This is a genomic window from Labrenzia sp. CP4, from assembly GCF_001579905.1.
Lineage (GTDB): Bacteria > Pseudomonadota > Alphaproteobacteria > Rhizobiales > Stappiaceae > Roseibium > Roseibium algicola.
The window spans coordinates 935344-992653 of the sequence record NZ_CP011927.1 but is presented as its reverse complement, the minus strand read 5'-3'; the positions used below and the strand labels follow the sequence as shown (position 1 = coordinate 992653).

At 59.8% G+C, this 57310-nt stretch carries 51 protein-coding genes and 1 tRNA gene (1 of these 52 cut by a window edge); 21 read left to right on the top strand and 31 right to left on the bottom strand.

Annotation, left to right across the window (positions count from 1 at the left end):
- The first annotated feature begins 172 nt into the window (after positions 1-172).
- Positions 173-1981 carry an ABC transporter transmembrane domain-containing protein gene (locus ACP90_RS04660; protein WP_062491359.1) on the top strand — a complete coding sequence of 603 codons (1809 nt, stop codon included), beginning with the start codon at positions 173-175 and terminating at the stop codon, positions 1979-1981.
- Positions 1982-2046: 65 nt separating this feature from the next.
- Here the strand turns inward: ACP90_RS04660 and ACP90_RS04655 are convergent, their stop codons facing one another.
- Entirely contained in the window at positions 2047-2838 is a 792-nt protein-coding gene (locus tag ACP90_RS04655; protein WP_062487030.1) for a 3-oxoacyl-ACP reductase family protein, read from the bottom strand.
- Between the two features lie 135 nt (positions 2839-2973).
- Positions 2974-4881, bottom strand: coding sequence for a propionyl-CoA synthetase (locus tag ACP90_RS04650; protein ID WP_062487028.1), 1908 nt, complete (start codon positions 4879-4881; stop codon positions 2974-2976).
- 185 nt (positions 4882-5066) lie between these two features.
- On the opposite strand from ACP90_RS04650, the gene ACP90_RS04645 reads away from it, so the two are divergent.
- The gene (locus tag ACP90_RS04645; protein ID WP_023003494.1) at positions 5067-5831 is read left to right on the top strand and encodes a sulfite exporter TauE/SafE family protein; all 765 of its coding nucleotides are present in this window, start codon (positions 5067-5069) and stop codon (positions 5829-5831) included.
- 201 nt (positions 5832-6032) lie between these two features.
- Entirely contained in the window at positions 6033-7667 is a 1635-nt protein-coding gene (locus tag ACP90_RS04640) for an acyl-CoA synthetase (RefSeq protein WP_062491357.1), read from the top strand.
- Positions 7668-7725: 58 nt separating this feature from the next.
- On the opposite strand, the gene ACP90_RS04635 is transcribed toward ACP90_RS04640, so the two are convergent.
- Complete coding sequence (locus ACP90_RS04635) at positions 7726-7905, bottom strand: DUF465 domain-containing protein (protein ID WP_031270536.1); 180 nt, start codon at positions 7903-7905, stop codon at positions 7726-7728.
- Between the two features lie 355 nt (positions 7906-8260).
- Here ACP90_RS04635 and ACP90_RS04630 point away from each other — a divergent pair, with 355 nt between their 5' ends.
- From ACP90_RS04630 to ACP90_RS04620, 3 genes are all read left to right on the top strand, one after another.
- A complete protein-coding gene (locus ACP90_RS04630; protein WP_023003497.1) occupies positions 8261-8467 on the top strand; it encodes a DUF465 domain-containing protein in 207 nt (68 codons plus the stop codon).
- Between the two features lie 148 nt (positions 8468-8615).
- Complete coding sequence (gene purE, locus ACP90_RS04625; protein ID WP_055661187.1) at positions 8616-9104, top strand: 5-(carboxyamino)imidazole ribonucleotide mutase; 489 nt, start codon at positions 8616-8618, stop codon at positions 9102-9104.
- A 29-nt stretch (positions 9105-9133) separates the two neighbouring features.
- A complete protein-coding gene (locus ACP90_RS04620) occupies positions 9134-10225 on the top strand; it encodes a 5-(carboxyamino)imidazole ribonucleotide synthase (protein ID WP_062487026.1) in 1092 nt (363 codons plus the stop codon).
- Between the two features lie 91 nt (positions 10226-10316).
- Here the strand turns inward: ACP90_RS04620 and ACP90_RS04615 are convergent, their stop codons facing one another.
- Positions 10317-11714 (bottom strand): MATE family efflux transporter, encoded by a 1398-nt coding sequence (locus tag ACP90_RS04615; protein WP_062487024.1) that lies wholly within the window; start codon positions 11712-11714, stop codon positions 10317-10319.
- Positions 11715-12117: 403 nt separating this feature from the next.
- Here ACP90_RS04615 and rpsU point away from each other — a divergent pair, with 403 nt between their 5' ends.
- Positions 12118-12345: a 30S ribosomal protein S21 gene (gene rpsU / locus ACP90_RS04610; protein ID WP_008188883.1), complete on the top strand. Its 228-nt coding sequence runs from the start codon at positions 12118-12120 to the stop codon at positions 12343-12345.
- 168 nt (positions 12346-12513) lie between these two features.
- Positions 12514-13365: a tetratricopeptide repeat protein gene (locus ACP90_RS04605; RefSeq protein WP_208984760.1), complete on the top strand. Its 852-nt coding sequence runs from the start codon at positions 12514-12516 to the stop codon at positions 13363-13365.
- A gap of 129 nt (positions 13366-13494) precedes the next feature.
- Here ACP90_RS04605 and ACP90_RS04600 read toward each other — a convergent pair whose 3' ends face one another.
- From ACP90_RS04600 to ACP90_RS04585, 4 genes are all read right to left on the bottom strand, one after another.
- Entirely contained in the window at positions 13495-14166 is a 672-nt protein-coding gene (locus ACP90_RS04600) for an RluA family pseudouridine synthase (RefSeq protein ID WP_062487022.1), read from the bottom strand.
- A gap of 109 nt (positions 14167-14275) precedes the next feature.
- Positions 14276-14557 (bottom strand): aa3-type cytochrome c oxidase subunit IV, encoded by a 282-nt coding sequence (locus ACP90_RS04595; RefSeq protein WP_023003505.1) that lies wholly within the window; start codon positions 14555-14557, stop codon positions 14276-14278.
- A 155-nt stretch (positions 14558-14712) separates the two neighbouring features.
- The gene (locus tag ACP90_RS04590; RefSeq protein ID WP_062487020.1) at positions 14713-16092 is read right to left on the bottom strand and encodes an AarF/ABC1/UbiB kinase family protein; all 1380 of its coding nucleotides are present in this window, start codon (positions 16090-16092) and stop codon (positions 14713-14715) included.
- Positions 16093-16259: 167 nt separating this feature from the next.
- Positions 16260-17147, bottom strand: coding sequence for an SDR family oxidoreductase (locus ACP90_RS04585; protein WP_062487018.1), 888 nt, complete (start codon positions 17145-17147; stop codon positions 16260-16262).
- A gap of 97 nt (positions 17148-17244) precedes the next feature.
- Here ACP90_RS04585 and ACP90_RS04580 point away from each other — a divergent pair, with 97 nt between their 5' ends.
- Complete coding sequence (locus ACP90_RS04580; RefSeq protein ID WP_062487016.1) at positions 17245-18102, top strand: helix-turn-helix transcriptional regulator; 858 nt, start codon at positions 17245-17247, stop codon at positions 18100-18102.
- Here ACP90_RS04580 and ACP90_RS04575 read toward each other — a convergent pair.
- Both ACP90_RS04575 and ACP90_RS04570 read right to left on the bottom strand, forming a co-directional pair.
- Positions 18089-18991, bottom strand: a complete 903-nt coding sequence (locus ACP90_RS04575) for a DUF3445 domain-containing protein (protein ID WP_062487014.1) — start codon at positions 18989-18991, stop codon at positions 18089-18091. The genes ACP90_RS04580 and ACP90_RS04575 overlap by 14 nt on opposite strands.
- Positions 18992-19002: 11 nt before the next feature.
- Complete coding sequence (locus tag ACP90_RS04570; protein WP_201030453.1) at positions 19003-20829, bottom strand: M3 family oligoendopeptidase; 1827 nt, start codon at positions 20827-20829, stop codon at positions 19003-19005.
- Between the two features lie 189 nt (positions 20830-21018).
- Between ACP90_RS04570 and ACP90_RS04565 the strand changes: the two genes are divergently transcribed.
- Positions 21019-22593: a sigma-54 dependent transcriptional regulator gene (locus ACP90_RS04565; protein ID WP_062487013.1), complete on the top strand. Its 1575-nt coding sequence runs from the start codon at positions 21019-21021 to the stop codon at positions 22591-22593.
- Positions 22594-22828: 235 nt separating this feature from the next.
- Positions 22829-24652, top strand: a complete 1824-nt coding sequence (locus ACP90_RS04560; RefSeq protein WP_082809661.1) for a DUF882 domain-containing protein — start codon at positions 22829-22831, stop codon at positions 24650-24652.
- Between the two features lie 90 nt (positions 24653-24742).
- On the opposite strand, the gene ACP90_RS04555 is transcribed toward ACP90_RS04560, so the two are convergent.
- The 3 genes from ACP90_RS04555 to ACP90_RS04545 form a co-directional block, all read right to left on the bottom strand.
- Positions 24743-25012 (bottom strand): DUF2312 domain-containing protein, encoded by a 270-nt coding sequence (locus tag ACP90_RS04555; RefSeq protein WP_031270542.1) that lies wholly within the window; start codon positions 25010-25012, stop codon positions 24743-24745.
- 151 nt (positions 25013-25163) lie between these two features.
- On the bottom strand, positions 25164-25460 hold the full coding sequence (locus ACP90_RS04550; protein WP_062487011.1) for a DUF1244 domain-containing protein: 297 nt from the start codon (positions 25458-25460) through the stop codon (positions 25164-25166).
- Positions 25461-25497: 37 nt separating this feature from the next.
- Positions 25498-26307: an N-formylglutamate amidohydrolase gene (locus tag ACP90_RS04545; protein ID WP_062487009.1), complete on the bottom strand. Its 810-nt coding sequence runs from the start codon at positions 26305-26307 to the stop codon at positions 25498-25500.
- A 467-nt stretch (positions 26308-26774) separates the two neighbouring features.
- Between ACP90_RS04545 and ACP90_RS04540 the strand changes: the two genes are divergently transcribed.
- Positions 26775-27206: a DUF1036 domain-containing protein gene (locus ACP90_RS04540; protein WP_228148130.1), complete on the top strand. Its 432-nt coding sequence runs from the start codon at positions 26775-26777 to the stop codon at positions 27204-27206.
- A complete protein-coding gene (gene pyk, locus ACP90_RS04535) occupies positions 27203-28639 on the top strand; it encodes a pyruvate kinase (RefSeq protein WP_023003528.1) in 1437 nt (478 codons plus the stop codon). The genes ACP90_RS04540 and pyk overlap by 4 nt, the downstream gene beginning before the upstream one ends.
- A 57-nt stretch (positions 28640-28696) precedes the next feature.
- On the opposite strand, the gene ACP90_RS04530 is transcribed toward pyk, so the two are convergent.
- From ACP90_RS04530 to cpdR, 5 genes are all read right to left on the bottom strand, one after another.
- Positions 28697-29704: an alpha/beta hydrolase gene (locus ACP90_RS04530; protein WP_062487007.1), complete on the bottom strand. Its 1008-nt coding sequence runs from the start codon at positions 29702-29704 to the stop codon at positions 28697-28699.
- A 99-nt stretch (positions 29705-29803) separates the two neighbouring features.
- Positions 29804-30466: a tetratricopeptide repeat protein gene (locus ACP90_RS04525; RefSeq protein WP_062487005.1), complete on the bottom strand. Its 663-nt coding sequence runs from the start codon at positions 30464-30466 to the stop codon at positions 29804-29806.
- A 162-nt stretch (positions 30467-30628) separates the two neighbouring features.
- A complete protein-coding gene (gene ykgO, locus ACP90_RS04520) occupies positions 30629-30754 on the bottom strand; it encodes a type B 50S ribosomal protein L36 (RefSeq protein WP_006932207.1) in 126 nt (41 codons plus the stop codon).
- Positions 30755-30903: 149 nt separating this feature from the next.
- Positions 30904-30978 (bottom strand) — tRNA-Val (locus ACP90_RS04515).
- A gap of 149 nt (positions 30979-31127) precedes the next feature.
- Positions 31128-31487, bottom strand: a complete 360-nt coding sequence (cpdR, locus tag ACP90_RS04510; RefSeq protein WP_006932209.1) for a cell cycle two-component system response regulator CpdR — start codon at positions 31485-31487, stop codon at positions 31128-31130.
- A gap of 444 nt (positions 31488-31931) precedes the next feature.
- Between cpdR and ACP90_RS04505 the strand changes: the two genes are divergently transcribed.
- Together ACP90_RS04505 and hisN are read left to right on the top strand one after the other, a co-directional pair.
- The gene (locus ACP90_RS04505) at positions 31932-32777 is read left to right on the top strand and encodes an N-formylglutamate amidohydrolase (protein ID WP_062491351.1); all 846 of its coding nucleotides are present in this window, start codon (positions 31932-31934) and stop codon (positions 32775-32777) included.
- Between the two features lie 268 nt (positions 32778-33045).
- Entirely contained in the window at positions 33046-33852 is an 807-nt protein-coding gene (hisN, locus tag ACP90_RS04500; protein ID WP_077291741.1) for a histidinol-phosphatase, read from the top strand.
- Between the two features lie 30 nt (positions 33853-33882).
- Here hisN and ACP90_RS04495 read toward each other — a convergent pair whose 3' ends face one another.
- Positions 33883-34956, bottom strand: a complete 1074-nt coding sequence (locus tag ACP90_RS04495) for an alpha/beta hydrolase (protein ID WP_062487003.1) — start codon at positions 34954-34956, stop codon at positions 33883-33885.
- A 215-nt stretch (positions 34957-35171) separates the two neighbouring features.
- A complete protein-coding gene (locus ACP90_RS04490; RefSeq protein WP_145915714.1) occupies positions 35172-35591 on the bottom strand; it encodes a hypothetical protein in 420 nt (139 codons plus the stop codon).
- 274 nt (positions 35592-35865) lie between these two features.
- Here ACP90_RS04490 and ACP90_RS04485 point away from each other — a divergent pair, with 274 nt between their 5' ends.
- Positions 35866-36312: an Hsp20 family protein gene (locus ACP90_RS04485; protein WP_023003544.1), complete on the top strand. Its 447-nt coding sequence runs from the start codon at positions 35866-35868 to the stop codon at positions 36310-36312.
- Between the two features lie 109 nt (positions 36313-36421).
- Here the strand turns inward: ACP90_RS04485 and ACP90_RS04480 are convergent, their stop codons facing one another.
- The 5 genes from ACP90_RS04480 to ACP90_RS04460 all read right to left on the bottom strand — a co-directional run bounded on the left by ACP90_RS04480 (position 36422) and on the right by ACP90_RS04460 (position 40325).
- Positions 36422-37480 (bottom strand): low specificity L-threonine aldolase, encoded by a 1059-nt coding sequence (locus tag ACP90_RS04480; RefSeq protein ID WP_062486999.1) that lies wholly within the window; start codon positions 37478-37480, stop codon positions 36422-36424.
- A gap of 43 nt (positions 37481-37523) precedes the next feature.
- Positions 37524-38108 carry a DoxX family protein gene (locus tag ACP90_RS04475; protein WP_023003550.1) on the bottom strand — a complete coding sequence of 195 codons (585 nt, stop codon included), beginning with the start codon at positions 38106-38108 and terminating at the stop codon, positions 37524-37526.
- 43 nt (positions 38109-38151) lie between these two features.
- Positions 38152-38937, bottom strand: a complete 786-nt coding sequence (locus ACP90_RS04470; protein WP_062486997.1) for a putative DNA-binding domain-containing protein — start codon at positions 38935-38937, stop codon at positions 38152-38154.
- A 1-nt stretch (position 38938) separates the two neighbouring features.
- A complete protein-coding gene (locus ACP90_RS04465; RefSeq protein WP_062486995.1) occupies positions 38939-39835 on the bottom strand; it encodes a DUF692 domain-containing protein in 897 nt (298 codons plus the stop codon).
- 190 nt (positions 39836-40025) lie between these two features.
- Entirely contained in the window at positions 40026-40325 is a 300-nt protein-coding gene (locus ACP90_RS04460; protein ID WP_023003557.1) for a DUF2282 domain-containing protein, read from the bottom strand.
- 668 nt (positions 40326-40993) lie between these two features.
- Here ACP90_RS04460 and gltB point away from each other — a divergent pair.
- Entirely contained in the window at positions 40994-45670 is a 4677-nt protein-coding gene (gene gltB, locus ACP90_RS04455; RefSeq protein WP_228866389.1) for a glutamate synthase large subunit, read from the top strand.
- Positions 45671-45761: 91 nt separating this feature from the next.
- Positions 45762-47192 carry a glutamate synthase subunit beta gene (locus tag ACP90_RS04450; protein WP_031270545.1) on the top strand — a complete coding sequence of 477 codons (1431 nt, stop codon included), beginning with the start codon at positions 45762-45764 and terminating at the stop codon, positions 47190-47192.
- Positions 47193-47270: 78 nt separating this feature from the next.
- Here ACP90_RS04450 and ACP90_RS04445 read toward each other — a convergent pair whose 3' ends face one another.
- The 3 genes from ACP90_RS04445 to ACP90_RS04435 form a co-directional block, all read right to left on the bottom strand.
- Positions 47271-48548, bottom strand: coding sequence for a GDSL-type esterase/lipase family protein (locus ACP90_RS04445; RefSeq protein ID WP_062486991.1), 1278 nt, complete (start codon positions 48546-48548; stop codon positions 47271-47273).
- A 34-nt stretch (positions 48549-48582) separates the two neighbouring features.
- Complete coding sequence (locus ACP90_RS04440) at positions 48583-49854, bottom strand: lytic murein transglycosylase (RefSeq protein ID WP_051990118.1); 1272 nt, start codon at positions 49852-49854, stop codon at positions 48583-48585.
- 76 nt (positions 49855-49930) lie between these two features.
- A complete protein-coding gene (locus ACP90_RS04435) occupies positions 49931-51394 on the bottom strand; it encodes an outer membrane beta-barrel protein (RefSeq protein ID WP_055661168.1) in 1464 nt (487 codons plus the stop codon).
- A 205-nt stretch (positions 51395-51599) separates the two neighbouring features.
- Between ACP90_RS04435 and ACP90_RS04430 the strand changes: the two genes are divergently transcribed.
- From ACP90_RS04430 to ACP90_RS04420, 3 genes are all read left to right on the top strand, one after another.
- Complete coding sequence (locus tag ACP90_RS04430; protein WP_023003569.1) at positions 51600-52613, top strand: KpsF/GutQ family sugar-phosphate isomerase; 1014 nt, start codon at positions 51600-51602, stop codon at positions 52611-52613.
- 157 nt (positions 52614-52770) lie between these two features.
- Positions 52771-53538 carry a MotA/TolQ/ExbB proton channel family protein gene (locus ACP90_RS04425; RefSeq protein ID WP_023003571.1) on the top strand — a complete coding sequence of 256 codons (768 nt, stop codon included), beginning with the start codon at positions 52771-52773 and terminating at the stop codon, positions 53536-53538.
- Positions 53539-53664: 126 nt separating this feature from the next.
- Positions 53665-54522 carry a flagellar motor protein MotB gene (locus ACP90_RS04420; RefSeq protein ID WP_023003573.1) on the top strand — a complete coding sequence of 286 codons (858 nt, stop codon included), beginning with the start codon at positions 53665-53667 and terminating at the stop codon, positions 54520-54522.
- A gap of 53 nt (positions 54523-54575) precedes the next feature.
- On the opposite strand, the gene ACP90_RS04415 is transcribed toward ACP90_RS04420, so the two are convergent.
- The 3 genes from ACP90_RS04415 to hemH form a co-directional block, all read right to left on the bottom strand.
- Positions 54576-55031: an NfeD family protein gene (locus ACP90_RS04415; RefSeq protein ID WP_077291733.1), complete on the bottom strand. Its 456-nt coding sequence runs from the start codon at positions 55029-55031 to the stop codon at positions 54576-54578.
- Positions 55028-56017, bottom strand: coding sequence for an SPFH domain-containing protein (locus ACP90_RS04410; protein ID WP_023003577.1), 990 nt, complete (start codon positions 56015-56017; stop codon positions 55028-55030). The genes ACP90_RS04415 and ACP90_RS04410 overlap by 4 nt, the downstream gene beginning before the upstream one ends.
- A 227-nt stretch (positions 56018-56244) precedes the next feature.
- On the bottom strand, positions 56245-57310 hold the 3' portion of the coding sequence (gene hemH / locus ACP90_RS04405; protein WP_023003580.1) for a ferrochelatase. Its footprint extends 14 nt past the window's final position; 1066 of the gene's 1080 nt are visible here — the last part of the coding sequence; the start codon falls outside the window, past its right edge; the stop codon is at positions 56245-56247.

Sequence of the window (57310 nt, the reverse complement as noted above, 5' to 3'; positions counted from 1 at the left end):
GGGGCAAATTCCGGCAATTTCCAGCTATCTCCGGCAAAGGATTTCAACCCCTCGCCGACGCGGCCCGCTTTCCTCCGGCAAACCCCTTTTAAAGCTCTTGGCGGCTTTGTCCAAAGTCATTGTCCGCACTGCGGAACATGCTAAGACGGGAAGGAACAACAAGGAGACCCCAGTGGCCGACGCCCCTGCCAACGAAACCCAATCCCCATCCGGAAAGTCCCGCAGATCGCTTCGCCCGCTTACCCGGCTGCTGCCGTATCTCTTCCGGCACAAGACCATGGTTGCAGCGGCAGTCGCAGCCCTGTTCTCGGCCGCCGTCATAACGCTCGTTCTTCCTGCGGCGGTCCGCCGGATGATCGACTTCGGCTTCGGCGCCGATGATCCCGCGCTGGTCAATTCCTATTTCGCCGTGCTGATCGGCGTGGTGTGCGCTCTCGCAACTGCCAGTTCCGTCCGCTATTTCCTGGTCATGTGGATTGGCGAACGGGTCGTCGCCGATGTGCGCTCCGATGTCTTTGCTCATATGACCAGGCTCAGCCCGGTCTTTTACGACAGCGCCAAATCCGGGGAAATCCTCTCCCGTTTGACGGCCGACACCACCCAGATCAAGGCTGCCTTCGGCTCCAGTGCGTCGCTTGCGATGCGCAACCTGATCATGTTCCTGGGCGCTGCCGTGATGATGGTCGTCACCAGTCCACGGCTTTCCGTTATCGTTCTGGCAGCTATACCGGTCATTCTCATTCCCATCCTCGGCTTCGGGCGCCAGGTGCGCAGAAGGTCCCGCTTTGCCCAGGATACCCTTGCTGAAGCATCAGCCTATGCAAGCGAGATGTTGGGCTCGGTCCGCACGCTTCAGGCCTTTACCCATGAAAGCCGCAGCGCAGGCCGCTACGCAGATGCCGTCAATGCCGCCTTCCAGGCTGCCCGTCAGGCAATCGTCGCCCGCGCTGCGCTGACCGGCTTTGCCATCATGGTGATCGGGGCCAGCATCGTCGCCGTCCTCTGGATCGGTGCGAGCGACGTCTTCTCCGGCAGGATCACCGGCGGTGAACTCAGCCAGTTCCTGCTCTATTCCATTCTGGCGGCCGGATCCCTGGCTGCCCTCTCCGAAGTCTGGGGCGAACTCTCACAGGCAGCCGGCGCGGCAGAACGCCTGTCGGAACTTCTGGAAATCCAGCCGGAAATCGCCGCACCTGAAAACCCCGTCAGCCTGCCCGAGACGCCGCGCGGCGAGATCGTCTTCCAGGATGTGTCCTTTGCCTACCGTAACGCGGAGCAAATGCCCGTCGTCCGCGACCTCAGCCTCACCATATCGCCGGGCGAAACAGTTGCCGTGGTCGGACCTTCCGGCGCAGGCAAGTCGACCCTCTTCAGCCTGCTGATGCGGTTCTACGATCCCGTCTCGGGTGACATCCGCCTCAATGGCGTTGCCCTGCCAGATCTCGACCCGGAAGACCTGCGCCGCCATATCGCACTGGTGCCGCAGGACACAGCTATCTTTGGCGCCAGCATTGCGGAGAACATCGCGTACGGACGGCCGGACGCCAGCCAGGAAGAAGTCATCGCCGCCGCGGAAGCAGCGCTTGCGGCCCCCTTCATCGAGAAGATGTCGGACGGCTACGACACCATCGTCGGCGAACGCGGCATTACCCTTTCCGGCGGCCAGCGCCAGCGTATTGCCATTGCCCGTGCCGTCCTGAAACACGCCCCCGTGCTGCTGCTGGACGAAGCCACAAGCGCGCTCGATGCGGAAAGCGAAAATCTGGTCCAGCAAGCCCTCGACCGGTTGATGGAGAACAGGACCACACTGGTGATCGCGCACCGGTTGGCAACGGTTCTCAAGGCAGACAGGATCGTGGTGATGGAAAACGGCCGGATTGTCGAAACCGGGACACACGGCGAACTGACCGCTGCCGGTGGCCTTTATGCAAAGCTTGCTAGGCTGCAGTTTGGTGCCGAGCTGGACGCGGAAACCGCATAGTCCGTCAAACGTGAAAAGGGCGGCATGATTGCCGCCCTTCTTGGCTGATGAATGCCGATGTCAAATCACGCGTCGTCGGGAACCGCGACCGTGTAGTTGAGCGGCATGCGGCCGCCGTCGGCGAAGATCGTCTGACCGGTGACGTAGCTGGCATCGCTGGACGCCAGGAACGCGGCGACGCTGGCGATTTCGGACGGTTCACCGACGCGCAGCATCGGCGTCCGCGACAGGATGCGGTTCTTTGCCGCCGGATCGCTGTTCACCGACGCCAGCATCTCGGTCATGATCGAGCCCGGCCCGATGGCGTTGACACGGATGCCGTATTGGGCAAGCGACAGGGCGGTCGTCTTGGTCAGCTGCGACATGCCACCCTTCGAAACGCAGTAGGGGATCTGGTTCGGGATCGCGAGCACCGAGTTGACCGACGACATGTTGACGATGCAGCCCGGCTCGCCACCGTTCTGCACCTTTTCCACCATGTGGCGGGCAACGGCCTGCGAGCACAGGAATGCACCCTTCAGGTTGATCGACAGGACGCGCTCGAAATCCTCTTCTTCCAGGTCGAGGAAATCCGCGCCGACCACGATGCCGGCGTTGTTGACCAGCACATCGATGTCGCCATAGGCGTTCAGCGTTTCGGCAACCAGATTGCGAACGTCCAGACGTTCAGCGACGTTGCAATGGATGTAAATTGCCTCGCCCTGCGATTTCAGATCTTCAGCCGCGGCTTCACCGGCTTCGTCATCCACATCGGCAATCACGACCTTCGCGCCATCGGCGACAAAGCGCTTGGCGACTGCAAATCCGATCCCACGGGCTGCCCCGGTAATGATGGCGACCTTATTCTCCAAAGACACGGAAACCTCACGGCTGCTTGAGTTTAATTCTGATGCGCAAATAGCGCGGGCCGCTTCGCGGCGGCCCGACATTAAGTGTCAAAAACGGCTGTGTCGATGGCTGTTATCGCCCTCCAGCAACGTCACCTGGTCAATTCAGACGGATATCCCGTGCGTTTTGAGCGCTTCGGTAATCTCGTCCAGGATTGCCGGATCGTCGATCGTGGCCGGCATTTTCCAGCTTTCTCCATCGGCAATCTGGCGCATGGTGCCTCGAAGGATCTTGCCGGAGCGCGTTTTCGGCAACCGTTCGACGGTGATCGCGATCTTGAATGCCGCCACCGGGCCGATCTTGTCGCGCACCAGCTTGATAAGCTCCTTCTCGATCTCGTCGTGGGTCCGGTCGACACCGGCTTTCAGTACAACGAACCCGCAAGGCAGCTGGCCTTTCAGTTTGTCTGCAATGCCGATGACGGCACATTCGGCAACATCGGGATGCGTGGCCAGCACCTCTTCCATGCCGCCGGTCGACAGTCGGTGGCCGGCAACGTTGATGATGTCGTCGGTCCGCGCCATGATCGACAGATACCCGTCGTCATCAATGATCCCGGCATCCGCCGTCTTGTAGTAACCGGGGAACTCGGCGAGATAGGCATCGAAGAATCGCTTGTCCGCATTCCACAAAGTCGGCAATGAACCCGGCGGCAGCGGCAGTTGCACCACGATGTTGCCAAGTGTATTGGCGCCCAGCGGATGCCCGGCATCGTCCAGCACCTGGACGTCGTAGCCGGGCATCGGCACGGTGGGCGACCCCGGTTTGACCGGCAACTGGCCGAGACCGACCGGATTGCCGACGATGCACCAGCCGGTTTCCGTCTGCCACCAGTGGTCGATCACCGGAACCTGCAATTGGTCGATGGCCCAGTTGACCGTTTCAGGGTCCGCACGCTCTCCCGCCAGAAACAGGGACCGGAACTGGGACAGATCATATTTCTGGATCAGCTCGCCTTTCGGGTCTTCCTTGCGAATCGCCCTGAAGGCGGTCGGCGCCGTGAACAGCGATACGATGTTGTGGTCGGAAATAACCCGCCAGAACGTTCCCGCATCCGGCGTCCCCACAGGCTTGCCCTCGAACACGATCGTGGTGCAGCCATGCAATAGCGGCGCGTAGCAGATGTAGGAATGGCCAACCACCCAGCCGACGTCTGATGCCGCCCAGAAAACTTCCCCTGGCTGAATGTCGTAAAGGTTCTTCATCGACCATTTCAGTGCCACCATGTGGCCGCCGTTATCGCGAACGACACCCTTGGGCTGACCGGTCGTGCCGGAAGTGTAGAGAATATAGAGCGGGTCGGTTGCCTTCACCGGAACCGGCGCGATCCTGCGCCCGGCCGCGACAGCATCTGCCTGAAGAGCTCCGAGATCATGGTCCCTGCCCGCTTTCAGGTCCGCCGTCAGTTCCTCGCGCTGGAAGACGAGGCAGCTGTCCGGCTTGTGCCTGGCAATGTCGATGGCCTGATCGATCAGGGGCTTGTAGGCAATGACGCGGCCCGGCTCGATGCCGCAGGACGCTGCGATGATTGCCTTCGGGGTCGCATCATCGATTCGCGTTGCCAGTTCGTTTGCGGCGAACCCGCCGAAGACGACGGAATGAATGACACCAAGACGCGCGCAAGCCAGCATCGCCATCACGGCCTGGGGGATCATCGGCATGTAGATGATGGCCCGGTCGCCTTTGACGAGGCCCTGGTCGGCCAGCACGCAGGCCATGGCCTCCACCTCTTCCAGAAGCTCCGCATAGGTGTAGCTTGCCGTCCGTCCGGTAATCGGGCTGTCGTAGATAAGTGCCGGCTGGCCGGGACGACCGCGCTCCACGTGCCGGTCCAGGCAGTTGTAGCAGGTGTTGCACTCCCAATCCGGATACCAGCGGCCATATTGCCCCTGATCGGGATCGAACACCTTGTCGCCCGTCGAGACCCAGTCGATTTCCTCAGCGGCCTCTTTCCAGAACCCGAGCGGATCCTGTTTCCAGCCCTGGTAGATCTCGTGATACCGGCTTGCCATGACAATGTCCTCCCAAACACAAGCCCGGAGACACAGCTCCGGCTTTTGCGGCCTAGAGTGCTGTAAGGGCACCCGAAATTGCAAGCCTCCGCTTATAGGCAATTCGGCCTTCGGGACTTTACGTAAGCACTCTGGCATGATTGTCTGCCGGGCCTGTCCGTTCTACTCCTCGCGTTTCTCAGCACATGATCCCAATTACTGATCCCTGGTTCTATGCGGCCGCCATTCCGTCGGTCTTTCTGGTCGGCCTGTCCAAGGGCGGGTTCGGCGGTACCTTCGCCATGCTTGGAGTGCCGATCATGGCGCTCGTCATTTCACCGCTGCAGGCCGCCGGCATCATGTTGCCGATCCTGATCGTGATGGACATTGTCGCGCTGATTGCCTATCGCGGCCGTGCTGACTGGAAAACCCTCAGCATTCTGCTGCCCGCGGCCGTGATGGGCATTGGCATCGGCTGGGCCACGGCCGCCTATGTCAACGACTCCTTCGTCATCTTCCTGATCGGCATAATGTCCCTGGCCTTCGTCGCCGATTATCTCTTCAAGCAGCGCAAGATCACCACCGCAAGCGGTCACAATCTGCCGAAGGGCACATTCTGGGGCATGATGGCAGGCTTCACCAGCTTCATCAGCCACACCGGCGGTCCACCCTTTCAGATGTACATGCTGCCGCTGCGCATGGCGCCCATGCTGTTTGCCGGAACGGCGGTCATCTTTTTCGCCACCGTGAACGCGATCAAGCTGGTGCCCTATTTCCTGCTGGGACAATTCGACGCCACCAACCTGTCGACTTCCGTCACGCTGTTTCCAGTTGCCCTGGTGGCAACTCTTGTCGGCGTCTGGCTGGTGCGCATCGTCAAGGCGGAAATGTTCTACGCCATCATCTATATCTTCATGGGCGTGATCGGCGCCAAACTGACTTATGATGGAATTGTCGGCCTTCTTGCCTGACAAGGCGTGCAGGGTGGATCGTCTAAGGGGATACCCCCGCCAATGACCAATTGCACGGCAAACCGTTTCCGGTTTTGATACGGCCAAAATCAACCGGTCACCGTGCCGTTCCCCCATGTGGCGGAAGGTACCAGATTGGTCTCAAGACGTTTTTGGCATCCCGTTCCCATCTGCTGGCGGGATGCTTCAGGGAGGATGGTCATGGATGCCAGCGTCAACCCCTTCGCCCGGGGTCTCGACAAGAACACCGCCAATTATGCACCGCTCAGTCCGCTGAGCTTCCTGGCAAGGGCGGCGGATGTGTTTCCGGACACGGTTGCGATCGTCCATGGCCGTCAGCGGACCGACTACCGGACCTTTTATCGGCGGGCGCGCCAGCTTGGATCCGCACTGACACAGCTCGGAATCGGCAAGAACGACACGGTCAGCGTCATGCTGTCCAACGTGCCGCCGATGCTGGAAGCCCACTACGGGGTGCCGATGGCCGGTGCGGTTCTGCATTCCATGAACACACGCCTCGATGCTGCTATCATTGCCTTCCAGCTCGACCATGCCGATTGCAAGGTGCTGATCACCGATCGTGAATATGCGCCGGTCGTCAAGGAAGCCCTGTCGATTGCGACGGTGACACCTACTGTGATCGACTTTTCCGACACCGAATTTCCGCAGGAAGGCGAACGTCTCGGCAGCCTCGACTATGAGGAATTCGTGCAATCTGGCGACCCGGACTTTGCCTGGTCGCTTCCGGATGACGAATGGGATGCGATCGCACTCAACTACACCTCCGGCACCACGGGCAATCCGAAGGGCGTGGTCTACCACCACCGCGGCGCTTATCTGCTGGCCCAGGCGAATGTGATTACCGCCTCCATGGCCAAGCACCCGGTCTACCTCTGGACCCTGCCGATGTTCCACTGCAACGGCTGGTGCTTTCCCTGGTCCTTGTCGCTTGTCGCCGGAACCCATGTCTGTCTGCGCTGGGTCCGCCCGCAAACCATGTGGGACCTGATTGCCGATGAAGGCGTCACCCATCTGTGCGGCGCGCCGATCATCATGTCGACGCTCCTCAACGCAGCGCCCGAGCACAAGCGCGATCTTGACCGCGAAGTGGAATTCTTCACCGCCGCCGCCCCGCCGCCGGAAAGCGTGCTCGCTGCCATGAAGACCGCCGGATTCAACGTCACCCATCTCTATGGCCTTACGGAAGTCTACGGCCCGGCGGTCGTCAACGACTGGAAGGTCGAATGGAACGACCTGCCGCTTGCCGAACAGGCACAGAAAAAGGCACGCCAGGGCGTACGCTATGTCGCGCTGGAAGGTCTGACGGTGCTCGACCCGGAAACGCTGGAGCCGGTGCCCGCCGATGGCGAGACCCTTGGCGAGGTCATGTTCCGCGGCAATGTCGTGATGAAGGGCTACCTGAAAAACCCGGAAGCGACCGAGAAGGCCTTCAAGGGCGGCTGGTTCCATTCCGGAGACCTCGGCGTCCTGCATCCCGACGGCTATGTCCAGCTGAAGGACCGGTCCAAGGACATCATCATCTCCGGCGGCGAGAACATCTCCTCCATCGAAGTGGAAGAAGTGCTCTACAAGCACGCCGACGTGCAGGCCGCCGCAGTGGTGGCAAAGCCGGACGAGAAATGGGGCGAAACCCCTTGTGCCTTTGTCGAGCTGAAGGACGGCTCAACGGTTAGCGAGGCCGACCTGATTGCCTTCTGCAGGCAGCACCTTGCCAGCTTCAAGGCTCCGAAGACTGTTGTCTTCTGCGAATTGCCCAAGACCTCGACAGGCAAAATCCAGAAATTCGCCCTGCGCGAGCAGGCGAAGGCGCTCTAGGGGCTGAAAACAAAAACGCCGCGCAATGCGCGGCGTTCAATCTCAGAGGAACTGCCCTCTAATGGAGCGTTTCCTTTTCCCGTATTCGCGTAATCTCATCCTTGATCTTGAGCTTTTGACGCTTCATGTCAGCCAATTGCAGGGAGTCTGTACTCGGATGTAACTGAGCGTCTTCAATCTTGCGTTCCATTTCCGCGTGACGGCGCTCAAGTTCTGCGAGATGCGACTGCATTGACATGGATAACCTCCTGTCTGTTGGCTCAACATTTTCATCGTGCCACAGGAATTCCGGCGTTGTCGATTGTTCTTTGCGCATAGCTTGAGCGTTTCGCCGTCAAATTATGCATTCTCGCTGCTATCCTTAGGAAACCCTGAAGAAGCGGCCCCAATTAAGACACTTAAAACTCACGAAAATTACCCTTGAAAGATTTGCCAGTTCACAAGTTTTCAACATACGAAATCGTGACCTGCACCCCGGTTCGCGTAACGAAAGCAAGGGACTTTTGAAAACCGGCCACCGGCTGGCCTAAGATGATATCTTGCCCGTCATCGGCAAAATGGATTAGGACTTATCTCCTGTTTGGGGGACATAGATGGCGCAGATGGATAGTGATGCGTTGCGTTTGCAACTGGCGCAGCTTCGCCAGGAACACAGAGATCTTGATGCGGCCGTCGAGGCACTCGCCTCAACTTCGAACCAAGATGCCTTGCAGCTGCAGCGGCTGAAGAAGAAGAAACTGATGATCAAGGACCGGATCACGGCACTTGAGGATCAGCTGTTCCCGGACATCATCGCCTGAGCTTGCCTGCCGGCGCGTTTCCCGCATCGGCACCATGCACCCCGAATGTGAATTTCCGACACGAAATCTGCCGATTCGCGCTTGCGATGCGCGGCGCGCTGCCTATACTCCGCGGCTCTTCTGAGCCCGCCGGAAACTGGAGCATTTTATGGCCAAAGCGGATGTCGCCATCATCATGGGAAGTCAGTCGGACTGGCCGACAATGAAACACGCCGCCGACACGCTGGATCAGCTCGGTGTCAGCTACGAGGCACGCATCGTCTCTGCCCACCGCACGCCGGACCGGATGTACGACTTCGCCAAGAGCGCAAAGGCCGAAGGCTTCAAGATCATCATCGCAGGCGCAGGCGGTGCAGCCCATCTTCCGGGCATGACAGCGGCCCTGACGCCGCTGCCCGTCTTCGGTGTTCCGGTCGAAAGCAAGGCGCTTTCCGGCGAGGACAGTCTCCTGTCCATCGTGCAGATGCCCGCCGGCATTCCGGTCGGCACGCTTGCCATCGGCAAGGCGGGTGCCACCAACGCCGCCCTGCTGGCCGCTGCTGTCCTGGCCCTGCATGATCCGGCAATCGACGCCGCCCTTACCGCCTTCCGCGCCGAGCGCACTGCCGCCGTCGCCGAAACGCCATCCAACGACTGAAATAGCCCGACGCGGGCAGGATCCATACCATGAACGCCAAAACCCGTTTGAGCCCAGGCGACACCATCGGCATCCTTGGTGGAGGCCAGCTCGGCCGGATGCTGGCACAGTCGGCCGCCAGTCTTGGTCTGAAGACACATATCTTCTGTCCGGATCCGAACAGTCCCGCTTTTGACGTCAGCGCCACCTTCACGGTTGCGCCCTATGAGGACATCGACGCGCTCGACCGCTTCGCCTCTTCCGTCGACGCCGTCACCTATGAATTCGAAAACGTGCCGGGCCCGACCGCTGCCCATCTCGACGCCAAGGTTCCGGTGCGTCCCGGTGTACGCGCGCTGGAGGTTTCCCAGGATCGGCTGTTCGAAAAGCAGTTTCTCTCCGGTGCCGGTGTTGCCATTGCCGACTTCGCCGACATTGCCTCGCAGCAGGATCTCGATGAAGCCGTCACCCGTTTTGGCGGTAAGGGCGTTCTGAAGACCCGCCGCTTCGGCTATGACGGCAAAGGGCAGCAGATGATCCGCAAGCCCGAGGATGCCGACGGCGCCTTCGAAAAGCTCGGCGCGGTGCCGATGGTGCTCGAAGCGCTTATCCCCTTCGAGTGTGAAGTCTCCGTGATTGTCGCGCGGGACCTGGACGGCGGCATTGCCTGCTACGACGTTGCCCGGAACCACCACGAAAACCACATCCTGAAGACCTCGACCGTTCCGGCCGGCGTCTCGCAGGCAACGCTGGACGCAGCCCGTGCGATGGCCGGGAAGATTGTTGCCGGTCTGGATTATGTTGGTGTCATGGGCGTTGAAATGTTCCTGGTGCGCGAGGCAGCGGGCGAAAGGCTGCTGGTCAACGAGATTGCACCGCGCGTTCACAATTCCGGCCACTGGACGCAGGACGCCTGCCTGACGTCCCAGTTCGACCAGCACATTCGTGCTGTCGCCGGCTGGCCTCTCGGCTCTGCCGAGCGGCATTCGGATGCCGTCATGGAAAATCTCATCGGCTTCGACGCCGACAGCTGGCAGGAGGTTCTCAAGGAACCCGCTGCCCGTCTGCATCTTTACGGCAAGGCCGAAACCCGCGAAGGCCGCAAGATGGGCCACGTCAACCGGATCTCGGAAAAGTCCTGAACAGGACCATCTGAAAAGCATTGAAAAAGCCCCGGACACAAGCCAGGGCTTTCTGGTTTTGACGCCGATACGTTGCCAACACGGGGCTGGCTCAGCCGGGCACGAGACCCAGCTTCTCCCGCCGGGCAAAGCGCAGGTTCGCCAGCACCGCGACGGAGGCAAGGCCGCCCGCCAGGCCGCACCAGACACCGACCCCGCCCCATTCGGCGACAAAACCCAGTCCAAGCGACAGGCTGATGCCGACGACCCAATAGCCAAACAGGGCGTAGAAAAGCGGTATCGTGGTGTCGCCCAGGCCGCGCAGGTTATTGACACCGATAATCTGACCGCCATCGGCAAGCTGGAACAGTGCCGCGACCGTGAGGAACGAGACGCCATAGGCCATCACTTCCCTGGCTTCAGGGTCGCTGAGGTCGAGATATGCACCCACCAACTGCTCCGGGATCGTCCAGAACAGAATGGCAAATAGGCCCATGAACAGCATGGTCACGACCAACGCGGTCCAGCCGGCGCGGCCGACCCCCTTGTGGTCGTCCCGCCCGGAAGCAAGGCTGACGCGGGTCATGGCGGCCACGGACAGACCGACAGGCACCATGAAGGTGATGGATGCGATCTGCAGGGCGATGCCGTGACCGGCAAGCGGCAGCGTGCCCAGCCAGCCGATCATCACCGACGAGGCCGTGAACAGGGAGCCCTCTGCAATGATGGTCAGTGCAATCGGCGTTCCCAGCCGGACGATCTGGAAGAAGACAGGCCAGTCCGACCGCCAGATACGGCCAAGAATGTTGTAGCGCCGAAGCCTGGGGTGCAGCACGGCATACGCCAGCAGGAACAGGAATGTCGTTGTCGCACTGATGACCGAGGCAATCCCCGCTCCAACCAGTTCCAGGCGCGGGAAACCGAGTTCGCCGAAAATCAGCACATAATCCAGGAACGCATTCGCGATGGCACCGGCAATCGTCGCCCAGAGCACCACCTGCGTCCGCTCCATTACGGTCAGGAAGCCGCGCACGGCCATGATCAGCAGAGCCGGCAACATGGTCCATTGCAGATAGACCATGTAGACCCCCGCGAGCCTGGCCAGTTCCGGCTCCTGCCCCAGCATCAGCAGGATAGGCTCGATGAAGATCAGGATGCCCCAGACCGGGATGCAGAACAGGACGGAAATCCAGAAGCCCATGCGCACGGCCCGGCGCAGGTCGCGCAGCTTTCTCTGGCCACGGGCGCGGGCGGCAAGCGGAATCACCGCCTGCAGCACACCCATGCCGAAAAACCAGACCAGCATGTAGAAATTGAAGGCCAGCACGGAGGCAGCAAGCTCCTGCGCGCCGAGACGTCCGATCATCAGAACGTCCGTGGTATTGATGGCCATCTGGGCCAACTGGGCCCCGGCAAGCGGCAACCCCAGAGAAAGGGTAGGCCGTATGTCGCTCCGCCAAAGGGACTGGCTCTTGTCCGAATCGGGAGCCCTTGACGCGTTCTGCGCCATTGTTTCCTCCAACAATGTGGGCAAGGTCACGCCTTCTTGCACGAGGCTCTTTTGACCGGGGTGAGACATCCACCTCTAGTCGTGATACAGTCCGGTGTCCACACTTGTTCTACGGGTTGGGGACACGCTCCGGCGCAGGTGCCGGAATCCGATTTTGGCGGGTTTCTTTGCGAATGCCTGTGGACACATAGGGTTTGCTCTGGTATTAAGCGCGCCAAAGTGAGCGACGCGTCAGCGGCGATAAGGTCTCTGTACACAAGTGGATGCTTGGTTGATCGGTAAACCGATGGGCATTCGCATGTGTTTTTGAAACCACCGTAAGGTTCGTTGGCGAAGCCTCGCTTCCATCATGGTTATTCTTGCTGCGGATCCTCTGCAGCGCATCGAAAACGGGAAAAAACGCGTGCAGGTTCTGGTTCGCGACAACAATGTCGATCAAGCGCTGAAGGCGCTCAAGAAAAAGATGCAGCGCGAAGGCATCTTCCGTGAAATGAAACTTCGCGGTCACTTTGAAAAACCGTCTGAAAAGAAGGCGCGTGAAAAGGCTGAAGCAATTCGCCGTGCACGCAAGCTGGCTCGCAAGCGGGCACAGCGTGAAGGCCTGCTCCCGGGCAAGTCCGCTCGCCGCTAAGTTCGGCTTGAGCGTTTCTGGCGGGTTTGGCCGCCAATCTTCTCAAAACTGCCCTAAGGCCGACCGAAGTTCCGGTCGGCTTTTGGCGTTTTGCGGGGAATGCTTCCGGCTCGGTTCAAAGAGCGTGAAGCAGCCATACTCCCGCCCTATTGGAGGCAGATGAACGGCATGTCTAATCGCTTGACCCTTAGAGATCGTATGTGCCGCATGCGCAAGTTTCTGCCCCATGCAACGTTGCTTGGCCTTGCTGCCGTTCTGTCGGCCTGCACCACGGGCGTCTACGACGATGTGCCGACCAATGCTTCGGCCGGATCTTCGACCAACATCGCCTCTCTGACGGCGGTGATCGATGCCAATCCGAACGATGCAAGCGCCTACAGCACCCGCGGCATTGCCTACGGCCAGGCCGGCAAGCTGGACAAGGCGGTCGAGGACTTCAATCGGGCTCTGCAGCTCAACCCGCAGTCCTACCAGACCTATGCCAACCGCGGCCTTGTCTATCGCCGCATGGGCCAGAACGATCAGGCGGTCTCCGACTACACCCGCGCGATCAACATCAAGCCGGACTATGACGTGGCCTATGTCGGGCGTGGCAACATCTATCGCCAGCAGGGCAACTACAACGCTGCCCTTGCCGACTTCAATTCCGTCATCACCCGTGACAGCAGCGATGCCCGTGCGTTCTACAATCGCGGCCTGATCTACCAGGCGCAGAACCAGCATCAGCGCGCGATCGAGGACTTCGCGACCGCCATCGGCCTCAACCCGAAGGCAAGCGCTCCCTATATCGCTCGCGGCATCTCCTACATCGCTGTAAACGACCCGAACGCCGCCTTCTCGGATCTGTCGATGGCCGTCAACCTCGACCGGGATTCCGCTATTGCCTGGGCAAACCGGGGCCTCGCCCAGGAAATGCTCAACAATCCGAAGGATGCGCGCCGGAGCTACACCCGCGCGATCACGCTGGACAACTCCAACAAGATCGCCCGCGAAGGTCTTGGCCGCGTCGGCAACGGCTGATCCGGCCCAAACGTAAGCTTTCCAAAAGACCTGAAGTCATCATGTGCGGTGACTACCCAGACCTGTTTGCGGTGTCTCACCCGGTAACGGCTGAAGTTGGCCGAGGCACCACTCAGGCCGAATGGCTATCTAGAACGGTACTTCGGACCGGAAACAGATCCGCTCCCCATGCGCCGGATGGTGCAGTTCAAGCGTTTCGGCGTGAAGCGCAAGCCTGCTGGAGGCTGTCAGCGCCTCACCTTCCGAATAGAACCTGTCGCCTGTGATTGGATGCCCGAGCGAAAGCATGTGGACACGCAGTTGATGCGACCGTCCCGTATGGGGAAACAGCCGGACCCGCGTCGTCAGTTCTTTCCGCTCAAGTACCTTCCACCTGGTTTGCGCAGGTTTGCCAAACTCGAAGCTGACCATCTGCTTGGGCCTGTTCGGCCAGTCGCAAACGAGCGGCAGATCAATTTCTCCCTCGTCTTCTGACGGGCTCCCCCAGATATCGGCAATGTAGGTCTTGAGCGTCTTGCGCCGTTCGAACTGAAGCCCCAGATGCCGATGTGCTGCGGGGTTCCTTGCCAGAACCATGACACCGGACGTATCCATGTCGAGCCGGTGAACGATCCGCGCGTCTGGGAAGCGCTCCTGCGCGCGGCTTTCGACGCAGTCGCCATGTTCGGCAGCCTTGCCTGGCACGCTCAAGAGCCCGCTCGGCTTGTCGATCACCAGAAGATCGTCATCTGCGTGTAGAACCGTCAGAAACGGCTCCAGCGGCGGGGCATAGACAAAGGATGCTGGCGCGGCTTGGCTCATCGCACTTGGGGTCCAGGAACAAAAGGAAAAGGCGCGGATCTGACCGCGCCTTTCCAAAAACAGATGTGTTCGTCTGTGCTGGCCGGACCATGAAGGCCGGAGGCCAAGCTCAGACGGTCAGGATCGCCAGGATGCCGCTCAGAACGAAGACAGCTGCAGGCGGGATCCAGCCGGATGCACCCAGAGCCATGCCGACAGCGGTGGCAATGAGGGTTGCGATCAGCAGCAGCCAGCCAAAAACGGTAGCAGCGGTGCCGCCAAAGGCGAACATGATCAGGCAGACGACAATGGTCAGGACTGCGATCGTGCCGATCTTGGAGAAGTTGATGAACCCCTCGTAAGTCTGCTCGTGAGCGTCATAGTCCATTGCGGGCGCAGTTTCGTCAGACATGAAGTCCCCCAGGAAAATTCGATAGTCGGCAGCCTACATACAATAAAGACTGCCGGTTCGGCAATGACGGGAAGTGCACAATTCGTCACACGGGTCGCGACTTTTTGACAGCTTTGGCTTTGGCATCCCGTTCCGCACTGAAATCCTCCGCACAATCAGGCAGCATGTGAGGCTCCGGCAAGCCCGGCTGAAGCCAGTACATCGTTCTGGCGCTTGCGCACGGTTGCTGCTTCAAAACCGTCGATCTGCTCGTTGAACAGCTCAAAGAAATTGAGTTCCGCCCGCAGGTGCAGGAACACTCCGCCCAACCCGATTGCCGCCCGGTCCATGAAGACGAACTCCTGCGGCACCGTCAGCGGCCCCAGTTGCTTCAGGGCGGAATGAACGCGGAAGGCTTCCTTGCGTCCGTATTCGGCAGCCGACACGCCGTCCGCGATCGATCGGACGCGGTCACTGAGCAGAGGACCGTAGATGAACCTTGCCCAGATGTTGAGGACCTCGATGACTTCCTTCTTCAGGTCCTTGAAGCCCCAGCGCTCATAGGCCGCGACGACCCGATCGTCATTTTCTTCCAGCAGGCCACGATAGAGTTCGACAACGCCCTCGACAAACGCCTCGGGGAAGATGCGGATGCAGCCGTAGTCCAGCAGATTGATGCCCGCCGGAGCGCCTTCCTGCTCGAACACGGTGTAGTTGCCCAGATGTGGGTCACCGTGAATGACGCCGAAATGACTGAACGGATGCCACCAGGCATGGAACATGGTTCTGGCGAGCAGATTGCGCTCGTCCTGGCTGTGTTCCTTGTAGTCGAGCAGAGGTTTTCCGGTGAGCCACCCCATTGTGAGCAGGCGTTTGGTCGACAGCTCCGGGATCACTTCGGGTACGCGGATACGGTCGAAATCTCCCAGGATGCCATGATAGACGGCGATATGTGCCGCTTCCCTGGCATAGTCCAGCTCCTCGCGGACCCGGGCGCTGATTTCCTTGGCGATCTCGCGCGTATCGATGGCCGGGCTCATGCGCCGGTGCAATGAAAACAGCATCTGCAGTTGCTTGAGATCCGCCTCGACTGCAGAAGCCATGTCCGGATATTGCAGCTTGCAGGCCAGAACGCGCCCATCATGGCCGGTGGCCCGGTGCACCTGTCCAAGGGAAGCCGCCGCGGCCGGCTCCTTGCCGAATTCGGCAAACCGGCCTTGCCAGCCCGCACCGAGCTCGGCCCGCATCCGGCGTTTGACGAAGGCCCAGCCCATGGGCGGTGCACTGGCCTGCAGCTTGGCAAGTTCGGTCGTATATTCCGGCGGCAATGCATCCGGGATCGTCGACAAGAGCTGCGCCACCTTCATCAAGGGGCCTTTCAGCCCGCCAAGGGCCGCGGCCAATTCGGCCGCGTTCTTGGCATTGTCGAGTTCCATGCCGAACAACCGTGCCCCGGCCACCTTTGCGGCAATGCCACCCATGTTGGTGCCGACTTTGGCGTAGCGCCCCATGCGAGCGCTGAGGCGGTTGCTTTCACGGTCTTTGCTGTCGGCCATGCGGTGGCGGGCTCCCTTGTAACAACTGGCGTTCCGGGAACGCCCGATGCATTAAACCGTTGGATACGGTCTCCTGGCACTACATATGAACTACCGCAACAATATCCAGCTCCACCAGCCGCTATTCCGACGCAGGCGTCCAACAGCCCGGCAACGCCCGGCTATTTTCAGAAATAGCCGCTCCTGCCGATGTCCGCCAGCAGACCGCATTCTGCCGGCTGCCAGCCGAGCGCAGCCCGGGTCCTGTCGCAGGACGCAGGACCATCCATTCCGGCAAAGATACTCAGGAAGCCGAAATAGGATCCTGCGCCGTCCGGGGTGAGCGAGCGCACGGGAAGACCCAGCCCGTGGCCGATTGCCTCGGCGATTGCGCGAAAAGGAATGCCTTCTTCGCCGATTGCGTGAAAAGGACCATCTGTCTCCGGTGTTTCAAGTGCCAGACGATAAACCCTTGCCGCATCCAGACGGTGCACTGCTGGCCAGCGGTTTTCTCCATCGCCAACATAGGCGGCAAACCCCTTCTCCCGGGCGATGCCGATCAGCATCGGGACAAAACCATGATCACCCGGTCCATGAACCGAGAAAGGCAGACGGACCACCCTGGCGTTGATCCCGGCCTTCACCAACTCGGCCGCGGCGGCCTCGGTAGCTCTGGGATAGGCCGGTGAGGTTGGAACCGCCGGATCGGCTTCAGTTGCCACCGGTTCGGACCGGACAACGGCAACACCCGAGGTAACCAGCAGCGGCCGGTCTGTTCCGGATAGCCCCTCGCCGAGGGCCAGAATGGCGGCACGGTCTTCCTCACAGCTGGCGGCAAAGCGCGAAAAGTCATGATTGAACGCCGTGTGCACGACAGCGTCACTTGCTCTTGCTCCATCACGAAGGCTGTCGAGGTCCTCCAGTGACCCGATCTGCACTTGTGCTCCTTGAGACCGGAGGAGTGCAGCCCCCCTTTCCGATCGGCTGAGGCCAAGCACCTGATGGCCTGCCTGCAACAACTCCGAAACGACGGCGGAGCCAACAAATCCTGTTGCGCCGGTAACGAATACTCGCATGAAAACACTCCGTTGGTTGAACGGCGAGCAGTCTTGCGGCAATATTTATCCAGTTAAAGTAGTGACTTTATACAGGTATAATGACTGACAGGATAAGATGGCGGATATCCAGGAAGACAATAGACTGGGCCGGTTTCTGAAGGATCGCAGGGCAAAACTGGATCCCGCCGCATTCGGCATTCCCCTAACCCGCCGGCGAACGCCGGGCCTGAGGCGCGAAGAAGTCGCACAACGCGCGAATGTAAGCGTCACCTGGTACACATGGCTTGAACAGGGGCGTGGCGGTGCGCCTTCGGCCGACGTCCTTGACCGGGTTTCAAAGGCCTTGATGCTGACGGATGTCGAACGCGAGCATCTTTATCTTATCGGGCTCGGCCGTGCCCCTGACGTTCGCTACCAACCACAGCAAGGCGTGTCGCCCCGGCTTCAGAACGTTCTGGATGCCCTGGAACAGACCCCTGCCATGATCAGGACCCACACTTGGGACGTCGTTGCCTGGAACCGCGCTTCTTCGGCCGTCCTGACCGACTACGCCAGCTTGCCCCCCGGCGAACGCAACATTTTGCGGCTGATCTTCAGCGACCCGAGGGTCCGCAATATTCAGGCGGATTGGGAAAGCGTCGCCCGTTTCGTCGTCGGTGCTTTTCGAGCCGATGTGGTACGCGCCGGTGCCGCATATGAAACCACAACCCTGGTAGAGGAATTGTGCCAGCTGAGCCCGGATTTCGAACGCCTGTGGAAGGACCATGACGTCCTCGCCTCAGACGACCTTACCAAGCGGCTGAAACACCCTGTGGCCGGCTGGATGAACCTTGAATGTTCGACCTTTGCCGTCGACGGCCGTGCGGACCTTGCGATGATGGTCTACCACCCGGCGAGCGCTGAAGACCGGGAAAAGGTCAGGGCACTGATTGACGCTCAGCACACAGCACGATCTTCCGCTAGCCGAGACTGATTTTTTCCAGCGCCCGGGCCAGATCGTCCCGTGTTGCCACAAGGCCCTTGTAGGCAAGCTGATCCGGATCAAGCGCAAGAAGCTGCTTGCGGAGCCCTTTCGCCAGCCCTGCGCGCCCTTCCTGCGCTTCCAGTGCCGCCAACGGATCGTGATGGATCTTGATAGTGAACAGGATATCGCCGGACCCGGGCAGGCGCCGCAAGGTTTGCCGCTCGACCCGGAGGAAAAGCTGGGCCAGTGCACCGTCGTCAATCTTGACGCGGATCTGTTTCGGCAAGGGATGGTGAAGATCGCCGTCGGGATAGATCGACCAGTTGAAGCGCTCCAGAAACTGTCCGGCTTTCAGATTGTCGAATATCCGGGCCACCATCATTCCCATGCGGCTTCCGTTGAAGCCGGGAACATTGTCATGAATGCCCGTCATGGACTGGCCGAACTTCTCCGCCAGAGACCAGGACGAGGGAAAACAGAGCGCGGCAGCCGTGAGCCTGTAGCCGTCCTGCCCGGGCCGCATCAAGACAAGATCTTCCTGCACAAGACTTGCAGCCGTTACGAGTGCGGGAGCCCCGGCAAGCGGGATACGCGCGCCGTTGGCGACAATCTCGACTTCGGCATCCCCGACCCGGTGGGTATCTGCATGAAACCGCGAGAGGTTTTCCGTGAGGAGGCCCAGGACCTCCTGCTGCGCGGCATCTGTGTCCGGCTCTGCACGGAAAACCGTTTCCAGATGATCGGAAAACAGCCGTTTCTTCTCACCCAGATGCTTCACCAGAAAGGGATCGGGTTCCAGCCAGGTCTCCTCACCGATCGGCTTCAGACCGACGGTGAAAGGCTGGCTGGTGCCGTCATAGGGCGTGTGGTGGAAGGGTGGCAACGCTGGCCGTGTCATCGGAAACCGCGTCAAGCCTCTTCCAGAGCTTCGAGTTCGTCGATGATCCGCTCGATCACCGACAGGCCCTTTTTCCAGAAATCCGGATCGACCGCGCTCAGTCCGAACGGCGCCAGAAGTTCGGAATGGTGTTTGGTACCACCAGCCTTCAGCAGATCGAAATACTTCTCCTGGAAGCCGGTTTCCGCTTCCTCGTAAACCGCATAAAGCGAGTTCACCAGGCAATCGCCAAAGGCATAAGCATAGACATAGAACGGCGAATGGATGAAGTGCGGAATATAGGTCCAGAAGGTTTCATAGCCTTCGCTCAACTTGATCGCCGGACCGAGGCTTTCGCCCTGCACGGACAGCCACAATTCACCGATCTTGTCCGACGTCAGCTCGCCATTGCGCCGTTCCGTGTGAACCTTGCGCTCAAAGGTATAGAAGGCGATCTGGCGCACCACGGTGTTGATCATGTCCTCCGCCTTGGAGGCCAGCATCACCTTGCGGGTCTGCGGGTTGTCCGCCTTGGCAAGCAGGGATTTGAACGTCAGCATCTCGCCGAAGACACTGGCCGTTTCCGCCAGGGTCAGCGGTGTCGGCGCCATCAGCGGTCCGTTGGGTGCCGCCAGCACCTGGTGAACACCGTGGCCCAGTTCATGGGCAAGGGTCATTACGTCACGGATCTTGCCCTGGTAGTTGACCAATACATAGGGGTGCGCGCTTGGCACTGTCGGATGGGCAAAGGCACCGGGCGCCTTGCCGGAGCGGGCCGGCGCATCGATCCAGCGCCGGTCGAAGAACCGGCCTGCGATTTCCGCCATGTCGGGTGAAAAGGCGCTGTAGGCGGACAGCACCGTGTCCTTCGCTTCGTCCCAGGGGATCACTCGCGTGTCGGCATTCGGCAGAGGTGCGTTACGGTCCCAGGTGTTGAGCTGGTCCATGCCCAGCCACTTTGCCTTCAGCTTGTAGTAGCGATGCGACAGGCGCGGATAGGCATCGCGCACGGCCGCCACCAGCGCATCGACAACTTCCCGCTCGACACGATTGGAAAGATGGCGGCTGTCGGCAATGTCCGTGAAATTCCGCCAGCGGTCGGAAATTTCCTTGTCCTTGGCCAGCGTGTTGGTGATCAGCGTGAAGGTGCGCAGGTTTTCCTTGAAGGTCTGCGTCAGAGCTTCCGACGCCTTGCGGCGGGTATCGGGCGAAGGATCCACGAGCATGTTGAGCGTCGGTTCAATCGACAGTTCCTGACCGTCGACATCGAAGGTCAGCGAGGCCATCGTCTCGTCGAAGAGCCTGTTCCAGGCACCCGCGCCCGTGACGGACTTTTCGTGGAACAGTTGCTCCACCCGGTCTTCCAGCTGATAGGGCTTGCCTTTGCGCAGATCCTCGATCCACGGCAGGTAATGTGCAAACTGGCTGTCCTGAAGCGCAGTTTCCATCACGCCGTCATCGATCTTGTTCATCTCCAGCGTGAAGAACAGAAGATGCGAACTTGCTGTCGTGATCTGCTCCTGCACATCGCCATAGAATTTCTGCGATGCGGGTTTGATCGTGTTTTCCGAATAGACAAGGCCGGCGAAGGAAATCAGCCTGCCCATCAGGTCTTCAAGTTCCTCATAGGCGCGAATTGCGGTGACCAGCGCAGAAACGTTGCTCTGCGCCATTTCGGCCAGTCGCCCCTTGTAGGACGTCTCGAACGTTTTCGACCGCTCCAGGATCTCCTTCAGGTCGGCAGCAACCTCCGGCGCGTCGACCGCGGGATAGAGATCCGTGAGGTCCCATTCGGGAAGCGCTCCGAGATCTCCTGAAGCGGCGGCCTGGGGGGCATGGACGGGATGTGGGATGGGCAAGTTTCTTCTCCGGTGCGCCTGCGGACGAACGGGTCCGGCAATCTTCTGTTGTTAGAATTAGTAGGCCGGGAAAAGGCCCGCCTGCAATCTGACTGTGAAAACTTTTTTGCCTGCACTTGGACGATTTGTTTACCCAATTGCGACCAGAATGGTTCGAAACGAGACAATTCGGGACGAGCGAAACCGCCAATGCAAGCACTCAGCGGCAAAATTCTCATTGTTGACGACGATCCCATCCAGCGCAGGTTGCTTCAGGAAGCCGTGAAAAAATTCGGTTACCGGTCGAAAACGGCCGAGAATGGTGCCGAAGCGGTGCGCATCATGTCGAGCCCGGAAGCCAGCGAGATCGACCTGATCATTCTCGACATGGTGATGCCCGAGCTCGACGGTCTGGGCGTTCTGGAACGTTTGCGCTCCGACAAGAACGCAACGCCGGTCATCGTTCAGACCGCCCACGGCGGCATCGATACCGTGGTCAACGTCATGAATGCGGGCGCTCAGGATTTCGTGGTCAAACCGGTGGCGCCGGAACGGCTCAATGTCTCGATCCGCAATCTTTTGAAGACATCCGCTCTGGAAGGCGAAATCACCCGGATCCGCAAACAGGCATCGGGCACACTGACCTTCGCCGACATCATTACCCACTCGCCGGCCATGGAACGGGTGATCAATCTGGGCAAGAGAGCCGCCGCGTCGAACATTCCGATCCTGATCGAAGGGGAAAGCGGCGTCGGCAAGGAAATGATCGCCAGCGCCATTCAGGGATCCAGCGACCGCAAGTCCAAACCTCTGGTCACGGTCAACTGCGGTGCGATCCCCGACAATCTGGTCGAATCGATTCTCTTCGGCCACGAGAAGGGCGCGTTCACCGGCGCGGTCGACAAGCATGTCGGCAAGTTTCAGGAAGCTCATGGCGGAACGCTGTTCCTGGACGAGGTTGGCGAGCTGCCTCAGGAAGTTCAGGTCAAGCTGCTGCGCGCCCTGCAGGAAAGCGAGATCGACCCGATCGGCGCTCGCCGCCCGGTGAAAGTGGATTTCCGTCTGATCTCGGCAACCAACCGCCGCCTGATCGACCAGGTGAAGGAAGGTGTCTTCCGGGAAGACCTTTATTACCGGCTCAACGTTTTCCCGATCTGGATCCCGCCGTTGCGCGACCGGCGAGAGGACATTCCCGCGCTCACCCGCCATTTCCTGGCCCGTTTCGCGGCAGAGGAAGGCAAGCCTCAGGTGGCCGGCGTCACCGCGGACACGCTCGCGATGCTCCAGGAGTATCACTGGCCGGGCAATATCAGGCAGCTGGAGAACGCGGTATTCCGCGCTGTCGTCTTGTGCGACGGCCCGCAATTGACGATCAACGATTTCCCGCAGGTTGCCGCGGCAACGGAACAGACCGCGTCTCCGGGCGCAACGCTCCAGCCTCAGGTACGGATGGCCTACCCAGACCGATTGTCCGGAGGCGATCTTGCCGCAGCGCCGGTCCGCCCGAGCGAACCCTCGGTTCCACCGCACCACACCCCCTCGGCTCCCGCCCCTCAGGCAGGTTTTGAGCAAGCGGCACCCTTCGGTTTCATGCGCAACCTCGATCAGGAGGGCCATGTCCGCAAGTTGACCGATATCGAGGAGGAACTGATTCGCGCAGCGATCAATCATTATTCCGGACGCATGACAGAAGTTGCCAAACGGTTGGGAATCGGCCGATCCACGCTCTATCGCAAGCTCAAGGAATACGGATTGGACGAGAGCGGCAAGGACGCGGCAGCCTGAATTGAGGCAAATCATAGCGCAAACTGTCGATTTCGACGATATTTTGACGCATTCTCCGGGTAACCACCGCTACCGGAGCGTTTTTGCACTACGCGCTTGCGCCGTTGCAGTTCTGCAACGATTATCAGCGAAGCGAAAATAGGGTAAAAACTTCTTAACCTGCGGCAGCTAGGCTATGCATCCTGCTGGGGAGCACGGGATGGGTGAAAGCCCTCTGAAAACGGCGAGATAGAGATTGCGTACACGGTTAGTTGATTTCGACGCCGTCGGTTGGCTGAAGCGTGCCGCGAAAGCGGCCTGCGCGTTTGCTGTCGTGTCTGCGTGCCTGGTGACCTTTGCCCAGGCCGAGACGCGTACCCTGAAGCTGTACAACACGCATACCAAAGAGCGTGTGTCGATTACTTTCAAGAAAAACGGCCGCTATCTGCCGGATGGTCTGCGCGAAGCCAACCGCTTCCTGCGCGACTGGCGCCGTAACGAAATGACCAAGATCGATCCGGAACTGCTGGATCTGGTCTGGGAAGTATACCAGAAGGTGGGCGCAAGCCAGCCGATCCACGTCGTCTCCAGCTACCGGTCTCCCGCAACCAACAACATGCTGCGCAAGCGGTCCTCTGGCGTTGCCAAGAACAGCCAGCACACGCTCGGCAAGGCGATGGACTTTTTCATTCCCGGCGTGAAACTTGCCACCCTGCGTGCCACCGGCCTGCGCAAGGAAGTGGGCGGCGTCGGCTATTATCCGAGATCCGGTTCCCCCTTCGTGCACATGGACACCGGCAGTGTCCGTCACTGGCCGCGCATGAGCCGTTCCGAACTGGCTCGCGTGTTCCCGGACGGCAAGACACTTCACTTTCCGTCCGACGGCAAACCTATGAGCGGCTACAAGGTTGCGCTCGCCGAAAGCAAGTCCGGCCGGTCGAGAAGTTCCAAACCGACGATCGTCGCGTCCAACACGCGCTCAAGCTCTTCCAATGGCCTGAGCACGCGTGACCAGAATCTGACCCGCCCGGGCAAACCGATTCCGGTAACCGCGCAGGATGACAATGCGTCCTCCGGTGGCGGCAACCTGTTTGCCAGCCTCTTTGGCGGCGGCAACAACCGTGACAACACATCCAAGCGTCCGGGCGCAGTTGGCAACACGCCGCCGGCACCGGTTGCCGAAGCCCCGGCTGTGGTGATCGAAAATCCGCCTGTTCCCAGCCGGAAGTTCCTGGAAAGCGAACCGGAAGCACCGGCAGCAGCACCGATTGTCGTGGCCAGCAACGCGCCGATCGTGAAACCGCCTGCGGATATTCCCGCCGTGGCGGCAAGCAAGACGCCTCCGCCTGCACCGAACACGCTTGATGCACAGCGGTTTGCAATCGAGACCGGGCAACCGAGCGCGCCGACACAAGGTGCGAACCCGGTTCCCGAGAAAGCAATCGACTCGCGGTTCCAGGTAGCTTCGCGCACGCCGCAGCAGAAACCCAGCAAGGGTCTTAGCGATGCTGCCAAGGTTGCAGCGGCTAATCTCGGCCTGACCGGCGATGTCCCCGTTCCGGGCTCCGCTCCGACCGATGATCCGGTCGCAGCCATTGCCGCGGCAACGGGTACCTCCGTACCTTCTCCGGTGCCTGCACCGCGTTCGGAAACGACGCTTGCCTATGCCTCGGCCTCTGCAGCACCGACGAGCCTGAGCCGCTCTCTGCGTCCGTCGGCAAGCGAACCGGCACGGGCACAGGCCAATCGGCCGGCAACCGGCGCCACCGCCAAGACAGCCCCTGCACGTCAGCAGTCCGTTTCAGGCCGGATCCCGCGTGATCAGATTGTCGATCCGCTTGCCGGGTTTGCAAGCCTGCCGGACAAATCCGCTCCGACGCTTCTGTCCGGCGCAGGCACCACGCGTCATCAGACCTTCGCGTGGCTCAGCCATCCCAACCAGCGCCAGCTGAAGAATGTGATGATGCCGGGCAACCGCTTTGTCTCCGCCAGCTTTGAAAACAATCCTTACGGCGACCTGCGCACTGACCGGTTCGACGGTCCGGCAGTGGTCATCCTTCCGGTACGCTTCGCGCGCTGAAGCGTCGGCCATTGAAAGATTGAGCATAAAAAAAGAGCGGCTTTTCAGCCGCTCTTTTTTCTTGTCGTGAACCGCGGTTACCGCAGCTTGTCAGCCTTCGCCGCCGCCAGCACCACCAGCCATGCCAAGTGCATGCAGGTAGAGGTCGAGAACCGCCTCTTCCTCTTCACGCTCATGCGGCTGCTTCTTGCGCAGGGAAACGACCTTCCGCAGGATCTTGACGTCAAAGCCGTTGCCCTTGGCTTCGGCATAGACGTCCTTGATGTCATCGGAGATGACTTTCTTTTCTTCTTCAAGACGCTCGATACGCTCTACAAACGCGCGCAGCTGGTCGCCTGCCACTCCACCGGGATCGGACATGTTTTCTGTTTCTCCTTCTCGTACTTCCTTGTCGCGCAGTGCGCGGTCTCAATGGCCGCGGCTGATATGAGCCGCCGTCAATAACCTGGCCGTGCGTTGCCAGACTCCGCATTGGCCGTCAAGCAGCCAAGCAAGCCGAAGCACCCCCGGCTCAGTGTTGGGGTTTGTTCTTTTCAAAGGCGGCCTGCTGATCCGCAGTCGCCTCGGTCTGGTATTTGGCCTTCCAATCGTCGTAAGGCATGCCGTAGACGATTTCGCGGGCCTCGGATTTTTCCAGGGAAACGCCCTTGCCCTGCGCCGCGTCCTGATACCAGTTGGACAGGCAGTTACGGCAGAAACCGGCCAGATTCATCATGTCGATGTTCTGAACGTCCGTCCGTCCACGCAGATGTTCCACAAGGCGTCTGAAAACCGCAGCTTCCAGTTCGAGTTTCGTCTGATCGTCCATCCCGAAGGTCTCCCTGTCCCGGACCGGTGGCCCGGCCTTAAGCAGCGTCGCTGCGCGACTTGAAATGCTGGATCCGCCGGCAGTCGGACATGCCGGCAATTTTTCTCAGAACCGGCTCGAGTCGGTCCGCCCATTCAACCGCTCCAGCCGCGTCGGCAATCAGATCCTGCCGCAGTTCCAGAAGCGCATGCGCCACTCCCCGGCGGGTTGCGTGCCGGTACATTGTGTCGTTTTTGAGAGCCCCGTCGTAGGGTTCATTGTCACCGACGACGATGTCTTCCTGCGCTCTCAAGCCTTCAAGCATGGGCTGAACGGCTCGTGGGTCGCTGTCCCACAGAACGGTGACATGCCAGGGCCGCGGCACGCCGCGCCAGACCGGCGTGAAACTGTGAATGGAGACGATCACCGGCGGCTCACTCACTTCCATCATGGCATCCAGCGTCTGGTCGATGAGGTCGTGATAGGGTTTGTGGAACCGGTCGATGCGGATCGCCCGCTCCTTCGTGTCGACCTTTGCATTGCCCGGCACGACGGCACCGTCCGACAGGCGCATGATCAGCGTAGGGTCGTCATCGCCCCGGTTCGGATCGATCAGCAGCCGAGAATAGGTGGTCAGGCAAGCTGGTGCATTGAGTCGCTTTGCAAGTTCGAGCGTGACCGCGCGCGCACCGATGTCATAACCGATATGGCGTTCGAACTGTTCGGCCGGAACGCCGAGATCGCCATAAGGCTCAGGGACCGTGTTGCGGGCGTGATCGCACAAGAGCAGCAATCCGGAAGTAAAATCGCCCTTTACGTATTCGGTCGGCTGAAAGGCCCGGCCGGTTTCGGCTGCTGGTTCTATCATGTCTCGCTTCGTGGAAACTTTTATGGCTCGCTATCGCGCAGGCGGTCAGGTTTACGGCAAACCGGCGAAGGAACCAAGCCCGAAAACACCGCTTTCCGGCGGCAACACCGCAGGCCATCCACACCTTCCACACCCTTCCTTGCAATCAAGGCACCTGTGTTTTTGCCAAGGTGTGTACAACGCGGTATACGCTTTATTGACAGCTAACACCGATCTGAGGCGGAGCGGCCATGTTCCCGCCCCATTTCTGACGGCATAGGGGGTGGGACTGTTCATTTGGACAAAAAATCCGGACGGTTCGGGAAACAAGTCTGGGCGAAAGGCTCCGTATCCCGTTAACGACGTTGACAAGGCCCCCTTGTCGACGCAAAAAGCGAATGTCTGTAAAGCAGCAAAGCGAACGACTGCATATGTTTAAGGTTGGGGAACGGAACCAGGGCGAGTCTCGGGCATGTATCAGCGTGCCTGTGAAATTTGCCTTTGCTGCATTCCTCACCGTGCTGTTTTTCTCCGCATCCAGTGACGAAGCCAGAGCTGATCTGCGCCTTTGCAACAAGACCGACAGTCAGGTTGGTGTAGCCATCGGCTACAAGGACAAGACCGACTGGGTTACCGAAGGCTGGTGGAACCTTGCTTCCAATTCCTGCGAGACCCTGGTACCCGGGGCGCTGGTGTCACGATACTATTACATCTACGCAGTTGATTATGACCAATTCGGCGAATGGGGTGGCCGGGCGTTCATGTGCACCCGGGAAAAGGAATTCACCATTCGCGGAATTGAGGACTGTGTGGCTCGCGGATTCGAGCGGACAGGCTTTTTTGAAATCGACACGGGCGAACAGAGCAGCTGGACGGTCCAGCTGACCGAACCCGTGCAACAGGGGACAGGTGGGCGATGAGGCGTAACCGGCGAGTCAAAATTCTTGCAACTCTCGGACCCTCCTCCTCAGAACAAGACATCATCGAAAAATTGTATCGCTCCGGTGCGGATGTGTTCCGCATCAACATGAGCCATACCGATCATGATCGTCTGAAGATGCTCGTTGAACGCATCCGTTCTGTTGAGGAGAAGGTTGGACGACCAATCGGCATTCTGGCCGATCTGCAGGGACCCAAGCTGCGTGTGGGAACGTTTGCCGACGGTCCGGTCATGCTGGAAAACGGCGCAACGTTCACGCTGGACGCCGACAAGTCCGGCGGCAGTGTCGACAGGGTCCACCTGCCGCATCCCGAAATTCTTCAGGCTCTCGAGCCGGGCCACCGCCTGCTGCTTGATGACGGCAAGATCCAGCTCAAGGTTCTGGAAGCCGACCGCACCCGGGCCGTGACGGAAGTCGTCGTCGGCGGCAAGCTGTCCGATCGCAAGGGCGTCAGCGTTCCCGATTCGGAAATCGCAACCAGCGCCATGACCGAGAAGGACCACAAGGACCTGATCGCCGCCCTCGACCAGAACGTCGACTGGGTGGCCCTGTCCTTCGTGCAGCGCCCGGACGACATTGCCGAAGTGCGCAAGATCACCCGTGGCCGCGCCGGCGTTCTGGCCAAGATCGAAAAGCCGCAGGCCATCGGCCGGCTGGACGAGATCATCGAACTGTCCGACGCCATCATGGTTGCCCGTGGCGACCTGGGCGTGGAACTGCCTCTGGAACAGGTTCCCGGCCTTCAGAAGCGCATCACCCGCGCCTGCCGCCGTGCCGGCAAACCGGTTGTGATCGCCACGCAGATGCTGGAATCCATGATCAACGCACCGGTGCCGACCCGCGCCGAGGTGTCCGACGTTGCCACCGCCGTGTTCGAAGGCGCAGACGCCGTCATGCTGTCGGCCGAATCCGCTGCAGGCGAATTCCCGATCGAGGCAGTGTCCACCATGGACAAGATCGCCCAGCAGGTGGAGCAGGATCCCAACTACCGCACGATCATCTACGCACAGCGGACCGAGCCGGAAGCCACCGGCGCTGACGCGATTTCGGCAGCGGCCCGGCAGATTGCCGAAACGCTGAACCTTGCTGCTGTCGTCTGCTACACGACGTCTGGCGCAACGGGCCTGCGCGCCTCTCGTGAACGTCCGGCCAGCCCGGTGATCGTTCTGTCGCCGGTGCTTGCAACTGCACGTCGCCTGTCACTCGGCTGGGGCTTGCACTGCGTGGTCAGTGAAGACGCCGCCAACGAGGAAGACATGATCGACCGCGCCTGCCGCATCTCCTTCTCCGAAGGGTTTGCGAAACCGGGTCAGCGCATTATCGTGACCGCAGGTGTGCCGTTCGGCACTCCGGGCTCCACGAACATGCTGCGGATTGCCTTCGTCGGCAACGACGGTCAGGGCGGCATTTGACGATCTAATCGGTTAAAACAAACCGGATGACGAAAGGCGGCTTCAAGGCCGCCTTTTTCATGCCGTGCGCAATGTCCCGGCCCTGGCTTCAGCCGTTCCCGCCTTGTCCTCTGACACCTCTATCCGCGCCACCAGTCTGTCGATACCGGACACGATTTCATCTGCATGCGTATGCTGGGGCATATGACCGGCCGCGCCCAGCATCAGCAACTCCGCATCCGGCAGATCCTGCAAAAGGCCTTCACAATGGATCGACGGCCAGACCACCGTATCTTTCGTACCCGTGATGATCAGCGACGGCTGGCCCAGCTTTCCATACTGCCGGGACTGTTGCCGGACAGCGTCCTTTAGACTGCAAATGTCCGCCGCGTTCGAGCGGAAGCTTTCGGGACGGAAAAGCAGTGGCAGACGGACAGACGCCGCATAGCCTGCAAGTGGCGGATCCGGATGGAAAACATGCTTCAGCATTTGCGGCACCAGCCGCTCGCCGACAGGGATCGTCAGCGTCCAGGCAAACAGCCAGCCGATGACAGGCATCGCGGCAACCTTGTAGTACCAGTTGACGCCGCCCGGCCACACATGGCTGACAGGAGCCAGGAAGACCAGCCCCTTCACCCGCTCCTGAGCAGCAAGGCCCACAGCTGCCGTCACGGCTCCGCCGAGCGAATGCCCCACCACCACTGATGTCCCAATGCCGAGTTTTGCGAGCAATCCGGCAATCAGCTCAGCCTGGCTTTCAGGCGTGTTCCGGCCCGTTCTGGAGCGCTGCGAGAACCCAAGCCCCGGACGATCGATGAAAAGCAGCGAATAGCGCCCCTTGAATGCGCCTTCAAAAGCCAACTTCATGTCGTAGGCGTTGCCACTGGCCCCATGCAGGAACACCAGCACAGGCCGCTCGCTGGCCGCCTGTGACGCAGGAATGAAGTGATAGTGCATCTGCGCACCGTTCACCTCGGCAAGACTGCCGTCAGGTGTGTAGGTGCGCGAAATCTGCCTTGCCCTGAAAAGCGAGTAGGCGACAAACAGACAGGCGGCGACAAGAAGAGCAATCAGGAACGGGATCATAGCCCGGACATAGCACCGCGCTCGCAGCAATCAAGCCTGGCGGCATAAAGACAGACCGAACAAGCTTACTCGAGTGGGCTTACCTCAGGCGGGCTTGCCTCAAGCGGGTTCGCCCTCGGCTTCCTTTTCCAGATCGTTCACGGCCTTGGTGGCATTTTCCAGGCTCGGGTTGACTTCAAGAGCCCGCCGGAACGTCGCCAGCGCTTCGCTTTCGAACCCCAGACGCCGCTGGATGATGGCGAGCCCCGACAAGGCCCCCCAATGACGGGGCTCCAACGCCAGTGTGCGCTCGATATCGACCAGGGACTTGCCGAAATCTTCCGTCATGTAGTGGACTGTCGCACGCCGGTTCCAGCCTTCCGCATAAGTCGGCTTCAGGATGACCACTGTGTCCAGGAGGTCCAGCGCCAACGCATGATCGTCAGCCTGGATTGCCTTGCCGGCCCGCGACATCAGCACATCCACCGTATCACTGCCCGAATCCATCCAGAGCATCTGGATTTCCCGGCCGATACGCTCAGCTTCCTTCGGATTGTCCGATTTGGCGAGATTGGCAAAGAGTTCGTCCAGACGCGACTTCTCGTCTTCGGGATCACTCTCATCGACGACCACCTGCCCACCGTCTTCCGGAAGATCGTCGGGAAGAGCATTGAAGTCTTCGGCAGAAGGTGGCTCTGCTTCCGGACCGAGATCTGGAACAGGCTGGGCGCTGGCTAGACTGGTGCCGGCGAGAAACAGGAGGGCAAACACAAAAATCCGCATCCGACGATTATGGATCGTTGGATGCGGCGGTCAATCCGGGAATTTGACACATCTTCGTGCGCTACGGTGGCAGGGACCTGGCCGCCTCTCCCAGCAACAAGATAAAGCCTTGTTCAGGAAGAGATTTTCAGTTCTTCCGCCACGCGATGCGCGGCAACAAGATTAGCCCTGGCGTGCTTTGAAACGCGGGTTTTTCTTGTTGATGATGTAGACGCGGCCTTTACGGCGAACCATGCGGTTGTCGCGGTGGCGGGTCATGAGCGCTTTGAGCGAGTTTTTGATCTTCATGTCACTGTCCCCACAAGGGCCCTGCTTCTTTAAACCAAATGAGCGCCAAAGGCGCTCACGTTTGACTGGATTGGTCTAGAAGCTGCGGCAGGTCCTGCGCCTGTCTTCTGATCAATCCGCGCCTCTTGAAACTTCAATCAGCGCAATAATGGTGGGCGTGACAGGGATTGAACCTGTGACCCCTTCGATGTCAACGAAGTGCTCTCCCGCTGAGCTACACGCCCGAATTTCTCGGTAGTCCGACGCCCCAGCGCCGTGGTGGAGTGCGATATAACGGGGATCCGCAAACTGTGCAACCCCCCTTTTTCACCGAACTGTCAAAATTTCCCCAGCCCGGTTCGCAACCCCTGTTTTCCGCCGCGTCAACACCTTGTCAGGCGGCCAGCATGCGCTCCACTTCCTGGACAAGATCTTTAAGATGGAATGGCTTGGAAAGGACCTTGGCGTCCTTGGGAGCATCCGATTCCGGATTGAGGGCAACGGCGGCAAAACCGGTAATGAACATCACCTTCAGGTCCGGATCGAGTTCCGTAGCCCGGCGCGCCAGCTCGATCCCGTCCATCTCCGGCATCACGATATCCGTCAGAAGCAGAGAAAACGGTTCCTCGCGCAGGCGCTCGTAGGCGCTTCTGCCGTTATCGAACGAAACGACGTCATGACCGGCATTTTCCAGCGCCTTCGCCAGAAAGCGGCGCATGTCATTATCATCTTCGGCAAGCAGGATACGCGGCATCGTAATTGACCAGGTCCTTTGTTCGTGTGGGTTCGGTTCCCTTTCTGCCGGTTATAGCTCGAATTCCACAGAATGATAGGGTGAATTGGATCACGACCCCACGGTGTGGATAGGCTCTTGTTGAGAACGAACCATCACTTGCCTCATGAGAACCTGTCGGCTTCTCACGTTGGGGAAAATCGTCGTGGCGTATGCATTCCCGGGCCATTGGCACGGCTGCGGCATTCGTGGCATCTGGCCATTCCTGCCCTCGATCACCAGATGTTTCCCCACAGCCGCGGGGCTTTTGATCCCACCAAGGTGGACTGCGCCGCGATTCCTTGGCACCATGGGCCATGGCCTGCACCGGGCGGCAACCAGGACACACCATTGACGGACGACAAGCAGCCTTCTTCACAAGCCTCTTTCGAGGCGGACTTTAACGGCTTCCCAGCGTTTGAAGTTTTGTGTCCTGCGGACCAAAGGGTTCCGTTCGTTTTCAATTCGCCCCATTCCGGCAGGCAATATTCCAAAAGCTTTCTAGCGTCTTCCCGCCTGGACGAAACAGCCATCCGGCGGTCGGAGGATGCTTATGTCGACGATCTGTTTGCCCATGTCGTGCCGCTCGGCGCGCCGCTCCTGCGTGCGCATTTCCCCAGGGCCTACCTTGATGTGAACCGCGAGCCCTATGAGCTCGACCCGAAGATGTTCGACGGGCGTCTGCCGACCTATGCCAACAGCCGTTCGATCCGCGTGGCCGGCGGGCTTGGCACCGTGGCCCGCATTGTCAGCGAGAACCACGAGATCTACAGGCACAAGCTGCCGGTATCCGAAGCCCTCAGCCGGGTGGAGGAGATCTACAAGCCTTACCACACCACATTGCGCCGGCTTCTGGCCCAGACCCATGTCACCTTCGGTTACGCGGTTCTGATCGATTGTCATTCCATGCCTTCAAGCGTGAAATGCCAGACCACCGACACGCGGCCGGATTTCATCCTGGGTGACCGCTATGGCACCAGCTGCAGCAGCGACCTGACGGAGTTCGCCTGCTCGGTGCTGAAGGAGATGGGCTACACCATCTCGCGCAACAAGCCGTACGCGGGCGGCTTCATCACCGAACACTACGGCCGCCCCACAAGCGGCCTGCATGCCCTGCAGATCGAAATCAATCGCGGGCTCTATATGGACGAGGCAACCCACCAGCCGACCCCCGGCTTCGGCGACCTCTTCCACAACCTTTGCCAGTTTGCCCGCGAACTGACCTCCATGCCGGATGCAGCCTTGCCGGCGGACTCCATCGCAGCGGAATAAAACCCCGGACCCAAAAAAAAGGCCGCTCTCAAAAGAGGCGGCCCGAGTCTAGGGAGGAAACGCCCAAGGAGGGCGGTACGACACAACGTATCGCACCGCAATAAAATCGCATTGCACCGCACAAAGGTCAAGCCCGACAGCCCTTTCAAACTGATCAAAGTATGAGCAGTCATTCAGGTTTTGCAGATTCATTTTTTTGCAGAACCGGTTATACAAGCGGCAATTCACGTTGATTTGGGTTTTGAGCGGTTTCCGCAGCCAGGAGGTAATGATGTCGGCAGGGCCTGTTTCCAGTTCCAATTTGTTTGCCCCGTTTCTGGACAGGCTGGCGGAAGCAGCCAGCGGTGCGATCATGCCGCATTTCCGCCAGGGCTTTGCAATCGACAACAAGTGGAAAGCCGGCTTCGACCCGGTCACCATCGCCGACAAGAACGGTGAAACGGCAATGCGCGCCCTGATCAACGAGACCTATCCGGACCACGGAATCCTTGGCGAAGAACACGGCCCGGAAAATCTCGACGCTGAACATGTGTGGGTGCTGGACCCGATTGACGGTACTCGTGCCTTCATCACCGGCCTGCCCACCTGGGGGACGCTGATCGGCCTGCGGACCAATGGCGTCCCGAGCCTCGGCATGATGGTTCAGCCCTATATCGGCGAACGGTTCGGTGGCGACGGCAAGACGGCCTGGTACGATGGACCTTTGGGTGCCAGGCAGCTCAAGACCCGGCCCTGTGAGAAGCTGGAAGATGCCACTATTTTCACCACCACACCGGCACTTTTCAAGAATGGCGAACGCCAGGCGTTCGACCAGATCGAAGCGGCCGTTCAGTTATCCCGCTATGGCACAGACTGCTATGCCTACTGCATGGTCGCAGCCGGCCACGGCGACGCGGTAATCGAATCCGGTCTGCAAGCCTATGATATCGTTGCACTTGTGCCGATTATTGAAGGAGCAGGTGGTGTTGTCACGACGTGGACCGGCGGCTCTCCGGCCGACGGCGGCCAGATCGTTGCGTCAGGCGACCCGCGTCTGCATGAAATCCTCCTGCGGGACCTCGCAAAGGCAGCCTGACCGGCCACACGGCCATATCAGGGCGCGGGATCAGCTTCCAGCCCGTTCCAGCGCCTGTTCGGCTTCAAGACCGGGCACAAAGGCATCGAACGCCGCCCAGAACTGGTCGCGGAAGGCATCGCGCTCCATCATCAGCTCATGTTCGGCGCCCGCGATTTCCACATAGGCTGCCGCCTTCGCCCGCGCCACGAAGTCCTCGATCATGGGTGTGGAGACGATCCGGTCGTTGCCCGCAGCCAGCACCAGACAGGGTAATTTGATATTCGGCCCGGCCTCCCGCCGGCGCAGCGCCAGCATGGCGCGACCGGTCGCCCCCAGCCAACCGAGAGTGGGAGACCCGACACCCAGCTCCGGAGCCTGTTCCAGCACCTTGTTGAACCGCTCGAACCGCGCCTTGTCCGTCGTTTGCCGGTTGTTTTCGTAGGCGACGGAAATTTCAGCGTTGCCCCCGGGCACAAACAACCTGCCAAGTCCGAACATCGACAACAGGCGGGCAACCGGAATGGCAACCTTTTCGATCAGCCAGGACGTCTTTGGAGAGGTTGCCTTCAGGCCCGGGCGGCCAAACAGCCCCAGAGTGAGCTTGCGCAGGATCGACCGGAACCCGGACACCAGACCGGGAAACCATGTTCCCGACGGCAGGCCCAACAGCGGCGCTGTCAGCACTGCGCGGTCCAGCATCGTCCGCAGACGGTCCGTATCGGACAGGACAACGAGCGCTCCGGTTGAATGGGCAAGCGCAAAGTGAGGCCCGGGGTAGGTCGCCAGTGAGACTTCCTTCAAGACGGTGCGCAAATCCAGCTTGTACTTGTTGAAGTTTGAAACGTGCCCGCGTCTGGGGTTGCGTGTCAGGCGTTGCGACCCGCCCTGCCCGCGCCAGTCGAAGGCGATGACGGCAAAGCCCCGCTGACGCAGATCCTCGATCACTTCGAAGTATTTCTCGATGAACTCCGCCCGCCCCTGAAGCAGTGTTACCGTACCCTTTCGCCGGGCACCGGCGGCGGGCCAATGCGCATACCGGATCTTCTTGTCGTCCGGCGTCGTGACGAACCCGGATCGCGCCCCTTCAGGCACCGGATTGTCGGGATGGTCGATCAAGGTCATGCGCTGCGAATCACTCGGGTTCGTTGAGAGTTTGTTTTTCAAACAGATAATGGTTTTTCGTCAACAACTCGTCACGCCTGCAGATCCTGCCGGCACCGTCCGGCTTTGTCTTGCATCGTCAAGTGATACTCGTGCCAGGCGCCCCTCACAACAAGCTTCAGGCCGGCTCCCTGGGAAGCCGGCCCTGAAAGTGTCAGACAGCTTGTAGCTGCTGCTTAGTACCAGCGGCGCTGCCAGTGACCACGGTTACCGATCGGATGGCTGCGGACAATGTTGGCATTGCGGGAATCGACCACCAGCCGAACCGGCATGCCGCGCCAGCCTTTTGCCCGGACGATGTACATCGGGCCACGGCGGTCGAGGATCTTGATATGGTCGAAACCGCGGTGACGCAGGCTGCGGCGGATCTGGCGCGGACCCATTTCGAAATGGCGGCCACCGTGACGGCCGTTCCAGTTGCCGCCACGCCCGTTACCACGGCGATGATCGACCTTGACCACCAGCTCGGCTTTCGCCGGTTCGATCTGGGTTTTTCCGACCAGCGGGGCAGCGGATGCAGTGGTGATGAAACCTGCGGACACCAGCAGAATGGCACCGGCGATCGGGGCGGACAATTTCGAAACATTGGCAAACATCTTCAAATCTCCAGTTTGTTCCGCCAGCGCCGTGCTGACGTTGGATTGAAGATGCACCGGGCCACTTGAACGCAACCGGAAGGCACTGTTCATGTGGCGTTCATGTTTCCACGACGCCCCACATTTCCTGCCTCTTGAAATGAAAATCCGAATAACCAAATCTCTTCATGCAAGCGCCAGACCGGGTTTGCACCGCAGCCTGTCCCGCCAATCCGGGGGACGAAGGACTGCTCAACATCAGTGAAGTATCAGTTGCTCAAGAGAGGACAGACACATGCGTCACTTGGACTTTTCTCCGCTTTACCGCTCCACCGTCGGTTTCGACCGGCTTTTCTCGATGCTCGATGCCGCCGGCAACGAAGCGCCGAGCTATCCGCCCTATAACATCGAGCGCACGGGCGAAAACGCCTACCGCATCACGATGGCCGTGGCAGGCTTCTCCGACGACGAACTGAGCGTCGAAGCCAAGGAGCACACACTCACCATCAAGGGTGAAAAAGCTGAAGAAGATGCCAGCCGGGAAATTCTCTACCGCGGCATTGCCTCGCGCACCTTTGAACGCCGCTTCCAGATTGCCGAACATGTTCGCGTGGAAGGGGCAAGCCTCGAAAACGGCTTGCTGCACGTTGATCTTGTTCGGGAAATCCCGGAAGCCATGAAGCCGCGCAAGATCGAAATCACCAGTGGTGAAACCAAGCAGATCGAAACCACGGCTCACTAACCGCCTGGTTCAACTGCGGCAATCGCATCATCGGGGCGCCTGGGAAACCAGGCGCCTTTTTTGATGTTCCTGCGCGTCACGAGACATCTCTACACGCGAGAGGCGGCCCTCAGGCCGTCCCGGACAGCACTTTCAGAAACGCATCGACGTCTTCATCCGTCGTTGCGAAACTGGTGACGAGACGTACACAGACTTCGTCCGATGCCGGTGCGCGACCTTCGGCGAGGCCCTCTGCCGGCCATTCATAGAGCTTGGCACCGGCCGCCTGAAGCGCTTCCATCTGGTTGCGTTTCAGGATCGGGAACAGCTCGTTGGCTTCCACCGCCCAGGCAGTACGCCCTCCGGCCTGCCTAACGCCTTCAGCAAGACGGGTCGCCATGCCGTTGGCATGGCTTGCGGTCGTCAGCCAGGTGTCATCCTGGAAATAGCCTTCGAACTGGGCCGCCACAAAGCGGCTCTTGGAAAAAAGATGACCGCCGCGCTTGCGGAAATACTCAAAGGATTTTGCGGCGTCCAAATCAAAGAAAACCACGGCCTCCGCGCACCAGCAGCCGTTTTTGGTGGCTCCGAAGGAAAGCAGGTCCACACCCGCTTTCCATGTCATGTCGGCCGCCGAACAGCCGAGCGTCACAAGCGCATTGGCAAATCGTGCGCCGTCCATGTGAAGCGGCACCGAACGGGACCGGCAGACATCCTTGATCGCGCCTATTTCATCCAGCGTGTAGACGGTGCCGCATTCGGTTGCCTGGCTGATGGAAACGGACGCGACCTGACCATGGTGGACAACACCGTCAGGAACCTGTGCCATCTTTTCGCGAAGGGCATCGGCGGAGAACCGGCCGTTTGGTCCCTTCACGCTCAACAGCTTGTTGCCGCCGGTCATGAACTCGGGGCAATTGCATTCATCAACCTGAATATGCGCACCGGAATGGCAGAAGATCGCCCCGCCCGGCTTGGCACAGGAAGCCAGCGCCAAAGAATTCGCCGCTGAACCGGTCGCCACGAAGAAGACGGCAACCTCGCGTTCGAAGATCTCGTTGAACGTGGCGGAGACGGAATCGGTCAACGGGTCGGTGCCGTAGGCTGGCGAGAACCCGTCATTATGGCGGGCCAGCGCCGACATCACCGCCGGAGCCGCACCCGCCCAATTGTCACTGGCAAAATTCATGTGCCGGTTTAATCACTTGGCATCACAACCGGCAACCGATTTTTCAGTAGTACATCTCGCGCTTGCGATAGGACCGGCCGAGCAGCCAGTCCAGCGAGACGACACCCGGCCCCTTGAGCACCGGCACCAGCAACAGGAAGATCCAGAGCAACCGGTCATCGGCGATGATCGCATAGGGTTCACCGTCGAACAGCGCCCCGATCGTCTTTGCGTCAGCCCCATGGCCATAGATGTCGACATAGGTCATGACGCAGATGAAGACGATCATGCCGAGGCTGGCGAAGCGGGTGAATAGACCGACAACCACCATCACCGGCAGGACAAATTCACCCCAGGTGCCCAGAAGCACCATGAGACCATACGGGAAGAACGCAATCTGGCTGGTGTCGTAGCTGACCTGCTCCATCATCTTGGGCAGCATCTGCGCATAGGCACCTGCGGTTGGCGTGAAGATGTTCATGATGTTGCCGCCGATTTTCGTCATCGCCGAGTTCAGGAAGAACTGCAGCAGGATCGCGGCAAAAATGAACCGGGCAGCAAGCCCGATGAACCAGCCATTTGTCAGCCGTTCCAGAGCTCCGAACACCATCGTGTAGAGCCTGACAAAAAACCCAATCAACACACCCATCTAATCCCCCATCATCAAGCGGCATCCATTTGCCGCATGCGTGTTAGTCATCCAGTTGCAGGGCGGAAAATGCACCAGCTGCAAGACAGTCCGAAAGGCAATCGGACAAGGAAAAACCGTCGTCGTCCTCCTGAGCCCGGCTTGCCGCCGCTGCAAGCGTCTGCCCTTGCAGGAGATCCATCGTGAAAACAGCCCCGCCCGGACGTAGCAGATAGACATCCACCTCCATGTCCGGCCGGGTAATCATGACCGATTGCGGCTCGTCAAGATCGACAGCTTCAGCCTCATCGGGTTCAAACCTGTTGGCTCGCGCAATCGCCCAGATCGGCCAGGCAGATGTCACGACGTGCGCCGCCGGATGCGGTACGAAGCGAACGCCCCCGAGTCTTTGCGGATCGATGCTGCCCAGGATTGCCGGATCGAGAGGCGCGGCATCCGCAGCATGATAGGCCTGGAGCCAAGACCATTCCAGCCGGGCAACATCGCCGAGATAAGGATATGCCTTGAGCGGCGGAAACACGTCCAGGAAATCAGCGAAACCGGCGCCGTACCAGATCAACACAGGCGACACCGGCGGATGAGCTGTCACGAAGGCCTGGGCAAGCGCCCTGAAATACTCTTCCCCCAACAGCGCCTTCACAGCAGGAAAGCTTTCACCGAGCGCTTCGCACAGGCTGACGATGACGTTGTTGCGGTAGACATTGAATCGCTTCGGCGCTGTTTCTCCGTCCGGACCAGTCAGTCCATCGGGCGTTGCCATTTGCGGGTCGAGCAGCGCACGCCCAAACGAGGCGGCATTGACCTGCGGCAGGGCGAGCGGACCACGCATGTCAGACCGCTTGCTTTCTGCCAGCCTCTGCAGGCTGCGCCAGAATGCGATCCGCGGCTTGTGCCTCGGCAAGCAGAACCGGCCAGGCGGGAACATTGTTGTCCCACTCGATCAGGGTCGGCAGCGGCCCCTGCAGACGAATGACATCTTCATAAAGCTGCCAGACCGCAAGATCCACCTCCCGGTCGTGCGCGTCGATCAGCAGTGGCCGTCCGGCGTCATCCCGGTCAGGCGCATGACCGCCAAGATGTATTTCGCCGACGGCGGCCATCGGGAAGGCGGCAAGATAATCTCTCGCGGATCTCTCGTGGTTCGTGCAGGACACATGCACGTTGTTGATGTCGAGCAACAGGCCGCAGCCGGTCCGGCGCGCGATCTCGCTCAGAAAATCCAGTTCGCTCATCGTGCTCTGTGCAAAGGCGACGTAAGTCGACGGATTTTCTAGAAGCATCTGCCGTCCGACGGTCTCCTGCACTTCATCTATGTGATCGCACACACGATTCAGCGTAGCTTCATCGTAGGGTACCGGCAGCAGGTCGTTGAAATAAGTCGTGTCGTGCGTCGACCAGGCCAGATGTTCGGAAAACAGTCCCGGTTCATATCGCTTGTTCAGGTCTGACAAGCGCCGCAGGTGATCCTTGTCCAGTGGCTGTTCACCGCCGATCGAAAGACCGACACCATGAAGAGACAGGGGATACCGCTCGCGGATCGCCTCCAGTTGCCGGTGCGGCGGACCGCCGGCCCCCATGTAGTTTTCGGCATGAACTTCAAAAAAACCGATATCCGCGGACGTTTCCAGAATAGCCGCAACATGCTCCGGCTTCAGGCCGGCTCCGGCGCGCGCCGGAAGGGCCGCCTCGCAGCGCTGTACTGGGTTTGATCGGGTATCGGAAACCATGGAGTCCTCCGGGTGGAATAAGTTTTGTCAGGCAGGCACACTGGCTGAGGACATCTTCAGACTGGACTGACTGAAGCACCATGGCTCTTGACTTTGAAAGGGCTGGCGCCCTGCCCGCCTCGGCACCAAGTGCGGGATAAGAAGCTGCCTGCCTGACCAGATTGCCGCAGTTGCGGCCGTCTAAAGCCTATCAGGCTTCCGGCAGGTCGCGCGTAAGTTCGGTCAGAGAGCCGTGACGGCCACCTGGAACATCCATTGTCACGCAGGTGCCCTTCGGGACGAGCGTCCAGGCGTTGCCCTGATAGTCGACGGTCGACGTACCGGCGCAAGTCGTACCTGCACCCGCCTTGCAGTCGTTCTGACCTTTCAAGGACACACCATAGCATTTTTCCTTGGCCTGGGCGTGAGCCGGAACGGTTGACGACAGACCCGCAACCGCGGTTGCCACCGCACCGGCAACAATTGCTGCAGACATGGCCTTATGCTTCATCTCGATCTCCTCTCGTCGTTGAAAAATCACTGCGTACCGGCGTTTTTGCTGGGCCGCCAGTCACCCACCGTAGATGACCCTATTGAAGATAAATAGGAAATCAAACGCATGTGACTGTTTTGCGAGCATAACTGCACAAAGTTTAACAAACGCAAGATTCTTACATATTTATCGTCGGTTTTGACCTTTCCGGACGATTGGCACTTTTCGCGCGAAACAATTATAATGCGGCGACGCAGAAACACTCTTGCTCACGACGGCGAAATCTGTCATGTTCGCGCCGCTTGGAATAGGACAGGTATGCTGTCCCAATTATCGCCATGCCCAAAACGGCCCGGACAGGGCGCAGGACAAAAAGGCATCGGTGATAGCTAGGCTGACCACTGGGCGGATCCGGGGAGGATCCGCAAGGAAGCGAGACGGAACGTTTCGGCAGCGGAGGACCGCTGCGTCAATGCGGCGGTTTGCTTTGATAAACGGCCGTGGTTAATACAACAACAGAGCCGGGGCAGGAAAGCCAGGGTTCGCCGGACCGCATTCTTGATGGAATGCGACCCGAACGGAACCGGACGCTCCCAGCCACGGCGGCACTGGGGTCAACAGTGAGGGCGCACATGACGAAGATAGAGCTGACGACGAGCACAGCCATGCAAGCTGGGAGCGTGGACATGAAGACCACCGCAACCACTACACTTGCGGAACGACTGAGCACGGCCGCCGACAAAGGGCTCTATAATCCGTCGCGCGAACACGACGCCTGCGGTGTCGGCTTTGTCGCCCACATGAAAGGCGAGAAGTCCCACAAGATTATTGCCGACGGTCTGCAGGTTCTTGAAAACCTCACGCACCGCGGCGCGGTTGGTGCCGACCCGTTGATGGGCGACGGCGCAGGCATGCTGGTGCAGATCCCGCACGCGTTCTTTGCAGAAGAACTGGCGAACGCCGGCACACCGCTTCCCGATGCCGGTGAATATGGTGTCGGTTTCATCTTCATGCCGCAGGACGATGAGCTGCGCGCCAAGTGCGAAGCCATCGTCGAGCGTGTCATCGAAGACGAAGGCAAGGAACTGATCGGCTGGCGTGACGTGCCCGTCGACAATTCTTCGCTTTCCAAGGCGCCGGACATTGCTGCCACCGAACCGGTTTCCCGTCAGGTCTTCATCCGCAAGACCGGCGGTGAGGCAGATGCCTTCGAACGCCGCCTTTATGTACTGCGCAAGGTCATCTCGAACCGTGTGCGTGCCGAAACCGATGCGGTCTCGAAAGGCTTTTATATCGTTTCAATGTCCAGCCGGACCATCGTTTACAAAGGCATGTTCCTCGCCTATCAGCTTGGTGCCTATTACGCCGACCTGAAGGACGAGCGCTTTTCGTCGGCCCTGGCCCTTGTCCACCAGCGTTTTTCCACCAACACGTTCCCGTCCTGGGATCTGTCGCACCCCTACCGGATGGTTGCGCACAACGGTGAGATCAACACGCTGCGCGGCAACGTCAACTGGATGGCGGCGCGTCAGGCGTCCGTATCGTCGGCGCTGCTCGGCGACGACATCTCCAAGCTCTGGCCGATTTCCTATGAAGGCCAGTCGGACACCGCCTGCTTCGACAACGCTCTCGAGTTCCTGGTCATGGGTGGCTATTCGCTCGCCCATGCGGCCATGATGCTGATCCCGGAAGCCTGGGCCGGTAACCCGCTGATGGACGACAACCGTCGTGCCTTCTACGAATACCACGCGGCCCTGATGGAGCCGTGGGACGGCCCGGCAGCCGTTGCCTTCACCGATGGCCGCCAGATCGGCGCAACGCTGGACCGGAACGGCCTGCGTCCTGCCCGCTACATCGTTACTGACGACGACTTCGTCATCATGTCTTCCGAAGTTGGCGTCCTGCCGGTCGAAGAAGAGCGCATTGTCCAGAAATGGCGCCTGCAGCCGGGCAAGATGCTGCTGATCGACATGGACGAAGGCCGGATCGTTTCCGACGACGAAATCAAGCGGCAGCTTTCCACGGCCAACCCGTACAAGGACTGGCTGCACCGGTCCCAGATCGTACTGGAAGACCTTCCGGGCGTGCGCCAGCGCGCGCCGGTAGCCGGTGAAAGCCTTCTCGACCGCCAGCAGGCCTTCGGCTACACGGAAGAAGACATCAAGCTTCTGATGACCCCGATGGCAACCGTCGGCCAGGAAGCCATCGGCTCCATGGGCACGGACACGCCGATTTCAGCGCTCTCCGACAAGTCCAAGCTGCTTTACACCTATTTCAAGCAGAACTTCGCTCAGGTCACCAACCCGCCGATCGACCCGATCCGCGAGGAGCTGGTGATGAGCCTTGTCTCCTTCATCGGCCCCCGTCCGAACATCTTCGACCTTGAAGGCCTGTCGACCTCCAAGCGCCTGGAAGTTCGCCAGCCGATCCTCACCAATGAGGACCTGGAGAAGATCCGCGCCATCGGCGACATCGCCGACAACCAGTTTTCCGCCAAGACGCTGGACATCACCTACAATTCCGAAAAAGGCGCTGTCGGTATGGAAGGCGCTCTCGACGAATTGTGCGAGCGCGCCGAAAAAGCGGTTCTGGACGGATACAACATCATCATCCTGTCCGATCGCCTGATCAGCCGCTCACGCATCGCGATCCCCGCGCTGCTGGCAACTGCCGCCGTGCACCATCACCTCATCCGCAAGGGTCTGAGAACCTCTGTTGGCCTGGTGGTGGAAACCGGTGAAGCGCGCGAAGTCCACCATTTCTGTGTTCTGGCCGGCTATGGCGCGGAAGCGATCAACCCTTATCTCGCGTTTGAAACGCTGCTTTCCATGCACATGGAAATGGACTTCCCGGAGGAAGTCGATCAGGACGAAGTCGTCTACCGCTACATCAAGTCCATCGACAAGGGCATCCTCAAGGTCATGTCCAAGATGGGCATTTCGACCTACCAGTCCTATTGCGGCGCGCAGATTTTCGACGCTGTCGGCCTCGGCTCGTCCTTCGTGAAGAAGTACTTCTTCGGCACGGCAACCATGATCGAAGGCATCGGCCTTGCCGAAGTCGCCGATGAAACCGTTCTGCGCCACGAGCAGGCCTTCGGCGACGTCGCCATCCTGCGCCGCTCGCTGGAAGTTGGCGGTGAATACGCTTACCGGACCCGCGGTGAAAGCCATATGTGGACCCCGGACTCCGTCGCACTGCTGCAGCACGCAGTGCGCGCGAAGCTCCCGGACACCTATCGCGCCTTCGCCAAGGAAGTGAACGAAAAGAGCGGACGCTACGCGATCCGCGGCCTGTTCCGGATCAAGTCCGCGGACGAAATCGGCCGCTCGCCGATCGCGCTCGACCAGGTGGAACCGGCAGAAGCCATCGTCAAGCGCTTCGTCACCGGCGCCATGTCCTTCGGCTCGATTTCGCGTGAAGCTCACACGACCCTGGCAATCGCCATGAACCAGATCGGCGGCAAGTCGAACACCGGTGAAGGCGGCGAGGAGCCGGAGCGCTTCAATCCGCTGCCGGACGGCTCGTCCAACCCGCAGCGCTCCGCCATCAAGCAGGTTGCTTCCGGCCGCTTCGGCGTGACCACGGAATATCTGGTCAACTCCGACATGATCCAGATTAAGGTTGCCCAGGGTGCAAAGCCCGGCGAAGGCGGCCAGTTGCCGGGTCACAAGGTGGATGCGGTGATCGCCAAGGTGCGTCACTCGACCCCGGGCGTCGGCCTGATTTCGCCCCCGCCGCACCATGACATCTACTCCATCGAAGATCTGGCGCAGCTGATCTACGACCTGAAAAACGTTAACCCGGAAGCCGATATCTCGGTCAAGCTGGTGTCGGAAGTGGGTGTCGGAACGGTTGCTGCCGGCGTTGCCAAGGCACGCGCCGACCACATCACGATTTCCGGTTACGACGGCGGCACCGGTGCATCACCGCTGACCTCGATCAAACACGCCGGCTCTCCGTGGGAAATCGGCCTTGCCGAAACACAGCAGACCCTGGTGCTGAACGGACTGCGCTCGCGCATCGCCCTTCAGGTCGACGGCGGCATCCGCACAGGCCGGGACGTCATCATCGGTGCGCTTCTTGGCGCCGACGAATTCGGCTTCTCGACCGCTCCGCTGATTGCTGCAGGCTGCCTGATGATGCGCAAGTGCCATCTCAACACCTGCCCGGTCGGCATCGCCACCCAGGACCCGGTCCTGCGCAAGCGCTTCAAGGGCACCCCGGAACACGTCATCAACTACTTCTTCTTTGTCGCCGAGGAAGTGCGCGAGCTGATGGCCAACCTCGGCTTCAAAACGATGGAAGACATGATCGGCCGGTCCGACTTCCTCGACAAGGAAGCCGCGATCGATCACTGGAAGGCCAAGGGTCTCGATTTCTCCCGTATTTTCTTCCAGCCGGAAGCAAAACCGGAAGAGACCCGCTGGACCACGCGTCAGGATCACCCGATCCACGACATCCTGGACCGTCGCCTGATTGCCGCTTCCAAGCCGGCCCTGGACAGCAAGGAACCGACAATTGTCGACGAGACGATCTGTTCCGTCGACCGGTCGGTTGGTGCCATGCTCTCCGGTGAAATCGCCAAGCGGTACGGCAACAAGGGCCTGAAACACCCCGACACCCTGAAGATCAATCTGAAGGGTACGGCAGGCCAGGCGTTCGGCGCCTTCGTCGCCCGCGGCGTCACCATTGATCTTGTCGGCGATGCCAACGACTATGTCGGCAAGGGTCTTGCCGGTGGCAAGCTGATCGTCCGCCCACCGGAGAACACCCGGATCGTGCCGGAAAACTCGATCATTGTCGGCAACACGGTGCTCTACGGCGCAACCGAAGGTGAATGCTACTTCCGCGGTGTTGCCGGGGAACGCTTTGCAGTTCGCAACTCCGGCGCTGTTGCCGTTGTCGAAGGCGTGGGTGACCACGGCTGCGAATACATGACCGGCGGCGTCGTCGTCGTGATCGGCCAGACCGGACGCAACTTCGCGGCCGGCATGTCCGGCGGCATTGCCTATGTGCTCGATGAAGACGGCACATTCGGCTCCCGCTGCAACCTGGCCATGGTCGAACTGGAACCGGTGACCGAAGAAGACGATCTTCTGGAGAAGCTGCACCACCATGGTGGCGATATCGAGCACAAGGGCCGCGTGGACCTTTCCTGCGACATGACCCGCCATGACGATGAGCGCCTGCGCCAGATGCTGACGAAACATCTGGAACTGACCGGCTCGACAAAGGCCGAGGCAATCCTCGACAACTGGACCCAGTACCGACCCAAGTTCGTCAAGGTGATGCCGGTCGAATACCGCCGGGCCCTGCGCGAAATGGAAGAGCAGCGCCTCGGCATGGTCGCTGCCGAATAATCCGGCCAAACGCACGAACTGGCTCTCGGCCGCATGACGCGGCCGATTGCAGCCACCCTGGACAGACGCATGAAATTTTGAGGAGGTCGCCTTGGGCAAGGTAACCGGTTTTATGGAAATCGATCGGCAGGAACAGAAGTATCAGCCTGCCTCTGACCGTATTCGCCATTTCCGCGAGTTCACCATTCCGCTGAACGACCAGGACGTCACCAATCAGGCGGCCCGCTGCATGGATTGCGGCATTCCGTTCTGCCATGGCCCGACCGGTTGTCCGGTCAACAACCAGATCCCGGACTGGAACGATCTGGTCTACCAGGGCGACTGGGACTACGCGCTCAAGAACCTGCATTCCACCAACAATTTCCCCGAGTTCACCGGGCGCATCTGCCCGGCTCCTTGCGAGGAAGCCTGCACGCTGAACCTGGAAGACATTCCGGTCAACATCAAGAGCGTGGAACAGGCGATTGCCGACAAGGGTTGGGAAGAAGGCTGGATCGTACCGGAGCTGTCCGCGACCAAGACCGGCAAAGCAGTGGCGATCATCGGCTCCGGCCCCGCAGGCATGGCAGCCGCCCAGCAGCTCGCCCGCGCTGGTCACACCGTGCATGTCTATGAGCGTGAGCCGAAGGCCGGTGGCCTGCTGCGCTACGGCATTCCCGACTTCAAGATGGAAAAGCACTACATCGACCGCCGCGTGAAGCAGATGGAAGCCGAAGGCGTGACGTTCCATTACGGCGTCAATGTCGGGGTAACCGTTGCGCTGGAAGAACTGGCCGAGCGTCACGACGCGGTTATCCTGTGCGCAGGTGCCGAACGTCCGCGTGATCCGGGTGTCTCCGGCATGGAACTGGAAGGCTGCCATTGGGCGATGCCGTACCTGGTCCAGCAGAACCGCCGGGTCGGCGGTGAGCCGGAAGGCGACGAGGCCCCGATCTGGGCCGGTGGCAAGCATGTCGTCGTCATCGGCGGCGGCGACACCGCGTCCGACTGCGTCGGCACCGCATTCCGTCAGGGAGCCCTGTCGGTGACGCAGCTCGACATTCGCCCGATCCCGCCGCTGAAGGAAGACAAGCTGGCGATCTGGCCGTACTGGCCGACCAAGTTCCGCACCTCGTCGTCGCAGGCTGAGGGCGCTGAGCGTGAGTTCTCCGCCGCAACGCTTGCCCTTGTCGGCGAAGACGGCAAGGTTACCGGCGTCAAATGCGCCCGCGTGGATGAAAAGCGCCGTCCGATCGAAGGCACCGAATTCATCCTGCGCGCCGATCTCGTTCTGGCGGCTATCGGCTTCTCCGGCCCGCTGTTGGAAACCTACATCGCCGAAGCCGGCGACAAGCTGGAGCTGGATGGCCGCACCAACGTCAAGGCCAACACCGACGATTACAAGACCAGCCTGGACAAGGTCTATGCTGCCGGCGACGTGCGCAAGGGTCAGTCCCTAGTTGTCTGGGCGATCCGCGAAGGCCGTCAGGCAGCGCGCGCTGTTGACGAGTTCCTGACCGGCTCGACCGACCTGCCGCGCTGAACTCTACATCCGGAAATGAAAAAACCCCGCCGGCAAACGCCTGCGGGGTTTTTTGTTTTTCGGACCTATTTCAAAGGGTCATTCCGATCCCGGGCGCACAGTCACAGAGACGCGACCTTCTGCATCCTGGCTGGCTGCTGAGCTCAAGCTCTCACGCAAATCGGCACTTGTAGGGGCAAACACTTCCTCAACAGCGGCAACCGGCGCAGACACTGCAACGGCAGGCATCCGTGGATCGTCCACACGTCCCTGCATGGGTGGCAAGGGTTCGCCTTTGACAAAGAAACGATAGGTCCGGCTGGCCGAATTGATCTCTTCTTCATCCTCACCACCCAGAAGCAGTGCTTCGGGCGACGTCGTACGTCCGGTCAGGACGATGAAGTTCGGATCATCCTCCACGCCTTCGAAAGCTAGCCCGCCATAGCCTCCGAGCAGGCGGGACAGTTCGCGTTCCACGAAGAATGCGACTTTCCGATAGCCTGCCCATGTGAAATCAATCTTGTCGTTCGTGCGCAGACGCGTGTTCTTGCCGTCGACATCGGGTCCGTAAGAGGAAAAGCTGCCGTCTTCAGCCAGGAAGATATCCCATATGTCGACATAGCGGACCCGCCTGTCCTCCGACGCTCCCTGGAAGATCGAGTTGAGCTGCGTGAAATCCGCGTTCACCAGTTCGTCGCCCGTGGGCGGCAGGCCGGCCCACACAAGCGGTTTCTTTTCCTGTCGCACCACACGCACAAGCCCGTCGACCTTCCTGCGGTAGCTCTCCAGCCACTCTGCAGTCATGAATTCAACGGGCGGTTCACCGGAAAAGGATTTACCCAGATCCTGCCGGCCGATCATCACCACAACGGCCTGAACGTCCGCCCCCCGGATCCTGGAAACCACCTGCGTCGCCCAGTCCGGCGAACCTTCCCCGACAAAACCTTCCTTGTCCTCGGTAATGGCTTCGACACGGATCTGTGGTTTTTGCGCAAGTGTGTATTTCAACCCGTCGGCGACACCGCGTGCCATGCGGTCTCCAACGACCAGGATCAGGCCGGCATTGGGGTCCTTTTCGAGAACGTCGAATTTGGGCGGTGCACCCGCGGGCCGGGAAACCCGCGGCTTCTGCTGTGTCTTTTGCGGCTGCTTTCTGCGCTTCTCGCCCCCACCGCCAAACAGCCGCTGCAATGGAGCAAACGGATTGAACCCCCGGAAGGGCCCGTTCTGCGCAACCACGATTTCACCGCGCTGCGCGTCCTGTGCGGCAGAGAGTCCGGCAGAGCAGGCAAAAAGCGCAAGCCCAAGGGATACGACAACCCGAAGCGAGGCGGCGCGTGTCCCCTTCCCTTCCCGTTGCCGTGTCTGAACTCTCACGCTGTGCTCCTGCTGTAGCTGCACTGCGCCCAGTTTAGCCGTCCAGCTTCAGGCGTGCCAGCAAAACAATGGATGCATAACCGTCGGGAACCATCCCACGTGAGCGCTGGTAGGCTCGGATACCCTTTCGGGTAGCAGGTCCGATCCTGCCGTCCGCCGTACCGACAGAAAATCCACGCTGGTTCAAAAGCGCCTGCAATTCCGCGGTTTCAGAGCGATTGAGCGGAAGGTGCTCACGCGACCAGTCGCCCTCGATCGGTCCGCCGCCAATGATCCGGTCGGCAAGATGGCCGACGGCAAGCGCATAGGCAGTCGCGTTGTTGTAACGCTTGATCACGTAGAAGTTCTTCAGCATCAGGAACGCCGGTCCGCTTGCTCCGGCAGGCAGAACCAGGATGGCGTTGTCGGACGGCCGCGGAAAATCCTTGCCGTTTGACCGGCGAATTCCGTATCGCCCCCATTCGCCTAGCGTCAGCGTCTTTTCGCCGTCGGCCATGTGATAGTCGAAGCCGCTGGGCAAGGCTACCTCGTATCCCCAGGTCTTGCCTGTCTGCCAGCCGTGCTTTTGCAGATAGGCAGCGGTTGAGGCGAGTGCATCGGGTATGGACGTCCAGATATCCCGGCGGCCGTCACCGTCATAGTCGGCGGCATAGGCCTTCCAGCTAGAGGGCATGAACTGGGTGTGCCCCATGGCGCCGGCCCAGGAACCTTCCATGTCCTGGAAACGCACATGACCTGCCTGGACGATCGCCAGCGCGGTAACAAGTTCCTTTTCCCAGAAGCTCTTCCGGCGCGGCGCCGCATAGGCCAGCGTCGCCAGTGCCTGGATTACGTTATGACGCCCCATGAAGCCGCCATAGTTGGTTTCCATGCCCCAGATCGCCAGGACAGCTTCACGATCGACGCCGTAGCGGTTTTCGATGACCGCAAGAACCTGACTGTACTCCTTCAGCATCTCGCGGCCTTTTTCGACCCGCGTGTCTGAAACGGCACTATCGAGATAATCCCAGATCGGTTTCACGAACTCGGATTGCTTGCTCATCAGGCGCAAGGTGTCATCGTCCGGCTGCATGCCGGTGAAGACCGCGTTGTAGGTCTGGGAAGAAATGCCGGCTGCCTTGGCCGTCGGCCAGAAGCCGGAAACGAACTGGCTGAACCCCTGATCGGCCTGTGCCGGCACCGAAACGGCCAGCAAAGTGCCCGTCGCCGCGGCAGTCAAAAGCAGCCGGCGCCCGAGGGTTCTCAGTCTTCCTGAAAAGGGCAATATGGTTTTCACGTTCGCAGTCAGCTGCGCAAGGTTCCGCATCAGGGCCTCCTCGATGCCCAGGTCCGTAAGTTTCTGCCCCCGCCCCATGAATGATGTTGATTTGGTTACCGTGACGTTAATGCCGCAATCTAAACCCGGCTTCAACAGCGTTTTCGGAATAGTCGTTCCCCTGCTGGGAACTGTCGAAACGACGATGGGTATAATCCGCCGTCACCGCAATGTTCTTCGTCACAGCGAAGGTCAGACCACCAAACCCTGTCAGGGTACGCTCTTCGATCGAAACACCTTCATAGGTCCGGTAACTGTAACCGACACCGGTCTCGCCCACTAGACGATCACTGAAGGCATGAGCGAGGCGCAGGTCGCCGGAGTAGATGATCGAACCGCTGGCACCGTCGATATCGGTCGCCTCGAAGGAGGTACCAAGACCAGCGGTAACCGTCGTCAGGCGGCTTGGTGACCAGACCAGGGAGGCGTCGGCAATCAGTCCTGACAGGTTTTCTAGCCTCTCATCTTCAATGTCCTCGATCCGCCACCCCGCACCGAGTTCCCCGGTCAGTTTGGGGCCGGATGCGATGGTGACACCACCCATGACCTGATAGCCATTGGCATTTCGTTTTTCGCACAAGGCGTCGCTACAGGTATCGTCATAGCGCCGCAGAAGCAGCGCCCCCTCGACGAACGGTGAAAACACGCTGCCGGTATTGCCGTCCAGCCGCAGGCTGGCGGAGTAGAGCGTGTTGTTGCGTCCGGATTCCGAGCCGCTTTCCGACGTATAGAAATTCCGGTCGACGCCGAGCGAAGCTGTTGCGGCAACGATGCCGACTGCGCGCGTACCACTGAGGCTTCCCGAAAGTTCGTGATCGTAGTCGGTCCCGGAAGCCGATTCTGCGCTGCCGTCGTCCTCCTGGCTGAGCGTGTAGGATATACTGGTCGTGACCTGTGTCGCTTCGCTGATATCGAGCCGCAGGTTTGCCGCCGCAAAGACGTTCGCCTCGTTGTCGTCGGTATCACCGGGATATCCGGTGAAGGAACCTCGCAGCGACGTGTCCAGCTGATGGCGTGACCAGTTCGAGGTCAGCGAAACATCGGGAGAAATCCGGTAGAACTTGCCAGAGGTTCCGTCTGCCGCCTGTGACCGGTTATCAGTCCAACCTGTCGACACGGTCAGTTGGGGCGTTAGCGTGAAGGACCCGAGCCTGATCCCCTGTGCCGCATCGAAGGTCGTATCTCCGCCAAAAACGCTGTCGTCGATACCGCTGTCCGATAGAGGAACCGCCCTGTCGACAGCTGCAATCCTGTCGGCAAATGGCCTGACAGGAGTGGCTCTGCCATTGGTTCCAAGGCCGCTCGATCCGGTTTCCGCAGTTGCCGAATTCAGTGTCGAACGAAGGGAAAAGACATTTGCCTGCGTAGGATTGCGGTCTGCCGCCTGGGCTGCCTGATCGGAAGGGTCTGCTGATTCTTGCGCCCCGCCTGGGTCGTCCGATCCACGCAAATCGTCAAGCGTCGTTTGTGCAGCCGCGGAAACGGCCTGCAAAACGGCAAGAAAAGTGATCAGAGGCAGAAAGCTGCGCATGAATTCCGGGACCAGTCGACGTGGAATGTCCGGTCCAACCTGACGAATGATGGTTAATCCTTCGTTTCTTTTTCGCAATTTGGAAGGTTACACAAAGTTACATAAAGTCACCTGATCTAATGCATTTAATAGATCACGGGTTCTTGATCCCCGTCGGCGACTGGCATAGAGCTAGGCGATCCTAAATAAAAAAAGAATTATGTTCATGACCACAGTTCTGCGCGACCCGGTTTCCGAAGAAAATACTGACATGACGTCCCTGTGCCTCGTCTCCGCAGAGCGGACCCTGGAAACTGAAATTGCCGGCCTGAGTGCCGTTCGCGCAGCGCTGAAGAACGGACTTGCCATCCCGTTCCAGAAGACCTTCGATCTCATTCAAAAGAGCAAGGGACGCGTTGTCATCACCGGCATCGGCAAGAGTGGTCATATCGGCACCAAGATCGCAGCAAGCCTTGCGTCAACGGGAACGCCGTCTTTCTTCGTTCATGCCAGTGAAGCCAGTCACGGCGACCTGGGCATGATCACCGAAGACGACGTCGTGATCGCCCTGTCCTGGTCGGGTGAAACCCAGGAACTTGCAGGCATCGTCAGCTACACCCGTCGCTTCAAGGTGCCCTTGATCGCGATCACCTCGCGCAAGGACAGCACCCTCGGCCGTGCAGCTGATATCGTCATGAACCTGCCTGCTGTCACCGAGGCCTGCCCGCATGGCCTCGCCCCGACAACCTCCGCCCTCATTCAGCTGGCCGTCGGTGATGCACTCGCTGTGGCTCTTCTGGAAGGACGTGGGTTTACCGCGCAGGACTTCCGTGTGTTCCATCCGGGCGGCCGCCTGGGCGCCAGCCTGAAAACGGCCAAGGACATCATGCACACTGGCGAACGCATGCCGCTTGTGTCCGCAAACACCTCGATGAGCGAAGGCATCGTCCTGATGACCCAGCGCGGCTTCGGTGTGCTGGGTGTCGTCGACGAACTGAAACAGTTGATCGGCATCATCACCGACGGTGACTTGCGCCGCCATGTTTCGTCAAATCTCCTGGCAAAATCCGCCGGTGAAATCATGACGCGTGCTCCTAAGACCGTTTCTCCGGACACATTGTCGGCTTCAATTCTTGAATTGGCCAACAGCCTGTCGATCACCTCCGTGTTCGTGATCGAGGACGGTCGCCCCGTCGGTATTGTCCATCTGCACGATCTTCTTCGCATCGGCGCAGCCTGATCTTTCACCGAAGCAGGCAATATTGCCTCACGGGGTCGAAAAAGTTTCTTTTCCGACCCGCAAGTGGCGCGTCATTAGGATTTGATTAGCCATAAGCCTCTTACACTGCCCCAAAGTTTCATCGGCTTGACGCCGCAGACCTTGGTGTGTGTACAGAATGGATCTGGCGACATTAATCGGCATTGTGGGTGCCTTTGGCATCGTGACGACCGCTATTTTTCTTGGTGGCAGTTTCGGTCAGTTTATTGACGTGCCGTCGGTCCTCATCGTGGTCGGCGGCGGTCTCGCCGCCACGCTGATCCGCTTCCAGCTTACCGACATCGCCACTGCTTTCGTTACGGGCTTCAAGGTTGCGCTTGCGGGCAAGAACGCAAGCCCTCGCGACCTGATTACCGAAATCAGCAACCTGGGTGAAATCGTCCGCAAGTCCGGCCCGCTTGGCCTGGAGAACGTGGACGTCTCCGATCCGGTCCTTGCCAAGGGTGTGCAATATATTGCAGACGGCTATGAGCTGGAATTCATCAAGGAATCGATGGAACGCGAGCGCGACCTGCAGCTTTCCCGGCTCGCGGAAGGCAAGCGCGTTTTCAAGGCACTTGGCGATTCCGCTCCCGCCTTCGGCATGATCGGGACTCTGGTCGGCCTGGTGCAGATGCTTGCCAACATGGACGACCCTGCGGCAATCGGGCCTTCCATGGCCGTCGCCCTTCTGACGACCCTGTACGGCGCGTTGATCTCCAACATCCTTTGTCTGCCTCTGGTGGACAAGCTGGATGCGAAATTCGACGTCGACGATCTCAACCAGACGCTGATCATCGACGGTGTTTGCCAGATCCGCGAATCCAAGAGCCCGGCCTTGATCAAGGAAATGCTGATTGCATACCTGCCGGACAAATTGCGCGCCGAACTGGCGGACGCGGCCTAGAGCAGGAAGCGTTCAGATGAACCCGGGCAGATTGTTCGCCAACCCTGGAAGCGATTGGTAAGGGCTCAATCGCAATCGATCGTACCAAGTCTGATCCGGAACTGACAAAAGAGCGACCACAGCGCGATGGCAAAGAAACAGAAACCTCAAGGCGGCGGCGGCGCACCGGACTGGCTGGTGACCTTTGCCGATCTGATGTCCCTGCTCGTCTGCTTCTTCGTTCTGATCATTTCCTTTTCCATTCAGGACAAGGAAAAGCTTCAGGTGGTCGCCGGGTCCATGCGCGAAGCCTTCGGTGTGAAAGACACGTCCCGCAAGACCGGTATCATCGAGGTCGAGGGCATTCCGATCCGCGACTACATGAAGGATATCAGCCAGGTCGAACAGGAAATGGATTCCGACTTCTCCCAGGTGCGCCATGAACAGCGGCGCAAACAGGGCCCGGAAGCCAACACGCACGACACGCTGGAAGCCGATATCGAAAAACCGCGGCAATTTGCGACGGCTGCCGCCTCGCTGCGCCAGGCCTGGCAGGAGATGCCGGAAATCACCGAGATTTCCAGCAACATCATTCTTGAAGAATCCGAGGACGGACTGAACATCATGCTCGTCGATCAGGACGGGCGCTCAATGTTCCGGGAAGGCTCGAAGTATCCTTACGAGACCACCCGCCGCCTGATCGCCAAGATGGCACCTGTGCTGTCGCAGATGCCAAATCGCATCGAGATTACAGGCCACACGACTGCCGGCCGTCAGTCCATCGATCCAAGCTATACCGGCTGGGAGCTGTCCAGCGAACGCGCCAATGTCGCCCGGCAGATCCTGTCCGAATACGGCGTGCCGGACAATCAGTTCTACTCAGTGGTTGGCAAGGCCGACACCGAACCATTGTTCCCCAACGACCCCTACCTGGCGGCAAACCGCAGGATCGGCATTCTGCTCAAGGCTGAAGAACCGCCGCTGCCGGCCGGCCACAAACTTTAGTCCGGTACGGCAACAGCCCCCTGCAAAGGAAACGCGTACGATGCCGGTGAGATCTAGCTCACCCGCGAGACCACCAGCCGCGCCCCGTCAATTGCCTCGACACGAACTTTCGTGCCAGCCGGCATGTCCGGTCCGGTAATGCGCCAGATCGTGTCATCGATGGACAGGTTTCCGGCACCCTCGTTCAAGGGCGCAGCAAGGGTGAATTCCCGGCCGACGTAACGGCTGCCGCGCTGGTTTAAGCCCGGATCGCCCTTTTCCGACGCAAGCTTCTGCATCAGCCGACGTCCTATCAGCAGGCTGACGAGCGACAGCACGAGGAACAGCCCAACATCCACCTGCCAGGCGAAATCGAACAACAAAGCCACGACACCGACGACAAGCGCCGACAGGCCAAACCAGAGAAAAATCGTGCCAGGCGCCAGGATCTCGAGTCCCAGCAGCAGAAGCCCCAGAACGAACCAGCTCCAGGGCCCGAGGGCCGCGATCGTGCTTTCAATCAGGCTCACCGGTTCTCGTCTCCCTGATCACTGCTTGTATTGGGAATGCGCGCGGACGACCGCTTGGAAGAGCCGTCTTCACCGAACGCTTCCTTGGCGATGGCGCCTATGCCACTCAAGGCCCCCAGCAGCGAGGTCGCTTCCATCGGGAGGATGAGCGTCTTCTGATTGCGCGAGGTTGCCAGTTCCTTGAACGCTTCGACATATTTGTTGGCAACGAAATAGTTGATGGCCTGAACGTCACCGGAGGCGATAGCCGCACTGACGAGCTGCGTTGCCTTGGCTTCCGCTTCCGCCTCGCGTTCGCGGGCTTCCGCATCGCGGAACGCCGATTCGCGGCGGCCTTCCGCTTCCAGGATAAGCGACTGTTTCTGACCTTCCGCTTTCAGGATTTCCGACTGGCGCTTGCCCTCGGCCTCAAGGATATAGGCACGCTTCTCGCGTTCCGCCTTCATCTGGCGGGCCATGGCATCCACCAGATCGCGCGGCGGATTGATGTCCTTTATCTCTATACGGGTGATCTTGATGCCCCATGGCTCTGCAGCCGCATCAACGACGCGCAGGATCTGGGCATTGATTTCATCACGGTTGGACAGAAGGTTGTCGAGATCCATCGACCCCATCACCGAGCGGATGTTGGTCATGGTCAGGTTCAATATGGCGTTCTGAAGACCAAGCACTTCGTAGGCAGCACGGGCAGCATCGAGCACCTGGTAGAAGGTCACGCCGTCTGCGCTCACCGTCGCATTGTCGCGGGTGATCACTTCCTGCGTCGGAACGTCCAGCACCTGCTCCATCATGTTGAGCTTGTGGCCGATCCTGTCGATGAACGGGATGATGAAGTTCAGACCCGGCGTTAGCGTCTTCCGGTACTTGCCAAAACGTTCGACCGTATAATTGTAGCCTTGCGGCACCGTCTTTACGCCGGCGAAAAAGACCAGAATGACCAGCACGACAAGGCCGATCAGGAAAATGTCAAATCCCGCGATTGGCATATACGTCTCCCGTAATTTTCTAAAATAGCACCGTCACTATGCGCCGAATACCAGAGCGTTTCCAGCGTATTCGCGGCGTTGAGCCTATACGGACACACGTCCGCTAGCCCTGTTCGCACAAACACTTAAGGCGCTCGTGAAACAGTGCCGTGACTTATGGGCAGTATCGCGAAATTTTACGAGTATTTTCCACCGGCAAGGTTAAACGCCTGTGGATTTGCGGCTGGTCAGATCCAGCCGCCAAGTTCCCGCCGTACGATATGGGACAGCACGTCCATGCCAAGATCGCTGTCGTTCAGACAGGGGATATGGCTGAAATTCTCGCCGCCGCTCTCTTCGAAGATCTCCCCGGCCTCGCCGGCAATTTCCTCAAGCGTCTCGAGACAGTCTGCAACGAAACCCGGGTTCATCACCGCAACGTTTTTCACGCCGTCCTTGGCCAGCTGTTCGACGGTCTTGTCCGTGTAGGGCTGCAACCATTCTTCCGGACCGAACCGGGACTGGAAGGTCACGCGCAGTTTCTCGGCGTCCCAGCCCAGGACCTCTCGCATGAGACGGGTCGTCTTCATGCAGTGGCAATGATAGGGGTCGCCGCGTTTGAAATAGGATTGCGGAATGCCGTGGTACGAGGTCAGCACCACGTCCGGCTTGAAATCGAGACTGTCCAGATGCCGCTCAACTGATTTTGCGAGGGCAGTCACATAGACCGGGTCGTCGTGATAGGGCGGCACGGTCCGGATCGCCGGTTGCCAGCGCATCTTCAACAGCGTCTTGCAGACAACGTCATTGACGGTCGCCGTGGTGGTTGCCGAATACTGCGGATAAAGCGGGAAGATCAGGATCCGGTCGCAGCCCTCGTCCTTGAGCGCCTTCAACCTGTCCGGGATCGACGGCTGACCATAGCGCATCGCCCAGTCGATCTTCAGCTTGCCGTCCGCATCGCCCAGCATCTCGGACAGTTTGTCCGACTGGCTGCGCGTGATCGTGCGCAGAGGCGACTCGTCCTTTTCCTTGTTCCAGATCTCCTCGTAGGCCTTGCCGGACTTTCCCGGCCGGGTCATCAACACGATGCCGTAAAGGATCGGATACCAAATTGCCCGGGGCCACTCGATAACGCGCTTGTCGGACAGGAATTCGCGCAGATACCGGCGCATCGGCCAATAGTCCGTGCCGTCCGGTGTGCCCAGATTGACCAGAAGCACGCCCACCTTGCCGCTCTTGACCGAAGGATGGTCCTTCGGCAGGTCGAGTTTTCTGAATGCGGCTTCCTGGTCGGCTGCGATCGGCGCGGTC

Excerpts from the sequence above, each read along its gene's own strand:
- ACP90_RS04650 (WP_062487028.1), bottom strand. The coding sequence starts at position 4,881 with ATGGCAAGCCGGTATCACGAGATCTACCAGGGCTGGAAACAGGATCCG.
- ACP90_RS04645 (WP_023003494.1), top strand. The coding sequence starts at position 5,067 with ATGATCCCAATTACTGATCCCTGGTTCTATGCGGCCGCCATTCCGTCG.
- ACP90_RS04640 (WP_062491357.1), top strand. The coding sequence starts at position 6,033 with ATGGATGCCAGCGTCAACCCCTTCGCCCGGGGTCTCGACAAGAACACC.
- ACP90_RS04635 (WP_031270536.1), bottom strand. The coding sequence starts at position 7,905 with ATGTCAATGCAGTCGCATCTCGCAGAACTTGAGCGCCGTCACGCGGAA.
- ACP90_RS04630 (WP_023003497.1), top strand. The coding sequence starts at position 8,261 with ATGGCGCAGATGGATAGTGATGCGTTGCGTTTGCAACTGGCGCAGCTT.
- purE (WP_055661187.1), top strand. The coding sequence starts at position 8,616 with ATGGCCAAAGCGGATGTCGCCATCATCATGGGAAGTCAGTCGGACTGG.
- ACP90_RS04620 (WP_062487026.1), top strand. The coding sequence starts at position 9,134 with ATGAACGCCAAAACCCGTTTGAGCCCAGGCGACACCATCGGCATCCTT.
- ACP90_RS04615 (WP_062487024.1), bottom strand. The coding sequence starts at position 11,714 with ATGGCGCAGAACGCGTCAAGGGCTCCCGATTCGGACAAGAGCCAGTCC.
- ACP90_RS04605 (WP_208984760.1), top strand. The coding sequence starts at position 12,514 with ATGTCTAATCGCTTGACCCTTAGAGATCGTATGTGCCGCATGCGCAAG.
- ACP90_RS04600 (WP_062487022.1), bottom strand. The coding sequence starts at position 14,166 with ATGAGCCAAGCCGCGCCAGCATCCTTTGTCTATGCCCCGCCGCTGGAG.
- ACP90_RS04595 (WP_023003505.1), bottom strand. The coding sequence starts at position 14,557 with ATGTCTGACGAAACTGCGCCCGCAATGGACTATGACGCTCACGAGCAG.
- ACP90_RS04590 (WP_062487020.1), bottom strand. The coding sequence starts at position 16,092 with ATGGCCGACAGCAAAGACCGTGAAAGCAACCGCCTCAGCGCTCGCATG.
- ACP90_RS04585 (WP_062487018.1), bottom strand. The coding sequence starts at position 17,147 with ATGCGAGTATTCGTTACCGGCGCAACAGGATTTGTTGGCTCCGCCGTC.
- ACP90_RS04580 (WP_062487016.1), top strand. The coding sequence starts at position 17,245 with ATGGCGGATATCCAGGAAGACAATAGACTGGGCCGGTTTCTGAAGGAT.
- ACP90_RS04575 (WP_062487014.1), bottom strand. The coding sequence starts at position 18,991 with ATGACACGGCCAGCGTTGCCACCCTTCCACCACACGCCCTATGACGGC.
- ACP90_RS04565 (WP_062487013.1), top strand. The coding sequence starts at position 21,019 with ATGCAAGCACTCAGCGGCAAAATTCTCATTGTTGACGACGATCCCATC.
- ACP90_RS04555 (WP_031270542.1), bottom strand. The coding sequence starts at position 25,012 with ATGTCCGATCCCGGTGGAGTGGCAGGCGACCAGCTGCGCGCGTTTGTA.
- ACP90_RS04550 (WP_062487011.1), bottom strand. The coding sequence starts at position 25,460 with ATGGACGATCAGACGAAACTCGAACTGGAAGCTGCGGTTTTCAGACGC.
- ACP90_RS04545 (WP_062487009.1), bottom strand. The coding sequence starts at position 26,307 with ATGATAGAACCAGCAGCCGAAACCGGCCGGGCCTTTCAGCCGACCGAA.
- pyk (WP_023003528.1), top strand. The coding sequence starts at position 27,203 with ATGAGGCGTAACCGGCGAGTCAAAATTCTTGCAACTCTCGGACCCTCC.
- ACP90_RS04530 (WP_062487007.1), bottom strand. The coding sequence starts at position 29,704 with ATGATCCCGTTCCTGATTGCTCTTCTTGTCGCCGCCTGTCTGTTTGTC.
- ACP90_RS04525 (WP_062487005.1), bottom strand. The coding sequence starts at position 30,466 with ATGCGGATTTTTGTGTTTGCCCTCCTGTTTCTCGCCGGCACCAGTCTA.
- ykgO (WP_006932207.1), bottom strand. The coding sequence starts at position 30,754 with ATGAAGATCAAAAACTCGCTCAAAGCGCTCATGACCCGCCACCGCGAC.
- cpdR (WP_006932209.1), bottom strand. The coding sequence starts at position 31,487 with ATGCCGCGTATCCTGCTTGCCGAAGATGATAATGACATGCGCCGCTTT.
- hisN (WP_077291741.1), top strand. The coding sequence starts at position 33,046 with ATGATGTCGGCAGGGCCTGTTTCCAGTTCCAATTTGTTTGCCCCGTTT.
- ACP90_RS04495 (WP_062487003.1), bottom strand. The coding sequence starts at position 34,956 with ATGACCTTGATCGACCATCCCGACAATCCGGTGCCTGAAGGGGCGCGA.
- ACP90_RS04490 (WP_145915714.1), bottom strand. The coding sequence starts at position 35,591 with ATGTTTGCCAATGTTTCGAAATTGTCCGCCCCGATCGCCGGTGCCATT.
- ACP90_RS04485 (WP_023003544.1), top strand. The coding sequence starts at position 35,866 with ATGCGTCACTTGGACTTTTCTCCGCTTTACCGCTCCACCGTCGGTTTC.
- ACP90_RS04480 (WP_062486999.1), bottom strand. The coding sequence starts at position 37,480 with ATGAATTTTGCCAGTGACAATTGGGCGGGTGCGGCTCCGGCGGTGATG.
- ACP90_RS04475 (WP_023003550.1), bottom strand. The coding sequence starts at position 38,108 with ATGGGTGTGTTGATTGGGTTTTTTGTCAGGCTCTACACGATGGTGTTC.
- ACP90_RS04470 (WP_062486997.1), bottom strand. The coding sequence starts at position 38,937 with ATGCGTGGTCCGCTCGCCCTGCCGCAGGTCAATGCCGCCTCGTTTGGG.
- ACP90_RS04465 (WP_062486995.1), bottom strand. The coding sequence starts at position 39,835 with ATGGTTTCCGATACCCGATCAAACCCAGTACAGCGCTGCGAGGCGGCC.
- ACP90_RS04460 (WP_023003557.1), bottom strand. The coding sequence starts at position 40,325 with ATGAAGCATAAGGCCATGTCTGCAGCAATTGTTGCCGGTGCGGTGGCA.
- gltB (WP_228866389.1), top strand. The coding sequence starts at position 40,994 with ATGAAGACCACCGCAACCACTACACTTGCGGAACGACTGAGCACGGCC.
- ACP90_RS04440 (WP_051990118.1), bottom strand. The coding sequence starts at position 49,854 with ATGCGGAACCTTGCGCAGCTGACTGCGAACGTGAAAACCATATTGCCC.
- ACP90_RS04435 (WP_055661168.1), bottom strand. The coding sequence starts at position 51,394 with ATGCGCAGCTTTCTGCCTCTGATCACTTTTCTTGCCGTTTTGCAGGCC.
- ACP90_RS04430 (WP_023003569.1), top strand. The coding sequence starts at position 51,600 with ATGACCACAGTTCTGCGCGACCCGGTTTCCGAAGAAAATACTGACATG.
- ACP90_RS04425 (WP_023003571.1), top strand. The coding sequence starts at position 52,771 with ATGGATCTGGCGACATTAATCGGCATTGTGGGTGCCTTTGGCATCGTG.
- ACP90_RS04420 (WP_023003573.1), top strand. The coding sequence starts at position 53,665 with ATGGCAAAGAAACAGAAACCTCAAGGCGGCGGCGGCGCACCGGACTGG.
- ACP90_RS04410 (WP_023003577.1), bottom strand. The coding sequence starts at position 56,017 with ATGCCAATCGCGGGATTTGACATTTTCCTGATCGGCCTTGTCGTGCTG.